This is a genomic window from Prescottella defluvii (assembly GCF_000738775.1).
GTDB lineage: Bacteria > Actinomycetota > Actinomycetes > Mycobacteriales > Mycobacteriaceae > Prescottella > Prescottella defluvii.
In genome coordinates this window covers 1-45,295 of sequence record NZ_JPOC01000052.1, presented here as the reverse complement: position 1 = coordinate 45,295, position 45,295 = coordinate 1, and the positions used below count along the sequence as shown (strand labels likewise).

The following is a 45,295-nucleotide window of genomic DNA, read 5'->3' as shown; positions in this document are numbered from 1 at the left end:
CCTGCAGGCCGCCGAACCGCTGCGACGGCGCCCCCGGCCACCGGCCCGGGGGGCGCCGTCGGCGCGCGGCTCCTGGCCGACCCGGCCCTGGCGCGGCGCGCCGCCCACCGACCCCCCCGCGGGCCGCTGCTCGGCGCGCCGGCCCCGGCCCGGGCCGGCCTGCCCGCCGCGCCCCTGCCGCTGACCGCCCTGCCGCTGACCACCGTTGCCCTGGCCGCCCTGGCCGCCCTGGCCGCCCTGACGTGGTCCGTTGGGGCGCTGCCCACCGCGCGGTCCACTGGTGGCACCGACCTCGTCGTCGAGGCGCAGTGTCAGTCCGATGCGCTGGCGTTCGACGTCCACCTCGAGCACCTTGACCTTGACGACGTCGCCGGACTTGACGACCTCGCGCGGGTCGCTGACGAACGTGCGCGACATCGCGGACACGTGTACCAGGCCGTCCTGGTGCACGCCGACGTCGACGAACGCGCCGAACGCGGCGACGTTGGTGACGACGCCCTCGAGCACCATGCCCGGCTTCAGGTGCGCGACCTTCTCGATGCCGGCGGCGAACGTCGCGGTCTTGAACTCGGGGCGCGGGTCGCGGCCCGGCTTGTCGAGTTCGGCGATGATGTCGGTGACGGTCGGGAGGCCGAACTTCTCGTCGACGAAGTCCGCCGCCGTCAGCTTCTGCAGGACGGCGGTGTTGCCGACCAACTCCCCCACCGCAGATCCGGAGGCCTGCACGATCCGGCGAACCACGGGGTACGCCTCGGGGTGCACGCTGGACCCGTCGAGCGGGTCGTCGCCGCCGCGGATCCGCAGGAAGCCGGCGCACTGCTCGAACGCCTTCGGCCCGAGACGCGGCACGTCCTTGAGGCCCTTGCGGCTGCGGAACGGGCCGTTCTGGTCGCGGAACGCGACGATGCTCTCGGCGAGCGAGCCGGCGATGCCCGACACCCTCGACAGCAGCGGCACCGAGGCGGTGTTGACGTCGACGCCGACCGCGTTGACGGCGTCCTCGACGACCGCCCCCAGCGAGCGGGCGAGCATCGTCTCGGACACGTCGTGCTGGTACTGGCCGACGCCGATCGACTTGGGGTCGATCTTCACCAGTTCGGCCAGCGGATCCTGCAGCCGCCGCGCGATCGACACCGCACCGCGGATCGAGACGTCCAGGTCGGGCAGTTCCTGCGATCCGTACGCCGACGCCGAGTACACCGACGCGCCCGCCTCCGAGACCATCACCTTCGTCAGGCCGGCCTCGGGGAACTTCGAGATCAGCTCGGCGGCAAGTGCATCCGTCTCCCGTGATGCGGTGCCGTTGCCGATCGCGACCAGTTCGACGCCATGCTTGGCGGCGAGCGCGGCCAGCGTGGCGAGGGACTGGTCCCACTTGTTGTGGGGCTGGTGCGGGTAGATGGTGTCGTGCGCGACGACCTTGCCGGTGGCGTCGACGACCGCGACCTTGGTGCCGGTGCGGAAGCCGGGGTCCAGGCCCATCGTGGCTCGGGTACCGGCCGGCGCGGCGAGCAGCAGGTCCTTGAGGTTGGCCGCGAAGACGTCGACGGCGTCCTTCTCCGCGGACTGACGCAGCCGCATCCGGGTGTCGATGCCGAGGGTGACGAGCATCTTCGTCTTCCACGCCCACCGGACGGTGTCGAGCAGCCAGCGGTCCGCCGGACGGCCTCGGTCGGCGATCTCGAACCGGCGGGCGATCCGGCCCTCGTAGACGCTGGTCTCCCCCGGCTCGAGCGGCTCGCGGTCCGACGCGAGCGTCAGCGACAGGATCTCTTCTTTCTCGCCGCGGAGCATCGCGAGGATGCGGTGCGAGGGCAGCTTCTCGAACGGCTCGGAGAACTCGAAGTAGTCCGCGAACTTGGCGCCCTCGGACTCCTTGCCCTTGCGGACCGACGACTCGACCTGCCCGCGGGTCCACATCATCTCGCGCAGCTCACCGACCAGGTCGGCGTCCTCCGCGAATCGTTCGACGAGGATCGCCCGCGCGCCGTCGAGCTGCTCGGCGTCGTACCCGGCGGGATCGACGGTCGGGTCACCGATCAGCGCGTCGGCCACCGGCTCGTGCCCGGCCTCGCGCGCGATCTGCGCCTTGGTGCGCCGCTTGGGCTTGTACGGCAGGTAGATGTCCTCGAGGCGCGCCTTGGTGTCGGCGAGCATGATCTGCTGCTCGAGTGCCGCGTCGAGCTTGTCCTGGGAGCGGATCGATTCCAGGATCGCGCCCCGCCGGTCGTCGAGTTCGCGCAGGTAACGCAGCCGTTCCTCGAGCTGGCGCAGCTGCGCGTCGTCGAGGCCGCCGGTGACCTCCTTGCGATAGCGGGCGATGAAGGGAACCGTGGCTCCGCCGTCGAGGAGGTCGACGGCCGCGGCGACCTGACCCTCCCGGACGTCGAGTTCGTCGGCGATGCGCTGGTTCACGGATTTGAGTGCATGGGGAGCAACCGTCACGGCGATCGACCCTACCGCTAGCCTGTCCGAGGCGTCGGCCGTGAGCCCGGCGAACCGATCTGGGGAGGAACCGGTGGCAGGACGGGCGCGACGCCTGGGCGGAGTGTGCCTCGCGGTGGGAGTGCTCGCCTCGTGCGCGGCGCAGACGATGGGCGATGTCGTCCCCGACAGCCGGCACACGGCCGTGCGGGAGGTCACCACCGATCCCGGACCGCAGCCCGTCACGCTCGAGGCTCGGATCTCGAAGGCCGTCGCCGACGCCGCCGGCCGCGGTGCCGATCTCACCCTGGCGCTGCTGGACCGCTTCGAGGGCCGCTACGTCTCCTTCGCCGACACCGAACCGTTCGCGACCGCGTCCGTCGCGAAACTGTTCATCGCCGACGACCTCCTCTACCGCGAAACCGCCGACGACCTGCAGCTGTCCGACGACGAGCACGCGCTCGTGGCTCGGATGCTCGAGGACTCCGACGACGACGCCGCGAACCAGCTGTGGAACGAGTACGGCGCGTCCGAACTGGTACAGGACGTCGTGTCCCGGTACGGACTTCCGGCGACGTCGGTGCCCTACGACGACAACTGGTGGAACACCGAGACCACGGCCGCCGACCTGGTCGGCTACTACTCCGCGGTGCTCGACGGCCGTGGCGGGCTCGACGCACCGCACCGTGACGAGTTGCTCGGCTACCTGCGCAATTCGAATCCGATCGCGGCGGACGGCTACGACCAGCGATTCGGCATCCCCGACGGCCTCGCCGACGAGACCGCGAAGGCCGTCAAGCAGGGCTGGATGTGTTGTGTCGGCGATCGCTGGACGCACCTGTCGACCGGGGTCGTCGGCGCCGACGACCGCTACGTGCTGGTGCTGCTGTCCCGCGAGGACCTGGACTACGGCGACGAGGACGTCGACTACTACCCGGACACCTCGCTGACCGCGGCCGTGGACGACGTCAGCGCCGCGCACGCCCGCGAGACGATCACCGCCGCCGCCCGAACCCTGTTCCCGCAGCGGCGGATCGACTAGCCGGCGCCCGCAGCGAGGGACTCCCCGTCACCCCGCGATTTGCGCACTTGTCGCGAGTTCGCCGCGGGGTTTCCCGCGAAAAGTGCGCGAAACGCGAAATCAGGGAAGGAGATCGGGCCGACGCTCGGCCGTACGCTGCAGCGACTGTGCCCGACGCCAGGCCGCGACCTTGGCGTGATCGCCGGACAGCAGGACCGGGGGGACGTCGAGTCCGCGCCAGCTGACCGGACGCGTGTAGCTGGGCCCCTCGAGCAGGCCGTCGGAGAACGAATCCTCTTGGTGCGACTGCTGATTGCCGAGAACTCCGGGCAGCAGCCGGACGACGGCCTCGACCATGACGAGAACCGCGGCCTCGCCACCGATCAGGACGTAGTCGCCGATCGAGACCTCTTCGACCCGCACCCGTCGGGCCGCGTCGTCGAACACCCGCTGGTCGATGCCCTCGTAGCGGCCGCACGCGAAGACCAGGTGCTTCTCCTGGGCCAAGCGGTGCGCGGTGGCCTGCGTGAACGGCACGCCCGCGGGGGTGGGGACGACGAGCAGCGCCTCGGTGTCGGGTTCACCGTCGTCGTCGGTGAGGACCTCGTCGAGGGCGTCGCCCCACACGGTCGGCTTCATGACCATGCCGGGCCCGCCGCCGTACGGGGAGTCGTCGACGGCCTTGTGCACGTCGTGGGTCCAGCGCCGCAGGTCGTGGACGCCGACGGAGATGAGTCCCTTGTCGATCGCCTTGCCGAGCAGCGCCGCGCGGAGCGGCTCGAGGTATTCGGGAAAGATCGTGACTACGTCGAGACGCACGGCGGTTCGGTCACTCCTCGTTGCGGCTGTCGCCGAAGTCGGGATCCAGCAGGCCCTCGGGCGGATCGATCTCGATGACGCCGTCGGCGATCGAGATGGTCGGCACGATGGCCGTGACGAACGGGACGAGCAACTCGCCCGACGTCTGCCCGGTCCGGCGGATGGACAGCAATTCGCCTGCGGCGGAATGCAATACCTCGATCACGGTACCCACCGGCGTGCCGGCGTCGGGGCGTCCGGCGGCGATCCGCACGGCCAGGCCCTCGAGTTCGTGATCGTAGAACTCGTCCGGGTCGTCGGACGGGGTGAGGTCGGCGGTGTCGATCAGGAACAGCGTGCCGCGCAACTCGTCGGCGGCGGTGCGATCGGCGACGCCGTGCAGGCGCAGCAGAAGCCGCCCGGAGTGTTCCCGGGCGGCTTCCACCGTGAAGGTGCGCAGCTTCTGCTCGCGAGGCTTGCGGCCACGCAGTTCGGCGCCGACGGCGAACCGCTCGCCGGGTTCGTCGGTGCGAACCTCGACGACCAGCTCACCCTTGATGCCGTGCGACTTGGCGATGCGGCCGATGACGAGCTCCACTGCCGTCCTACTGATCGGTGTCGACGACGTCGACGCGGATCCCACGGCCCCCGATACCGGAGACCAGGGTCCGCAGCGCGGTCGCAGTACGACCACTGCGACCGATCACCTTACCGAGATCGTCGGGGTGCACATGCACCTCGACAGTGCGTCCCCGACGCCCCGTGATCAGCTCGACGCTAACGTCGTCGGGGTTGGCGACGATCCCACGGACGAGATGCTCCACGGCATCGGCGACAACGGCGCTCATTACTCGGCAGCCTCGGTGGACTCGGCGGCAGGAGCCTCAGCCTCTGCGTCCTTGGCGGCCTTCTTCTTCTTGGGGGTGATGGCCTCGGCGGCCGGCTCGTTCTCGGCCTGTGCCAGCGCAGCCTGGAACAGCTCCAGCTTCGACGGCTTGGCTTCCTTGGTCTTCAGGGTGCCCTCGGCGCCCGGCAGGCCCTTGAACTTCTGCCAGTCACCGGTGATCTTCAGCAGGTTCTCGACCGGCTCGGTCGGCTGCGCGCCGACACCCAGCCAGTACTGAGCGCGCTCGGAATCGATCTCGATCAGCGAGGGCTCTTCCTTGGGGTGGTACTTGCCGATGGTCTCGATCGCACGGCCGTTGCGGCGGGTGCGAGAGTCCGCGACGATGATCCGGTACTGCGGGTTGCGGATCTTGCCGAGGCGGGTGAGCTTGATCTTGACAGCCATCGCTGCGTATCTCCTTCAGTGCGCACACCAGTGCACACGTGTCACGTGCAATTCGGCGACCTGCCAGGGCGGCGGGTCCGGTTTTGCCTCTCTCGTGTGACCGTCGCGCGGTACGTAACCGGATGCGACGAACAGCGGTTGATTCTGCCAGATCCCGGCGAGTGAGCGAAATGCGGGCCGACCGAGCCCGCAGGGGGTGGACGTCGGGCACCGTCCGGGTGACGAGGACCACCGGGCACCCCTACGGGGAGGGCCCCCACCTCGGGTACCTTCGATGTGTGGCCAGAACTGTTCGAAATCGACGCCCCGCACTGATCGTGTTGGTGATCGTCGCGGCCGCCGGATGCCTCGCGCTCGGGTGGTGGCAGTGGACCCGATTCGAGGCGGTCGGCGGCAACGGCCAGAACCTCGGCTACGCGTTCCAGTGGCCGCTGTTCGCAGCATTCGTCGTGTACGCGTACCGCCGCTTCGTCCACCTCGAGGACGGTGGCGCCGAGGCGGCCGCGAAGGCCGCCGAGGATGCACCGACCGACGTCCCCGAGGGACTGCTGCCGGAACGCCCGAAGGTGCAGACGGCGTCCGACGACCTCGACGATCCCGAGTCTCGGCAGATGCTCGAGTACAACGATTACCTCGCCGGGCTCTCTGCTCGCGAGCCCGATAGGAGCGACAAGTGAGCGGCGGCCCCCACGAGACCACCCCACAGCAGTCCACCGCGCCGGCGTCGGCGCCCCCCGTGCAGGGCGACAAGAAGATCGCGGGCGCGCTCCTGCGCTACCGGGTGCTCGCGTACGCGACCGGCATCTGGCTGCTCGTGCTCACCGCCGAGATGGTGGCGAAGTACATCTTCAGCGTCGACAACCTGCCGACCTGGATCGCGATCGTGCACGGCTGGGTCTACTTCGTGTACCTGATCCTCACGATGGACCTCGCGGTGAAGGTCCGCTGGCCCGCGAGCCGCACCATCGGCACCCTGCTCGCCGGCACCGTCCCGTTCCTGTCGTTCTTCATCGAGCACCAGCGCACGGTCCAGGTCAAGCGCGACTTCGGCGTCTGATCCCACCCGCACACGACGAAGGGCCCGTCCACCAGGACGGGCCCTTCGTGCATTCCTATCCGCGTGCGAGTCGCGCGAGGGCCGGCACCAGCTGGGCCAGCGCTCGGCCGCGGTGCGAGGCCGCGTCCTTCTCCTGCGGTGACAGCTCGGCCGAGGTCCGCTGCTCGCCCTCGGGTTCGAAGACGGGGTCGTAGCCGAATCCGTTGCCGCCGCGCGGCTCCCGGACGATCCGTCCGCGCCACTCCCCCCGCACCACGACCGGGTCCGAGCCCGGGATCGCCAGGGCGCACGCCGACACGAACGCCGCGCCCCGACGCTCGTCCGGCGTGTCCGACAGCTGTGCCAGCAGCAGCGCGGTGTTGGCGTCGTCGTTGCCGTGGGTGCCACTCCAGCGGGCCGAGAGCACGCCGGGCATCGCGTTGAGTGCATCGACCTCGAGGCCGGAGTCGTCGGCGACGCACGGCAACCCGGTGGCGGCGGCGCCGTCGAGCGCCTTGACGAGCGCGTTGTCCTCGAACGTCGCGCCGGTCTCCGGGGTCTCCGGGAAGGCGGGTACCTCGTCGAGGCCGATCACCTCGAGGCCGTCGATGCCGGCGGCCTCGAGTACCCTGCGCAGCTCACCGAGCTTCTTGGCGTTGCGGCTGGCGACCAGGATCTTGCCGGTCACGGCGCTCAACTGCCGAACGCCTTCTTCTTCGGCTCGGCCGGCTCGGGCAGCACGCCCGGGTACGGCTCGGCCAATGCGGCCTGCTGGATCTCGAACAGTTGCTCGCAGCCGGCGAGCGCGGAGTCGAGCAGCTTGTCGAGGGTCGAGCGCGGGAACGTGGCGCCCTCGCCGGTGCCCTGGATCTCGACCAGGGTGCCGGTGTCGGTCGCGACGACGTTCATGTCGACCTCGGCGCGCGAGTCTTCCTCGTACGGCAGGTCCAGTCGGACGCGGCCGTCGACGACACCGACGCTGACGGCGGCGATGGCGCACGAGATGGGCTGCGGGTCCGCGAGGCGTCCGGCCGCGCGCAGGTAGGTCACCGCGTCGACGAGCGCGACGTACGCGCCGGTGATGGCCGCGGTGCGGGTGCCGCCGTCGGCCTGGATGACGTCGCAGTCGATCGCGATGGTGTTCTCGCCGATGGCGGCCAGGTCGATGCATGCGCGCAGCGACCGTCCGACGAGGCGGCTGATCTCCTGGGTGCGCCCGCCGACCTTGCCCTTGACCGATTCGCGGCCGCTGCGGGTGTGTGTGGCGGCCGGGAGCATCGCGTACTCGGCGGTGAGCCAGCCCAGCCCCGAACCCCGGCGCCAGCGCGGCACGCCCTCCTCGACGCTCGCGGTGCACATCACCCGGGTGTTGCCGAACTCGACCAGCACCGAACCCGCCGGATGGTTGGTGAATCCCCGCGTGATCCGAACCTCGCGGAGCTGATCGTCGGTCCTACCGTCTTCTCGTGTCGTCACATTCGGAGAGCCTAGTCGGGGTCAGACGGTGTAGACGTCCCCGGCCGACACCGCGTGCACCGGGCCGGAGAATTCGGCCTTGGCCTCGGCGATGACGTCCTCGCGGGACGTCCACGGCGGGATGTGGGTGAGCAACAGCTCGCCGACCCCGGCACGGGCCGCGATCTGGCCGGCCTCGGTACCGGACAGGTGAATTCCCTCGGGTCGGTCGGCGCTGTGCGTCCACGACGCCTCCGACAGCAGCACGTCCGCTCCCCGTGCCAGATCCACGACGGACTCGCACATGCCGGTGTCACCCGTGTAGACGAGGACCCGGCCGGTCCCGCTGGTCACCCGGAACCCGTACGCCTCGGGCGGATGGTTGACCCGGCGTGCCTGCACGGTGATCTCGCCGATCTCGGCGACATGGCCGTCGGACCAGCTGCGCAGATCGATCGTGTCGGAGATGTCGTCGATCTCGCCGCCGCACTCGGCGGACGCGACGCCGATGCGGCACGCGCTGTCCGTCGGGCCGTAGACGAGGGCTCGACCGGCCGGCGGAGTCGGGTGATAGCGACGCCACACGAGCAGACCCGGCATGTCGAGGCAGTGGTCGGCGTGGAGGTGCGACAGCAGGATCGTGGCCTCGCCGGGATCGGCGTACCGCTGCAGGGCACCGAGCACGCCGGGGCCGAAATCCATCACCACCGGCGGGGTGTTCGGGGCCGTCACGAGGTAGCCCGAAGCAGCCGAGTCTGGTCCGGAGACGCTGCCCGAACATCCCAGGACCGTAATGCGCATGCAAACTATGCTGCCACGACCACCACGCTCTCAAAAAGCTTCGGGCACTTTCGGCTGCGTGAACTCACATCTGCGGCCGGATTGTGATCCCTCGGCGTACCCACCGGACGTGTGATCGTCGAGGCAGGTGCGCGCAGGTCCACGACTGTTCTAGATGCGTGGCAACTGGATCCCGGACGGGCCGCCCGTCGGCGCCGCGGCCCGACGCCTGCGTGTGTCGGACGAGAGCACCCACGCCGCGACGACGCCGCCGATCGCGCCGAACAGGTGCCCCTGCCACGAGATCCCGTACTGCCCGGGCAGTACGCCCCACAGCATGCCGCCGTAGACGAACAGCACCACCACCCCGAGCAGGATCTGCCCGACACTGCGGGTGAAGATGCCCCGCACCAGCAGGTAGGTGAGCCAGCCGAACACCAGGACCGACGCGCCGAGATGCGCACCGGCACCGCCGGTGAGCCACGTGCCGACCCCGCCGATCACCCAGATGATCCCGGTCGCGGCGAGTCCGCGGCCGATCCCCGACATCAGCACCAGGAACCCGAGGATCAGCAGCGGGACCGTGTTGGCCAGCAGGTGCCCCCAGCCGTAGTGCAGCATCGGCGCGAACAGGATCCCCCACAGGCCGTCGAGCGTGCGCGGTTCGATGCCCCACTGGTCCAGCGGATTGTCGGACGCGACCGTGTCGAACGCCTCCAGCACGTACAGGACGACCGCGAACCCACCGATCGTCATCGCCGCCCGCTGCCACAGCGGGCGCTGCGCGCTCGTCGTCGTCACGGATAGATCCCCTGCACTGCCCACCTGGACTCCTCCGATACGCGTTCGACTCGCCACCGAGCCTACCGAGCGATGCGGGGACATCGAGGCACGAACGCCTTGGCGCCACCGCCCGTCACCGATCCCAATCAGCCGATCAAACCTCAATCAATCAATTGATTGACACACTCGCCCGTGCGGCTTATGTTGTGATCCGCGTCATACAGAACGCAGCAGAGCCGGCATCCGAAAAGGTCACGCCCGGTGTATTTCTCGCTGCCCCATTCCCTACTCACACCGATCAGGGGTAGAAGCATGACTCAGCGCAGGCACCGAGCTCGACGCCTTCTCGCAGTCGCACTCGCCGGAACCGCCATGGCGGTCACCGCGTGCAGCAGCGGCAGCTCCTCCGCCACGAGCGGGTCCACCGCGACCGGAAGCGGCGAGTACGACCGAACCGCGGCACTCACCGTCTCCGTCCCGTCGCCCTCGACGATTCTGGACCCGGCACTGCAGAACAACATCGGGCAGAACGTGTACACGTTCCTCATCTACGACGCCCTCACCCAGCTCGACGCCGACTACAACGTCAAGCCCATGCTCGCGACCGCATGGACGTTCGCACCGGACGGATCCTCGCTGGATCTCACGCTTCGCGACGACGTGAAGTTCCACGACGGCACGCCGTTCGACGGCGCCGCCGTCAAGGCCAACATCGAGCGCGGCAAGTCGCTGCCCGGCAGCACGATCGCGGCGCAGCTCACGCCGATCACCGCCGTCGACGTCGTCGGTCCGACCGCGGTCCGACTGATGCTCGAACCCGGCCAGGGTGCGTCGTTGCCGGCACTGTTCGCACTGAATGCAGGCATGATGGTGAGCCCGAAGGCCCTCACCGAGCGCGCTTCCGAGCTGGCCACCAATCCCGGCAACGCCGGCTCCGGCGCGTACCTGCCGACCAAGGTCAATCCCGGTGTCGAGGTCGACTTCGAGAAGGCCGCCGACTACTGGGACCCGGACGCCGGTTTCCTGCAGGGCCTGAAGATCCAGTACAGCGCCGACACCGCCGCTCGCCTCAACGGTGTCCGGACAGGCGCCCTCGACCTGGCGCAGATCGCCGGATCGACGCCGGTGCAGGAGGCGAAGGCACTGGTCGCTCAGGGTGCCATCGCGGGCGACACCGTCCCCCAGCTGTCGATCCAGGGGCTGCTGTTCAACTCGGCCCGCGGCGATCTCACCAAGCCCGAGGTGCGTCAGGCGATCGCGCACGCGATCGACAAGGACGCCCTCGTCAAGGGTCTCTTCTCCGGCAACGCGCGGCCGGCCGATCAGTTCTACCCGGAGGGCTTCTGGGCCCACAGCGACAGCCTGACGAATCCGTATCCGTTCGACGCGGGCAAGGCGAAGGAGCTCGTGACCCGCGCGGGCGGAGCGGCCGTGACGATCAGCGCCGCTGCCGGTTCCACCAATCAGGTCGTCGCCGAGGCCGTTCAGGCCCAACTCGAAGCGGTCGGAATCGACGCAACGGTCGAGATGCTGCCGCAGGCCCAGATCGACGGCGCATTCATGGCCGGCGATCTGCAGACGCAGGCCAACAGTGTTCAGCCGCAGGCGGATCCCGCGGTGACGGTCACGAACTATGTGACCTCCGGCTACAAGATCGCGGCCGGCGACGAGCAGGTTCAGGCGCTCTCCCGCGATGCCGCCGACCCGCGTAAGTCCGAGGCCGAGCGGGCCGCGCTGTACAGCCAGATCTGGCAGGTTCTGGCCGACGACGCCTACTGGTTGCCGATCCTGCGAAGCGAGCAGGTCTGGGCGAAGTCGAAGGGCGTCACCAACGTCGACACGCTGCCGTGGATCCGATCCGGGTTCCCGAACCTGCGGACACTCGCGGTCGCCGGCTGATCGCCGCCCTCGCACCGCCCGTCCCATCCTGAAGGGAGAACCCATTGCTCCGGTTCGCAGCACGTCGCCTGCTGATGGCGATTCCACTGCTCCTGGTCGTCTCGTTCGTGGTTTTCGTCCTGATCGATCTTGCGCCCGGCGATCCGGCGGTGACCCTGGCCGGCGAGAATCCGACTCCGGCGCAGGTGGAGCAGATCCGCGAGCAACTACGCCTCGACGACTCCCTGCCCGAGCGCTACGCGGTGTGGCTGGCCCACGCGGTGCAGGGCGATCTCGGCCAGTCGTTCGTCAACGGTCAGTCGGTCGCCGAGATGGTGGGCGACCGCCTGACCGTGACCCTGTCCCTCGTCCTGGTGGCCATGATCCTCACGTTGGTCATCGGCCCGTTGGCCGGACTGGCCGCCGCAGCGCGACCGGGGGCGGTGGTCGATCGGATGATCACCGCACTCGCGTCGGCAGCTATCGCAGTTCCACCCTTCTGGCTCGGGTTGATCCTCGTCGTGGTGCTGGCCGTCAATCTGGGTTGGCTCCCGGCACTGGGCTACGAACCGCTCGCCGAAGGGTTCGGGCCGTGGATCTCGCACCTGATACTTCCCGCGATCGCGCTGGCCATGCTGCCGATGGCGGAGGTCGCCCTGCAGTTGAAGACCTCGCTCGCGGATGTCCTCGGCCGCGACTACATCCTCAATGCGGAGGCCAAGGGGCTCAGCGTCACCCAGGTCAGGATCAAGCACGCAGCGAAGAACGCCGCGGTGCCTGTCGTCACCGTCCTCGGGTCTCGGTTCGCGCAGATGATCGGCGGCACAGTGGCAATCGAAACGGTGTTCGGTCTGGCAGGTCTGGGGACCCTGGCGGTGAACAGCGTCCTCGGCCGCGACATCCCGGTGCTGCTCGGACTGGTCGTACTGACGACCGCGATCGTGCTCGTCGTCAATCTGCTCGTCGACATCTCCTACGGCTACTTCAACCCGAAGGTGCGCGCATGACAACCGTCCACGAAGCCTCACCCGTTCCCATCGCCAGGCGCCGCACCGGTCCGGTGCGCGCATTCGCGACGGCGTTCGCGTCCCGCCGGCTCGCCTTGGCCGCGATGGTATTCCTGCTCCTGCTCGGGGCCGTCGCAGTTTTCGCGCCCGCGCTGGCGCCCTTCTCCCCCGACGCTCAGGATCTCCTCGGACGGCTGCAGTCACCGAACGGAACCCACTGGCTCGGCACCGACGACTTCGGGCGGGACGTGCTGAGCCGATTGATCTTCGGCGCCCGGGTGTCGTTGCGCGCCGCTGCGATCGCGGTGTGCGTCGGACTCGTCCTGGGCCTGCCGGCGGGTGTGTTCGCGGGGTTCCGCGGCGGCAGGATCGATGCATTCCTGGCCCGCGCCTACGACGGTTTGATGAGCGTGCCCGGGCTGATCCTCGCACTGACCCTCGTCGCGATTCTCGGCCCCGGGCTGACCAACGCGATGATTGCGGTCGGTGTCATTCTCGCGCCCCCGTTCTTCCGGGTCGCCCGTGCCGCAACCCAGGACGTCCGGCAGGAGACCTACATCGAGGCGGCGATGGCGCTGGGGTGCTCGGGTCCCCGCACCGTCCTGCGCCACGTCCTGCCGAATGTGCTGCCGTCGGTGATCGTCCAGATGTCGGTGGCCCTGGGTATCGGGGTGAGCGCCGAAGCGAGCCTCAGCTTCCTCGGCCTCGGCGTCCAACCACCCACGGCCAGTTGGGGTTCGATGCTGACGACGGCCAGCCAGACCATCTCGGTCGCCCCCTATCTGGTATGGCCGCCCGGAGTGATGATCTTCCTCACCGTGCTCGCGTTCGCGTTCGTCGGCGAGGGTCTGCAAGCGGCGCTGGGACGCCGGCGATCGGGAGGTTCGCATGCGTGACGCACTGACCATGAAGCCTCTTCTCGAGGTCCGCGATCTCACAGTCGAGTTCGACGTGGGTGGCCGTTGGGTGCCGGCCGTACAGGACGTGTCGCTGAGAGTCGGTCGCGGAGAGACGGTGGCCCTCGTCGGAGAATCCGGTTCGGGCAAGACCGTGACCGCAATGGCCGTGCTCGGACTCACCGAACGGCGCGGAGGCCGGGTGGCGGGCGGGTCGATCCGGCTCGACGGCCGCGAGCTGGTGGGTCTGCCGGAGCGGGAACTTCGCGGGGTCCGCGGCAATCAGGTCGGCATGATCTTCCAGCAGCCGATCCGCAGCCTCAACCCGGCATACACGGTCGGCGAACAGATCGCCGAGAACATCCGGGCGCACCTCGGTTTGGACCGCAAGGCCGCGTGGGCCCGCACCGTCGAACTGCTCGAGATGGTGCACATTCCCGACGCCGCCCGGCGCGCACGGGACTACCCACACACGTTCAGCGGCGGAATGGCCCAGCGAATCATGATCGCATCAGCGGTCGCGTGTGACCCGCAGATGATCATCGCCGACGAACCGACGACGGCGCTCGATGTCACGGTCCAGGCGCGAATTCTGCAGTTGCTCCGCGAGATCCAGGAGCGGACCGGAGTCGCGGTCCTGTTCATCAGCCACGATCTGGGCGTCGTCGCCGAGATCGCGGACCGGGTTGTCGTGATGTATGCGGGCGAGGTCGCCGAGCAGGGCACGTGCGAGGAGGTCTTCTTCGATCCACTGCACCCCTACACCTCGGGGCTGCTGGGATCGATCCCGACCGTCGGCAACGGGCGAACACTGCACACGATCGCGGGACGTATCCCCGCGCCCGGTGAATGGTCGGAGGGCTGCCGGTTCGAGGTCCGCTGCCCCCATGCACTCGCCGGTGTCTGCGACACCCGACATCCGACGACTGCCGCACGCGCCGACGGTCGGGTGGTGCGGTGTTCGCGAGTGGAGGAACTGGTCTTGGAAGGAGTGGGGCGCCCGTGACCGCACTGTTGGAAGTCACCGGTCTACGGAAGACGTTCGGCGCGCGTCGGGGATTGGTCGGTGCGGGCAAGTCCGCTGCACCCGCCGTCCACGACGTCACATTCACGATCGAAGCCGGACGCTCCCTCGCGCTCGTCGGCGAATCGGGTGCCGGCAAGTCGACCGTCGGGCGCCTGGTCCTGCGTCTCATCGAGCCGGATGCGGGCACGATCCTCTTCGACGGGGTGGACGTCCGCGCATTGGGGAGCCGCGAGCTTCGCGGGCTCCGACGACGCATGCAGATGATCTTCCAGGATCCCTTCAGCGCGCTCGATCCGCGGATGAGCATCGCCGAGGCCGTCGCGGAACCATTGGCCATCCATCATCGACTGGGCCGAGCCGAGCGGGACCGCCGCGCCGCCGCGCTCCTCGACAAGGTCGGGATCGGCCCGCGCTACCTGGAGCGGTTCCCGGCGGAGCTGTCCGGCGGCCAGTTGCAGCGGGTTGCGATCGCACGGGCACTCACCGTCGAACCCGCGCTGATCGTGTGTGACGAGCCGGTCGCTGCCCTCGATGTATCGGTGCAGGCGCAGGTGCTCAACCTGATGCAGGAACTGCAGGACGAACTCGGGCTGTCCTACCTGTTCATCACCCACGACCTGGCGCTCGTCGAAGTGATCGCGGATCGGGTCGCCGTCATGTCGGCGGGCACGATCGTCGAGGAGGGCGCGGTGAGCGAGGTCTTTGCGAATCCGGGCCAGGAGTACACCCGGGAACTGCTGTCCGCGATCCCGATTCCGGTCCCGCGGTCGGCACGGATTGCGACGGTCTGATCCCGTCGGCGGTCGGGTCCGCTCAGCGGCCGGACCCGAACGCCGACGGGAACACGTCCCGGTAGCTCGGGATCCCGGCGACCGTGGTGGCCGACAGGATCGCGTCGACGATCGCCCGTTGCACGCACTCGGCGGCAGCGGTGCACACCGCGTCGAGGATCGGCAGTTCCGCGGGGAAGGCCGCGGGCACTCCGTCCGGCAACGGTGTCTCGTGGGTGCCGGTGGCGAGCGCGAAGATCGTGTCGCCGTCGAGCGGTGAATGTGCGGGCCGGATGGCACGGGCCAGGCCGTCGTGCCCCGCGACCGCCACCCGCCGGCAGGCGGCCTTGGACAGCGGTGCGTCCGTCGCGACGACACCGATGGTGGTGTTGAGGACCGTCGTCTTCGGCCCCGACGCGTTCGCGGCGGCGAGATCACCGGGCGACGGCAGCCGCATCCCGCGGCGTTCGGCGTCGGCGAGCGAGAGCCCCCACGGCAGGCCGGTGTCGGGGTCCCACACCGAACCGACCGGGTTGGCGACCATGAGCGCGGCGACGGTGACACCGTCGGCCGGGCCGCCCTCGATCACCGAACTGGCGGTGCCGACACCGCCCTTGATGACGCCCGCGCGGGCCCCGGTCCCGGCCCCGACACTGCCGGTGGCGACGGTGCCGGACGCGCGGGCCGCCGCGCGGTGCCCGAAGTCGGCGGTGGGCCGGATGTTCCAATTGCCGACGGGGAGGTCGAAGATGACCGCGCCCGGCACGATCGGGACGACCTGTCCGGGCGCGCCCATCGGGATTCCGTGGTCGTGTTCCTCGAGCCATCGCATGACCCCGTCGGCCGCGGCGAGGCCGTAGGCGCTGCCACCGCTCAGCAGGACGGCGTGCACCTGCTGCACCGAATGGCTGGGGTCGAGCAGGTCGGTCTCGCGGGTGCCGGGGCCACCGCCGCGCACGTCGACGCCGGCCGTCGCGCCGGACGGCACCAGCACGACGGTGCATCCGGTCGCGGCGCCGTCACCGAGCGTCGCATCGGGGTCGAGCACGTGATCGTGACCGACGAGCACGCCGGCGACGTCGCACAGCGAGTTCGACGCCCCCGACGTCGTCACGACAGCAGCGCCTGGACGAGGGAGTCCTGCATCCACGTCAGCCAGTGGTAGACGTCCAGGTGCGGGGCCCGCGGATCGTCTTCCTCGAGTTCGTCGGGGGTGTCGGCGTCGATGCCGAGGTTGGTGCCCAGCGCCAGCCGGACGTCGTTGAGCGCGGCCAGCCACGCGTCGGCCTGCTCGGGGGTGATGACGATGCGGCCGCCCTCGGCGGGCACCGTCTTCAGGACCACGGATCCGGCGGCGATCTTCTCGTCGATGATCTCCGGTTCGTGGAGGCTGCGCAGGGCGCTGTTGACGTTGTCGCGCTCGGGGTCTTCGGGCCGGTCGGGGTCGACACGCTGGAAGTCGGGCAACAGTCGGGCGAGGACCTCGTCGGACGGCGTTTCACTGTTGCCGGTCCGTAGGCCGGTCAGCGCGGCCAGTTCGTCCGTCGGCGCCGAGGCGGCCCGCTCCTCGAGCAGTCCGGACACCGACGTCACCAGGGACCTCAGCACCGCCGCCTCGTGGGCGTCCATCTCCGAACGCAGTTTCAGGCCGCCGAGTGAGTTCTTCCTGGTCCAAGTCCGCACGTCTGTACCCGGGATCCTTACGGTCGAGAGGGATGAATGGTGTCTAGGTGTCGTCGCGCTGCATCGTGGCCCACAACCCGGCCGCATGCAGCTTGCGCACGTCGTTCTCGACCTTGTCGCGCGAACCGCTCGACACGACGGCCTTGCCTTCCTTGTGGACCTGCATCATCAGGTCCGTCGCCTTGGCTTTGCTGTAGCCGAACAGCTTCTGGAAGATGTACGTCACGTAGTGCATGAGGTTGACGGGATCGTCCCAGACCAAGGTCACCCACGGACGGTCCTGGGCCTCGGTCGTCTCCTCGACTTCCGCTTCGGCCGGTGAGACCTGGGGCGCTGCGGCGGGCATCTTGCCGACCGGCACTGCGGTCGGGAATGTCGTTGTGGAACTCGGCGCCATGGGTCCAGGGTACGGCGTGGCTCCGGAACCCGACACCCGCGCCCGCCACCCGAATCGTAAAGTTGGGCCCGTGGCAATCGTTTCCCCAGAGAGCACCACGCGACGTCGCAGCACGGCCCTCTTCACCGATCAGTACGAACTGACGATGCTCGAGGCGGCCCTCGGCGACGGCTCGGCGCACCGGCGCTGCAGCTTCGAGGTCTTCGCCCGGCGCCTGCCCGACGGACGCCGGTACGGCGTCGTCGGCGGTACGAGCCGAGTCCTGGAGGCGTTGGCGCACTTCCGGTTCGGCGAACCCGAACTCGACGTCGTCTCCCGCTTCCTCGACCGCTCCACCGTCGACTGGCTGCGCGACTTCCGGTTCTCCGGTGACATCGACGGCTACCGCGAGGGCGAGCTGTACTTCCCCGGGTCGCCGATCCTGTCGGTGCGGGGCACGTTCGCCGAATGTGTCCTACTCGAGACCATGGTGTTGTCGATCCTCAACCACGACAGCGCGATCGCGTCGGCGGCCGCGCGCATGGTCGGCGCCGCCGACGGCCGGCGGTTGATCGAGATGGGGTCGCGGCGCGCGCACGAGGAGTCGGCGGTGGCGTGCGCCCGGGCGGCGTACCTCGCGGGGTTCGACGCGACGTCCAATCTCGAGGCGGTGCGCCGGCACGGGGTGCCGGGCGCGGGCACCAGCGCACACGCGTTCACGCTGCTGCACACGAAGGACGGTGTCCCCGACGAGGTGGCCGCGTTCCGCGCCCAGGTGGCAGCGCTGGGAGTGGGAACGACGCTGCTGGTCGACACGTACGACATCACCCGTGGTGTCGAGAATGCGGTGGCCGCGGCGGGCACCGGTCTCGGTGGCGTGCGGATCGACTCCGGCGATCTGGGCGTGATCGCCCGTCAGGTCCGCGGGCAACTGGACGGGCTCGGCGCGACGGGCACCCGGATCGTGGTATCGGGCGATCTCGACGAGTATTCGATCGCGGCCCTGCGCGCAGAACCGGTCGACGCGTACGGCGTCGGGACCTCGCTCGTGACCGGATCCGGGGCCCCGACGGCGGGCATGGTCTACAAGCTCGTCGAGGTCGACGGCATCCCCGTGGAGAAGCGCAGCAGTCACAAGCAGTCACGCGGCGGCACCAAGCGTGCGGTGCGGCTGAGCCGACCGTCCGGCACGGTCGTCGAGGAGGTGCTGTTCCGCGCGGATGCGCCGACGCCGGACACCGGCGGCCTGGAGGCACGGGAACTGCTCGTCCCGATGGTGCGCGGCGGCGGGATCCTCGACGGTCTGCCGACGCTCGAGGATTCCCGTGCGTTGCTCGCGCGCAACCTCGTGAGCCTGCCGTGGGAGGGTCTCAAGCTCTCGCACGGCGATCCGGCCGTGCCGACACGGTTCACCGGAGCGGGGTGGCAGCCGTGACCGGGCGGGCGCTCGTCGTCGTCGACGTCCAGAACGACTTCTGCGAGGGCGGTTCGCTCGCCGTCGCGGGCGGCGCGGCGGTGGCCGCCGACGTCAACGTCCTCTTCGCCGGGCAGGGATACGCCGCGATCGTCGCGACCCGGGACCACCACGTCGATCCCGGACCGCACTTCGCGGAGCACCCGGACTTCGTCGACACGTGGCCGCCGCACTGTGTGGCCGGGACGCCGGGCGCCGAGTTCCATCCGGCACTCGAGACCGGGCCGATCGAGGAGGTCTTCTCGAAGGGCGAGTACAGCGCCGCGTACTCGGGCTTCGAGGGCGTCTCGCCGTCGGGCGAGTCCCTCGCCGACTGGCTCCGCGTCCACGACATCGATGCCGTGGACGTCGTGGGCATCGCGACCGACCACTGCGTCCGCGCGACCGCGCTGGACGCGGCCACCGCGGGTTTCCGCACCCGGGTGCTGCTCCCCTTCACCGCCGGCGTCTCCCCCGTCACGGTGAAAACCGCGCTGACCGAGATGGCGGCGGCGGGGATCGAACTCGTCGGGCAGGTCGCCGACCGGAGTTGACGGTGCCGGGCAGTACCCTGTTGCGGTGTCCCGTGAGCTGCCGAACGTGCCCGATCTCCTCAAGCTCGCGGTCCGCTCCCTCGGCGGCAAGGAACGCCAGAACCAGCTGACGATGGCGTCCGCGGTCGCGCATTCGATCGACACCGGCGAACACCTCGCCGTGCAGGCCGGCACCGGAACCGGCAAGTCGCTCGCGTACCTCGTGCCCAGCGTCCGGCACGCGGTCGAGTCGGGGCGGACCGTCGTCGTCTCGACGGCGACCATCGCCCTGCAGCGCCAGCTGGTGGATCGCGACATGCCCCGCCTCGCGGAGGCGTTGAAGCCTGCCCTGGGGCGCCTGCCCCGGTTCGCGATCCTCAAGGGCCGTGGCAACTACCTGTGCATGAACAAGATCCACACGGGGATGTCGCAGGACGATCCGCCGGAGGCGGAGCTGTTCGACGCGTTCGCGATCTCGCGGCTGGGCCGCGAGGTGCAGCGGCTCACCAAGTGGTCGTCGGACACCGAGACCGGGGACCGTGACGACCTGGTGCCCGGCGTGAGCGATCAGGCGTGGCGGCAGGTCAGTGTCAGCGCCCGCGAGTGCCTCGGCAAGTCCCGTTGCCCCGTCGGTGAGGACTGCTTCGCCGAGCGCGCCCGCGCGGAGGCCGCGCAGGTGGACGTCGTCGTCACCAACCACGCGATGCTCGCGATCGACGCGATCTCCGGGATCGCGGTGCTGCCCGAGCACGACGTCGTCGTGATCGACGAGGCCCACGAGCTGGTCGACCGGGTCACCGGGGTCGCGACGGCGGAACTGGCGTCGTCGGCGATCAGCGCCGCCGCCCGCCGCGCCGTCAAGCTCGTCGAGGAGCAGGACGTCGACCGGGTCGAGGCATCCGCCGAGGGCTGGGCGGATCTGATCGAACAGTTGCCGGCGGGGCGCTGGGACGCGTTGCCCGACGGTGTCGGGATGGCGCTGGCGGCGATCCGTGATGCCGCGTGGACCGTCAGGTCGGCGATCGGTCCCGCCAAGCCCGGTATGGCCGCCGCCGATCCGGAGGCCGCGGCGGCGCGCAATGCCGCGCTGTCGGCGATCGACGAGATCCACGACAGCGCCGTCCGCGTGCTCACCGCGTTCGACGAACCCGACCCGGCCAAACGCAAGGACGTCGTGTGGCTGGCGGTCGACGAGAACCGCGGCAACGTCCGACGGGTCGTGCGGATGGCGCCGCTGTCGGTCGGCGGTCTGCTGCGGGCGAGCCTGTTCGCGGAGTCGACGGTGGTGTTGACGTCGGCGACCCTCACGGTCGGCGGTTCGTTCGACGGGCTCGCCGTCAACTGGGGTCTGCCGCCGGAGTCACCGGCGCGCAGCGACACCGGGACCGCGACCGGCAAGGAGGCGCCGTCCGATGCCGGTCCGCTGCGCTGGAATTCGCTGGACGTCGGCTCGCCGTTCGATCATGCGAAGGCCGGCATCATGTACGTCGCCCGGCACCTGCCGCCGCCGGGGCGGGACGGGTTGTCCCCCGCCTTCATGGACGAGATCGCCGAACTGGTGACCGCGGCCGGCGGCCGCACGCTGGGACTGTTCTCGTCGATGCGGGCGGCGAAGGCCGCGGCCGAGGAGATGCGCGAGCGCCTCGACGTCCCGATCCTGTGCCAGGGCGACGACGCGACCGGCACCCTGGTGAAGAAGTTCGCCGAGGACGAGGCGACGACGTTGTTCGGGACGCTGTCGCTGTGGCAGGGCGTCGATGTGCCCGGGCCGTCGCTGAGTCTGGTGATCCTCGACCGGATCCCGTTCCCGCGGCCGGACGACCCGCTGCTCATCGCCCGCCAGCAGGCCGTGGAGTCGCGGGGCGGCAACGGCTTCCTCGCGGTCGCCGCGAATCACGCCGCGCTGCTGCTCGCGCAGGGCGTGGGCCGACTGCTGCGCAGCACGGACGACAAGGGTGTGATCGCGGTCCTGGACTCGCGTCTGGCGACGGCCCGCTACGGCGGCTACCTGCGGGCGTCGTTGCCGCCGTTCTGGGAGACCGCAGACCCCCAGGTGGTGCGGAAGGCGCTCGCCAGGATCGCGGCGTCCCGACCGTCGAGCTGACGCCGGGCTGTCCCCGAAACCCGGCCGGGCCGGTGCCGGGCGTCCTATGCTCGGGCGATGGACCCGGTGATCTCGGTTCGCGGACTCACCAAACGCTTCGGTGACGTCCATGCCCTCGACGGCCTCGATCTCGAGGTCGGCCCCGGCGAGGTCCACGGCTTCCTGGGCCCCAACGGTTCCGGCAAGTCCACGACCATCCGGGTGCTGCTCGGGTTGCTGCGCGCCGACGGGGGCGACGTCACGGTCCTCGGCGCCGACCCGTGGCGCGACGCCGTCAGCCTGCACCGGCACCTCGCCTACGTGCCGGGCGATGTGAACCTGTGGCCCAATCTCACCGGCGGCGAGGCGATCGACCTGTTCGGTCGGCTGCGTGGGGGCCTCGACGAGCAACGGCGCCAGGATCTGCTGGAACGCTTCGAACTCGACCCCACCCGCAAGGGCCGCACCTATTCGAAGGGCAACCGGCAGAAGGTCGCGCTGATCGCGGCGCTGGCGGCCGACGCGCAACTGCTCATCCTCGACGAGCCGACGTCCGGCCTGGACCCGTTGATGGAGGCGGTGTTCCAGCAGTGCATCGGCGAGGCGACCCGCGACGGCCGCACGATCCTGCTGTCGAGCCACATCCTGGCCGAGGTGGAGTCGCTGTGCGGGGTGGTCACCATCATCCGCGCGGGCCGGACGGTGCAGAGCGGCACACTGCGCGAGCTGCGGCACCTGACCCGCACGACGGTCACGGCCACCACCCGGCAGTCCCCGGACGGCCTCGCCGCGATGCCGGGTGTGCACAACGTGAAGTCCCTCGACGACCAGGACAACGGCGTCACCTTCGACGTGGACTCCGACCGGATCGACTCGGTGATGTCGTCGCTCACCGGGCTCGGCGTGCTGACGATCACCGCGCACCCGCCGACACTCGAGGACCTGTTCCTGCGCGAGTACAGCGACGAGTTCGATTCGCTGGGCATCGAGCCGCGATGACGGCGCAGGTCGCGGGCATGGAGCGGGCCGTCGAGCCCGTCGGTACCTCGCCCGCGGACCGTCTCTCCGGGACGTGGACGCTCACCCGGCTGGCGCTGCGGGTCGACCGGATCCGGTTGCCGGCGTGGGTGGTCGCGGTCGGCGGTTCGACGGTGCTGCTGGCGTCGAGCTACCAGACGCTCTATCCCACGCCCGAATCGCGGCAGGCGCGCGCCGCGCTCATCGAGTCGCCGGCCGCGACGGCGTTGGCCGGGCCCGGCTACGGGCTGTCCGACTACACGCTCGGCGCGATGGTCGCCAACGAGATCGCCGGCATGACGATGGTGGCGGTCGCGATCATGTCGGTGCTGCTCGTGACCCTGCATCTGCGGACCGAGGAGGAGTCCGGTCGCGCCGAGATGCTGCGGTCGGCGGTGGTCGGGCGCTTCGCGCCGATCACGTCGGGGCTCGCGGTGGTGTTGCTGGCGAACGTGCTGATCGGACTGGTCCTCGGGCTGGGGCTGACCGCGGTGGGCCTGCCGGCGGCCGGGTCGTGGAACCTCGCTGCCGGGGTGTGCATGGTCGGTCTCACCTTCGGCGCGACGTCGGCGCTGTTCTCCCAGGTCACCGAGCATGCCCGCACCGCGAGCGGGCTGGGTCTGGTGGCGGTCGCAGTCGCGTACCTGCTGCGCGCGATCGGCGACGTCCGCGCCAAGGAGGACGGCAGCGTGTGGTCGTGGCTGTCGCCGATCGGCTGGGGGCAGTCCACCCGCGCCTACGTCGACGAGCGGTGGTGGCCGCTGCTGCTCGGCCTGGGCGCGGTGGTGATCGGTGTCGTGCTCGCGTACGCGGTGGTGGGCCGGCGCGATGTCGGCGCGGGTCTGGTGGCCCCGCGCGGCGGGCGGCCCCGCGCGAGCCGAGCATTCACCGGGATCGCGGCACTGACGGTGCGGATGCAGCGCAACCAGATCGTGGCGTGGGGCATCGGTGTCGTCGCGCTCGCCTTCCCGATCGGGGCGCTCGGTCAGCAGGTCGCCGACTTCGTGAACCAGGACCCCCGCCTGGCCGGTCTGCTGCCGGGCGGCGAGAGCAACGCCGCGCAGGGCGCGTTCGCGCTGTATCTGGTGTTCCTGACGCTGATGGCGTGCATGTACGCGCTCACCGCCGTCCAGTCGGCCCGCAACGAGGAGACGTCCGGCCGCGCGGAGGACGTCCTGGCGAGCCCGGTCTCCCGCTGGCGGTGGCTGGGCGCGCAACTGGTGGTGATCACGATCGCCACCGCGGTGATCGTGCTCGCGGCGGGTGCCGCGATGGGTGTCACCGCGGCCGCGACCCTGCACGACGGTGCGATGTTCGGGCGCCTCGTCGGCGCCGCCGCCAACGGCCTGCCCGCGACGTTGACGATCATCGGGCTCACCGCCGCGGTGTACGCCTGGTTCCCGCGACTGCTGGCGATCGTGTGGGTGTACATCAGCTATGCCCTGGTGATCGGGATGTTCCTCGAGGTGCTGCCGAACTGGACCGGGTGGGGTTCGCCGTTCCATTTCACCCCGAACCTGCCGGCGGACGAGTTCGACGTCGTGCCGCTGATCGTGCTGCTCGTCATCGCGGCGGCGCTGTACGCGCTCGCGCTCGTCGGGTTCCGGCGCCGCGACATCCAGTCCTGACCAGCCCGGGAGGTTGCCGTGCCACACATCGAATACCGCCTCCCCCAGCAACTCCGGCTGCGAACGCCACTGCCCGGACCGCGGTCCGTCGAGTGGGCTGCCCGGCGCCGTGCGGCCGTCGGTGCGGGTGTCGCGTCGACGGTGCCGGCGTACGCGGCCGACGCGGACGGCGGCGTGATCGTCGACGTCGACGGGAACTCGCTGATCGATTTCGGTTCGGGCATCGCGGTCACCGGCGCCGGGGCGTCGAACCCTGCGGTCGCCGCGGCGGTGGCCGAGCAGGCCGCGCGGTTCACGCACACCTGTTTCATGGTCACCCCGTACGAGCAGTACGTGCAGGTGTGTGAGCGTCTGATCGAACTCACCCCGGGCGACCACGAGAAGCGGGCGGTGCTGTTCAACTCCGGCGCCGAGGCCGTCGAGAACGCCGTGAAGATCGCCCGCCATGTCACGGGTCGCGGCGCCGTCGTCGCGTTCGACCACGCATATCACGGGCGCACCAACCTGACGATGGCGTTGACGGCGAAAAACCTCCCGTACCGGGACGGGTTCGGGCCGTTCGCCCCCGAGGTCTATCGGATGCCGATGTCGTATCCGTTCCGGGAATCACCGAATCCGGACGGCACCGCGGTCACCGGCGAGCAGGCCGCCCGGCGCGCGATCGAGTTGATGGACAAGCAGATCGGGGCACGACGGATCGCCGCGATCGTGCTCGAGCCGATCCAGGGCGAGGGCGGGTTCATCGTCCCCGCACCAGGATTCGTGCCGACCCTGGCGGTGTGGGCACATGCCCACGGCATCGTGTTCGTCGCCGACGAGGTGCAGACCGGATTCGCCCGCACCGGTGCGTGGTTCGCGTGCGAGCACGAGGGCGTGATCCCGGATCTGATGACACTCGCGAAGGGCATCGCGTCGGGGATGCCACTGTCGGCCGTCGTCGGGCGCGCCGACCTGATCGACGAGGTACACACCGGCGGCCTTGGCGGCACGTACGGCGGCAACCCGGTCGCGTGCGCCGCCGCGCTTGCCACTCTCGACCAGATGCGCGACCTCGATCTGTGCGGGCGAGCCCGCCGGATCGAGGAGATCGTGGTTCCGCGACTGCGGGCCCTCGCCGATCAGGTGGACATCGTCGGCGAGATCCGCGGCCGCGGCGCGATGCTGGCGCTCGAATTCGTCCGGCCCGGCACCCGCGAGCCGAATCCCGAGGCCACCAAGCGGATTGCGGCACGGGCCCTCGAACGCGGCGTCGTCGCCCTCACCTGCGGCACCTACGGCAACGTCATTCGTCTACTGCCGCCCCTGGTCATTCCGGACGGGCTGCTGGCGGAGGGGCTCGGCGTACTCGAGGAGGCGGTCCGAGAAGCCTAGGGTTCAGGGGCTGAACAACGAATCCAGCAATCCCGCACCCGGAGTCACTGCCGCGGCAGCGGTGACGGTTATCGAATGGAAGCCGCGCAGGGTGAACGCGGGCTCGTGAGGAATGCCTCGCCGCGGTTCCGTCCCGCGGACCGGGTATTCGCCAGCACCTTCAGTCTCGCCTCGGCCCGCTGATGCAGGGATGGATTCAGGTCGGTGACAGGCGCCGAAGACGCCAAGTGCATCGCACAAATCAGGCACAGCCGGGTGCCCGCTGCGATCCTGGACTCTTAGCTGATTCAGGGCCCTCAGTCGGCGTGCTCAACTTCGCACTGGTCGAGCATCCGAGCTAGCCTCGCGCTTTCACGCTGACCGACCGGAAGTCCGTGTCACAAACGAAGAATGGTGCCCTGAACTGGGATAATTCGACTTGCGACAGTTGAATCAACACCACTTCGAGGAGCACCATTCAGGTGAGCAAGCCTGCCCGCCCCTACCCCCGCATGTCCGCAGACGCCACTGGAACCGGTGTCGTGTCGCACGCCGGCACTTCTGCTGCTGCGTACCGCCGAGAAAACCGGCCTCACCTGTGCACTGTCGACCGCCTTGGCGCCGTGGCGCAAGCCCCTCGCGACCCACGACCCCGGAAAGATCGTGTTGGACCTCGCGGTCACCCTCGCGCTCGGCGGAGACTGCCTCGCCGACATCGCCCAACTGCGTGCCCACCCGAAGGTGCACGCGTTCATCGAGCACCTGACGAAACGCCGGCTGGGATATTCGGTCGGGTTCGGGCTCACCGACGCGATGGCCGCCGCTGTCGGTCGGCACCTCAGAGGCGCGAAAGATCGAGGCTAGAGACCAGCCACTAATTTGGCTGAAAACTCTGGTCGTAGAGTAGAAGCATCAGGACTGAAATCATCCGGACACGGTTTTGCCCGACGCAGAGCAGCGAACCACTCGCAACCATTTGGAGCAAGATGCGCACACTTCCAGTTCTCTCGATCCTCGGGGCGGCGGCAGCGCTGATGCTAGCGGGGTGCACGAGCGCACCCGAACCACCGCCTGCTGTTGTAGTTCCGAGCACTTCGGACGTACCCGCTGCGGCACCGTCGACACCGGACCCTGTTGGCGTTGATGACGCGGATACGCGGAACAATCCGGTCGAGGTCTACCTTGAATGGCTTGCTGCTTCAAGAGAGCCAGATGCGGCACGGGCGTGTTCTCTGATGTCTGACGAACTCCAGGCCCGCATGCTTTCTAGTTTCGCTGCATCCCTCGGGACGCAATTCCCGGACTGCGAAACCATGGTCACGACGACAGCGGCGATGTACGCCGCCACTGGAGCGAGCGCTGATGTAGACGTCGACGTCGTATCTGAAACGGCAACAGAGGCGACCCTGTTCGCTACCTACGTCGGTAGCGGGAAGTGCGGCACGATCCACCTCAGGTCCACCGGTTCGGGTTGGATTCTCACGGAACAGAGCGAGGGGTGCGTCAGCTAGCCTCGCGCTTTCACGCTGACTGACCGGAAGTCCGTGTCACAAACGAAGAATGGTGCCCTGAAACGGGATAGTTCGACTTGCGACAGTTGAATCAACACAAGTTCGAGGAGCACCATTCAGGTGAGCAAGCCTGCCCGCCCCTACCCCCGCATGTCCGCAGACGCCACTGGAACCGGTGTCGTGTCGCACGCCGGCACCCTTCTGCTGCTGCGTACCGCCGAGAAAACCGGCCTCACCTGTGCACTGTCGACCGCCTTGGCGCCGTGGCGCAAGCCCCTCGCGACCCACGACCCCGGAAAGATCGTGTTGGACCTCGCGGTCACCCTCGCGCTCGGCGGAGACTGCCTCGCCGACATCGCCCAACTGCGTGCCCACCCGAAGGTCTTCGGCTCAGTCGCCTCCGACCCGACCGTCTCCCGCCTGGTCGCCGTCCTCGCTGCCGACGCCCCGAAAGCGCTCGCGGCGATCAACACCGCCCGCCGCGCGGCGCGGTCGAACGCCTGGGCGGCGGCCCGTGAACACGCCCCCGACCACCACGCCGACGCCGCCAACCCACTTGTGATCGACCTCGACGCCACCCTCGTCACCGCGCACTCCGACAAGGAGAAGGCCGCGCCGAACTACAAGCGCGGCTACGGTTTCCATCCTCTGTGCGCGTTCGTCGACCACGGCGACGGCGGAACCGGAGAGCCGGTCGCGATGCTGCTGCGCGCCGGCAACGCCGGCTCGAACACCGCCGCCGACCACATCACCGGCGTCAATTACGCGCTCGCGCAGCTGCCGTCCGCCCCCGGATACCGAGTCGGCCGCGCAGTCCTGATCCGCACCGATGGTGCCGGCGGCACCCACGCGTTCATCGAGTACCTGACGAAACGCCGGCTGGGATATTCGGTCGGGTTCGGGCTCACCGACGCGATGGCCGCCGATGTCGCGTTGATCCCGGCCGGCGTGTGGACCCCCGCCTACGATGCCGACGGGAAGGTCCGCGACGGCGCCTGGTCGCCGAATTGACCGGCCTGCTGGATCTCTCGGGCTGGCCGAAAGGGATGCGGGTGATCGTCCGGAAGGAACGACCTCATCCCGGAGCGCAGCTGCGATTCACCGACTACGAGGGGCTGCGGTTGACCGCGTTCGCCACCAACACCACCCGCGGCCAACTGTCGGATCTGGAGTTGAGGCACCGCCGCCGAGCGCGCTGCGAGGACCGTATCCGGACCGCGAAACACACCGGCCTGCAGAACCTTCCGCTCCATGGATTCGACCAGAATCGGATCTGGCTCGCGGTCGTTCAGTTGGCGTGTGAACTGACCGCCTGGACCCAGATGCTCGCTTTCGGCGACGATCCGGCACGGCGGTGGGAACCCAAACGCCTGCGACTGCGCCTGTTCTCCATCGCCGGGCGCATCGCCCGCCACGCCCGCCGCATCCACCTGAGACTGTCCGCGAACGCACCCCACGTCGACCTGCTGACCACCGCGCTCACCCGACTGGCGAAGCTGCCGGCACCGACCTGACCGTCAAGCTGCCGGACCGGCCGAGATGAAAGGGCCAGCCGCTTTCGGGGCCGTGGACCCCGACGCCAACCGACCGCGTCGGGCACTCGCCCGTTGCCGAACATCGGTTTCCCGGCCGAAAGGACCAATCCGAACAGCTCAGGCCGGCACCTCAGAGGCGCGAAAGATCGAGGCTAGCGGGAATCCCCCTGCGAAGGGTCGGATTTCGGGCCGCGGTAGCGGCCCGATTGGTTGTCTAATAAACGCTCGGTGCGGGGGCGAATCTACGTTGACGTCATCTGCGGTGGTGGATCCTTTCAATCCAATGGACGATCGCCAGGCGGAGTTGATCGCGTGTTTTTCCAACGCTGCCAGTCGAGGACGTTGCGTTGAAGCAATGCGAAGAGCGACTCCATTGCAGCGTTGTCTCCACAGGCGCGGACGTACCCCATCGAACCCTGCACAGGTCAGCACAGCGCCTTGGCGACGACCTGCCGATCAGTTGGGCCAATGATGCTGTCGAGGAACTGACGTCACTGCCCTACACAATCATTCGCCGGACGTAGGTTCGGTACTTGCTACATGCCACGAAAAGATCAAACGCCTCGATCTACTGATCCCGGACGGCTGTCCGGGCGGCCTCGAAGTTCCCGAGGCCGCGATCCGCCGTACCTACACATACGGCGCCGCAACCAGTCCCAGTTCCGCGTCCGTCGCGAGCAACCGATGGTGCGGCAGAACCCGGACCGTGTACCCCACCGAGCCCGACACCGGCAGCGGCGTCACCGTTTCGAATACCTCTCCGAGCCCGTCGGTGCCGGTGTGGACCATGGGCACCGCGGTGACGTCGGTGAGGTCGTCGTTCGGCCCCACCCGTCCGAGCACGGCCTGTACCACGACGTCGTCCGGTGCGAGACCGCCGAGTCGCACGAATGCTCGCAGCGACAGGTCGGCGCCGATCTCCGGATTGTCGGGCAGGCCGGCGCTGTCGACCTGCGCCACCTGCACCCCCGGCCACGCCGCGCCCACGCGGCGCCGGTACTCGGCCAGCTCGCGGGCCCCAGTAAATTTGTCGGGCAGCACCTTCCGGGCCGCGACTGCCGCCGGTGCGTAGTACTCGACGGCGTAGTCCCGGACCATCCGCGACGCCAGCACCTTCGGGCCGAGCGTCTGCAGCGTGTGCCTCACCATCTCGAGCCAGCGGGTCGGCAGGCCGGCACCGTCGCGCTCGTAGAACCGGGGCAGCACCGACCGCTCCAGCAGTTCGTACAGTGCGGTGGCCTCGAGGTCGTCGCGGCGGGTCTCGTCGGCGACACCGTCTGCGGTGGGGATGGCCCAGCCGTTCTCGCCGTCGAACATCTCGTCCCACCACCCGTCCCGGATGGACAGGTTGAGGCCGCCGTTGAGCGCCGACTTCATGCCCGACGTCCCGCAGGCCTCCAGCGGGCGGAGCGGATTGTTGAGCCACACATCGCAACCCCAGTACAGGTACCGCGCCATCGACATGTCGTAGTCGGGCAGGAACACGATCCGGTGCCGCACGTCGTGCTGGTCGGCGAACCGCACCACCTGCTGGATCAGCGCCTTGCCGCCCTCGTCGGCGGGATGACTCTTGCCGGCCACCACGAGTTGCACGGGACGCTCGTCGTCGAGCAGCATCGCCTTCAATCGTTCGGCGTCGCGCAGCATCAGCGTCAACCGCTTGTAGGTCGGGACGCGTCGCGCGAAGCCGACGGTCAGCACGTTCGGGTCGAACACCTCTGCGGTCCAACCGAGTTCGGCCTCGGTGGCGCCGCGCTCGAGCCACGACGCGCGGACCCGGCGGCGCACCTCGTCCACCAGCTGCGCCCGCAGCGTGTTCCGGGTCGACCACAGTTCACCGGAGTCGATCTCCCGCAACCGTTCCCAGCCGCGGGCCTCCTCCAACAGGTCCGACCCCACCAGCCGGCGACCCAGGTCCATCCACTCGCGGGCCGCCCACGTCGGCGCGTGCACACCATTGGTGACCGAGCCGATCGGCACCTCGGCGGCGTCGAAACCGGGCCACAGCGACTCGAACATCCCCCGGCTCACCTCGCCGTGCAGCTTCGAGACACCGTTGGCGCGCTGCCCCAACCGCAGACCCATGTGCGCCATGTTGAACAGGCCGGGGTCGTTCTCGCCACCGAGCGCGAGGATGCGGTCCACCCCCAGGCCGGGGAGCAGCGTCGAATCCTGTTCCCCCTCACTGCCACCGAAGTAGCGGCGCACCAGCTCGGTCGGGAACCGGTCGATGCCCGCCGGGACCGGGGTGTGCGTCGTGAACACGGTGCCCGCGCGCACCGCCGCAAGGGCGGCATCGAAGTCCAGTGCGGACGTGGTGATGAGCTCCCGGATGCGTTCGAGCCCGAGGAAACCTGCGTGCCCCTCGTTCATGTGGAACACCTCGGGGTCGGCGATCCCGTGCGCGCGGGTGTAGGCGCGCACCGCGCGGACGCCGCCGATGCCGGCGAGGATCTCCTGCTTGATCCGGTGGTCCTGGTCGCCGCCGTACAGCCGGTCGGTCACCGCCCGCAGCTCGGGGTCGTTCTCCGCGATGTCCGAGTCGAGCAGCAGCAGCGGCACCCGCCCGACCTGCGCGATCCACACCCGCGCCCGCAGCACACGGCCGCCGGGCATCGCGATGTGAATCAGCACCGGCGCCCCAGGTCCGCCGTCCCCGCCGCCCTCGGTGAGCAGCCGCAGCGGCAGGCCCTGTGGGTCGTGGGCCGGATAGTGCTCGGCCTGCCAACCGTCCGCGGTGAGCGACTGCCGGAAGTAGCCGGAGCGGTACAGCAGCCCGACACCGATCAGCGGCAGGCCCAGATCCGACGCGGCCTTGAGGTGGTCGCCGGCGAGGATCCCGAGCCCGCCGGAGTAGTTCGGCAGCACCTCGGTGACCCCGAACTCCATCGAGAAATAGGCGATCCCTGTCGCCAGGGCGGCGCCCTTGCCGATCTGGTCCTGATACCAGCGGGGCCGGGTCAGATAGTCGTCCAGATCGGCGGCTGCGCGGTCCAGTTCGCTCAGGAACGCGTCGTCGACGGCCAATTCGTCGAGTCGGTACGGATCCACCTCGCCGAGCATCCGGACCGGATCGTGCCTGACCGCCGTCCATAGCTCGGGGTCAATCGAGGCGAACAGGTCCTGCGTCTCCGGGTGCCACGACCAGCGCAGATTGGTCGACAGCTGTCCCAGGGCCGCGAGACGCTCGGGCAGATGGGCTCGGACGGTGAACCGACGCAGGGCTTTCACGCCGCGAACACTACCCATGTTCGGGGCCGCTCATGCGCCGAGTCGGGACACCTCCCGCACCGTGATCACGTCCGCCAGACGGCGGTGAATTCGTACCAGGGACCACCCAGGTGCGTCGCGGTGAAGTCGTCGAAACCTGCCGGCGGTCCGGCCGGCGAATAGGCCCACCCGGAACTGACGGTGATCCCGAGACCACCGGCTTCGACGAAGTAGACCGCTCCGCCGGTGGCCTGCACGTAGTGGAAGTCGAAGCGGCCGATCTCGACGTCCCTGAGCGACTGTTCGGGCCCGGCAATGACGTCGAGAGCGATCCGTTCGAAATCCGGTCGCAGTTCGTCGAAGCTCGGCGGCGGGAAGAACAGCGCACCGGCAACCGCGGCGATCACCATCGCGGGCGCAGCGAGGACCCACCAGGACCGGCGCCGGTCCCGGCCCACGAAGTACAGCGTGCGGATCGCCCACACCAGGCCCGCGACAGCGAGGACGAGCATCGCTGCGCCACCGAACAGCAGCGGATCCGCCCACCGCGCGTCCCCGAATCTCGACGGCCACCAGTCGTAGTGGATGCACACGACCACCCCCACGGCGACGCCGACGATCGCGGCGAGGACGCGGCCCGGCGGACGACTGTGTGCGTTGGTGGCCTCGGCAGCACTCTGCAACTCCCCCATGCAGCGACGGTACCGGCGCACGACGGCGCCCTCCGGTTCCGTCGACGGTGGAGACGGAACCGGAGGGCGCGGGTGACTACTTCCTGACTACTTCCTGTCGGCCGATCTGCCGGCTGCTACAGCCCCCCGAGCAGCAGATGGAGCAGTCCTCCGACGAGGTCGATCAATCCGGCTACAAGTCCCATACGGCATCCTTACGGTCCGGCTTCCTTCGAAGCGTCGAGTACTACGCCGTGAACGGTATTCGCGCCGAATTGCCCCGGGATTGCCGTGAGTAAATGATTCGTAAAGTCGATCTCACCGATTTCTCCGCTCACGATCCCGACACCGCGCGACCCACTGAACTACCGTTGGTCCATCACCTAGACCCTGTCCCCGGACAGTCGGAGCCCGAACGGAGTACGTGTGACAGGCCGCCTCGCCATCGACGATGTGCTGCCCGCGATCGACGGCGGTCGTTTCCCGGCCAAGGCCGTCGTCGGCGAGGTGTTCCCGGTGTCCGCGACGGTGTGGCGCGAGGGTCACGACACCGTGGCGGCGACGCTGGTCGTCGAGGGCCCCGGCGGGCCGTCCGACACCGTGCGGATTCCGATGCATCCGGGCCCGCAGCTGGACGCGTTCCATGCGACGTTCGCCCCGACCGCTGTCGGGACCTGGAGCTACCGCATCGAGGCGTGGGGCGATCCGATCACGACGTGGCGGCACGCGGTGGAGGCGAAGCTCGGCGTCGGGCAGGGGCCGGAGGATCTGGCAAACGACCTCGAACTCGGGGCGCGCCTGTTCGAGCGGGCCGCCGACGGCGCGGACCGGTTCGACCGCGACCGCCTGCTCGCGGTCGCGGCGTCCCTGCGCTCGGACCGTCAGCTGCCGGTCCGGGTCGCGCCGGCGTTCGCCGCCGATGTCGCGGCGGCACTGCGGGCGCGGCCGCTGCGCGAACTGGTGACGTCGTCCCGAGGCTACGACGTCACCGTCGACCGTCGACGCGCGCTGTTCGGGTCCTGGTACGAGTTCTTCCCCCGCTCCACCGGCGGCCGGGACGTGCACGGCGCACCCCGGCACGGCACCTTCGCCACCGCGGCCGCGGACCTGCCCCGCATCGCCGCGATGGGCTTCGATGTCGTGTATCTGCCGCCGATCCATCCGATCGGCGAGGTGAACCGCAAGGGCCCCAACAACTCCCGGACCGCTGGACCGGACGACGTCGGCTCACCGTGGGCGATCGGATCCGGGGACGGCGGTCACGACGCGATCCATCCCCGGCTCGGGACCGAAGCCGACTTCGAGGCCTTCGTGGCCGCCTCCGCGCGACTCGGGCTCGAGGTGGCACTCGATCTCGCGCTGCAGTGCGCACCCGATCATCCGTGGGCCCGTGAGCATCCCGAGTGGTTCGTCCAGCTACCCGACGGCACCATCGCGTTCGCGGAGAACCCGCCCAAGAAATACCAGGACATCTATCCCCTCGACTTCGACCACGATACCGAGGGCATCCACGCCGAGGTGTTGCGCGTCGTGCGGCACTGGGTCCGGTTGGGCGTCAAGATCTTCCGCGTCGACAATCCGCACACCAAGCCGCCGAGCCTGTGGGAGTGGCTCATCGGCGAGGTGAAGCGGACCGACCCGGACGTGCTGTTCCTGTCCGAGGCGTTCACCCGGCCCGCACGCCTGTACGGACTCGCCAAGCGCGGGTTCACGCAGTCGTACACGTATTTCACGTGGCGGATCTCCAAGTGGGAGCTCACCGAGTTCGGCCACGAGATCGCGGCGAAGGCCGACGAGGCCAGGCCGAACCTGTTCGTCAACACCCCCGACATCCTGCACGAGAGCCTGCAGCACGGCGGCCCGGGCATGTTCGCGCTGCGGGCGGCGCTGGCGGCGACACTGTCCCCCACGTGGGGCGTGTACTCGGGCTACGAACTGTACGAGCACGTCGCGGTCCGTCCCGGCAGCGAGGAGTACCTGGACTCGGAGAAGTTCCAGCTGCGCCCCCGCGACTACGCCGACGCCCGCGCCCGCGGCGAATCCCTCGAGCCGTGGATCACGACGCTGAACCGGATCCGGCGGGCACACCCGGCGCTGCAGCAGTTGCGCAACATCCACTTCCACCACGTCGACAACGACTCGCTCATCGCGTACTCGAAGTTCGATCCGGCCACCGGCGACGCCGTCCTGATCGTGGTGAACCTCGACCCGTTCGGCGCCGAGCAGGGCTTCGTGTCCCTCGACATGCCGGCCCTCGGACGGGACTGGCACGATCACCTGTCCGTGCACGACCGGGTCAGCGGCGAGCACTACGAATGGGGCCGGCACAACTTCGTCCGCCTCGAACCGTGGCGGGCGTCGGCGCACATCCTGGCGCTGCCACCGATCCCGCTCGAGACCCGTCGGCGTCTCGCGGACCGGGACCACAATCCGTGACCGCGCCCGCCGAGGCGTGTCCGCCGGACCCGCGCGACCTCGCGCTGCTGGTCCGCGGCACCCACCACGATCCGCATGCCGTGCTCGGGGCGCATCCCCGACCCGACGGCACGGTGGTGCGGGCGCTGCGCCCGGGCGCCCTGTCGGTGTCGGTGCGGATCGGCGACACCGACCACCCGCTGCACCCGCTCGGCGACGACGTCTTCAGTGCACTGCTCCCGCTCCCCCACCTCGCCGACTACCGCCTCGTCGTGACCTACCCGGGCGACCACGTCGAGGTGACCGCCGACGGCTACCGGTTCCTGCCGACCCTCGGCGAACTGGACCTGCACCTGTTCGGGGAGGGCCGGCACGAACGGCTGTGGGACGTCCTCGGCGCGCACCCGCGGACCTACGACACCGCCGACGGCGTCGTCCACGGCACCTCGTTCGCGGTGTGGGCTCCCGGCGCGCGCGGTGTCGCGGTGACCGGCAACTTCGACCTGTGGGGCGGTCGCACCTTCCCGATGCGTGTGCTCGGCGGGGTCGGCGTGTGGGAGGTGTTCGTCCCCGACATCGGTGCCGGCGAGATGTACAAGTTCCGGATCCACGGCCGCGACGGCAGCGTCCGTGACAAGGCCGATCCGATGGCGTTCGCGACGGAGGTCCCGCCGGCGACCGCCTCGATCGTCACCGCATCGGCGCACCGCTGGTCGGACGACGACTGGATGGCAGCCCGCGCCGGCTCGGAGCCGAGCCGGGAACCGATGAGCGTGTACGAGATCCACCTCGGGTCGTGGCGTCCGGGCCTGAGCTACACCGAACTCGCCGAGGAACTCAGTGCGTACGTCATCGAGTCCGGGTTCACGCACGTCGAACTGCTGCCCGTGGCCGAACACCCGTACGGCGGCTCGTGGGGCTACCAGGTGACGTCGTACTACGCGCCGACGGCCCGCTTCGGGACGCCCGACGACTTCCGCGCGTTCGTCGACCGACTGCACCGCGCCGGCATCGGCGTCATCGTGGACTGGGTGCCGGCACACTTCCCCAAGGACGAGTGGGCGTTGGCCCGGTTCGACGGCTCCCCGCTCTACGAGCACGCCGATCCGCAGCGCGGCGAGCAACTCGACTGGGGCACGTACGTGTTCGACTTCGGCCGCCGCGAGGTCCGCAACTTCCTGGTCGCCAACGCCCTGTACTGGCTCGACGAGTTCCACGTCGACGGGCTACGGGTCGACGCCGTCGCGTCGATGCTCTACCTCGACTACTCCCGGTCACCCGGGCAGTGGACACCCAACGTCCACGGGGGGCGGGAGAACCTCGAGGCGGTGGCGTTCCTGCAGGAGATGAACGCGACCGTGCACAAACATCACCGGGGCGTCGTGACCATCGCGGAGGAGTCGACGTCGTGGCCGGGCGTGACCCGCGGCACCAACGTCGGCGGCCTCGGGTTCACCATGAAGTGGAACATGGGCTGGATGCACGACACCCTCCGGTATCTGCGACGCGACCCCGCCCACCGCACCTTCCACCACCACGAGATCACGTTCTCGCTCATGTACGCGTGGAGCGAGAACTACCTGCTGCCGCTCAGTCACGACGAGGTCGTGCACGGCAAGGGCACGCTGTGGTCGCGTATGCCGGGCGACGACCGTGCGAAGGCGGCCGGCGTGCGCGCACTACTGGCGTACATGTGGGCGCACCCCGGCAAGCAGTTGCTGTTCATGGGGCAGGAGTTCGGGCAGCAGGCCGAGTGGTCCGAGGAACACGGACTCGACTGGCACGAACTCGAGGACCCGGTGACCGGCGACCTGCACCACGGCATCCACGCCCTCGTGTGCGCTCTCAACGCCGCCTACCGCGCCAATCCGGCGTTGTGGACGCTGGACACCTCCCCCGGCGGATACTCGTGGATCGACGCGAACGACACCGAGAACAACGTCCTCAGCTTCCTGCGGTACGGCAGCGACGGCTCGATCGTCGCCTGCCTGTACAACTTTTCGGGGTCCGCGCACGCGCAGTATCGTGTGGGCTTGCCCGAACCGGGCAATTGGTCTGAGATTCTCAATACCGATGCACAGGAGTTCCGCGGGTCGGGCTTGGGCAATTTCGGCTCGGTGACGGCCCTGGAGCGGCCGTGGCACGGCCGCCCGGCGTCGGCGGAGGTGACGCTCCCGGCGAGTGCGGCGATCTGGATGCGGCTGGAGAGGTGAGGGACACGCGGTGACCGGACGAGATCAGTGACGCGCACACGGCGACCGGCGGGTGCCTTCGCGACCGTTCTCCTGCTGTCGACGGTGGCGATGAGTCTGGTCGCCGGATGCTCGTCGACGATCGACGGGCTCGCGGTGTCCATCTACGACGACCCGTTCACGGTGGCCGGACTCCCCGCGCAGGGCGGTCCGAGCGGACCCCGTGCGGGCGCGCCGGAGTCCACCCGCACCGTCACCGACGGCGACGGCGGCGCAATCGACACGCTCGGCGCGAACGCGATCGCCGACATCGAGGACTACTGGGCGGCCGAGTACCCGACGGTCTTCAAGGGCACGTTCCGGCCGGTCGCCGACCTGGCATCGTGGGACCCCGACGACACCGGCGGCCGCCGCTTCTGCGGACTGTCCACCGAGGACCTCCTCAACGCCGCGTACTGCGTCAAGCAGGACACGATCGGCTGGGACCGCGCCTACCTGCTGCCGAACCTGGTCGACGCCTTCGGTCCGATGTCGGTGGTGATGGTGCTGGCCCACGAGTACGGTCACGCGATCCAGCAGAAGGCCGGACTGGTCGGCGAGGACGACCCGGGCATCGTGTACGAGCAGCAGGCCGACTGTTTCGCGGGCGCGTTCATCCGTCACGTCGCCGAGGGACGCGCCCAACGCTTCACCCTCAACACCTCCGACGGGCTCAATTCGGTGCTCGCGGCGACGGTCTCGGTGCGCGACACCGACCCCGGCGATCCCGACTCGATCCACGGGTCGGCCTTCGAACGCGTCACCGCCGCACAGATCGGCTTCACCGACGGGGCGGGGGCGTGCACCCGCATCGACGCTGACGAGATCACCTCACGCCGCGCCGATCTGCCGCAACGATTCGACGGGCGCACCGACGACGGCGAACTGCCGGTGACGGCGGAGTCGTTGACCACCATCTTCGAGTCGTTCGGGACGGTGTTCGCGCTCGCCGACCCGCCGACCCTCGATCTCACCGGCGTCGACACCGACTGCTCGGACGCGGACGCCACCGAACCGGTCGCCTACTGTCCCGCCACCAACACGATCGGCGTCGACGTCCCGGCCCTCGCCGAACGTGGACGACCGAACACGCCGGCCGGCGACGGCATCCTCAGCGCCGACGTCACCGGCGACTACGGCGCCTACGTCCTGCTCGCCTCCCGCTACACCCTCGCGGTGCAGAAGGCGGCGGGGCTGTCGCTGTCGGGACCCCAGGCGGCACTGCGCGCGGCGTGCCTGTCGGGTGCGGTCACCGCGGCGCTCAGCCCGGATCAGGCGATCCCCACCGACACCCGCACGGTATGGCTGTCCCCCGGGGACCTCGACGAGGCCATCTCCGGTCTGCTGTCCGACGGCCTCGCCGCCAGCGACGTCGACGGCAACACCGTGCCCAGTGGATTCTCCCGCGTCGACGCGTTCCGGACCGGCGTCCTCGGCGGACAGCAAACCTGCGACGGCCGCTACCGCTGAGGGATCAGTACAGCGCCGACGCGAGCTTGCGACGGGCCGTGACCAACACCGGTTCCGCCGGGTCGAACAGCTCGAACAGTTCGAGCAGACGGGTCCGCACGGCCGTCCGGTCATCGCCCGCGGTGCGCCGGACGAGGGCGATCAGCCGGTCGAACGCGGCTTCGGGCTGCTGCGAGTACAGCTCGGCGTCGGCCGCGGCGAACTGGGCGTCGAGCGAGTCGGGCCGGGCGTCCGCGGCCTCGATCGCGTCGTCGGGCAGTTCCTGCACCCGACCGAGGAAACGCACCTGCCGCAGCGCGGCGAGTGCCTGCTCGTTGGCGGGCTCGGAGTTGAGAATCAGGTTGTAGGCGGCCTCCGCGCCGGCGAAGTCCCCGTCGTCGAGGGCATTCTCGGCGGCCACGAAGCGCGGATCCTCCGGTTCGGGCTCCGGCTCGGATCCGTCGCCGGACGGCGGGCCGGTCAGTTTGCCCTGGACGGCCTCCTGCAGGGCCGCGATCCACTGACGCAACTGGGGTTCGGGCTGAGCGCCGGCGAAGTCCGCGAGCGGCTGACCACCGGCGATCGCGACGACCGTCGGCACCGACTGGACGCCGAAGGCCTGCGCGATACCCGGATTGGCGTCGACGTCGATCTTCGCGAGGACCCAGTTGCCGCCGCCCTCGTGGGCGAGCTTCTCGAGCACCGGGGAGAGCTGCTTGCACGGTCCGCACCACGTGGCCCACAGATCGACGATCACCAGCACCTGCATGGATCGCTCGAGCACCTCGGCCTGGAAGGTGGCCTCGGTGACATCGATGACCGGCGCGAGTCCGGTGGTGTTCTCCGGGACCGCGTCGCCTACCGGCGGGCCCGCGGGCGCGCTCGGCGGCTGCTGTGCGCGGTCCTTGAGACCGGACAGGTCGACGGCTCCGGACATGGCCGCAGCGATACGAGGGGACGGACGAGAACCAGGTCGAGTCACGGATTCAGTTTGTCACGAGTGGCGGGCGGGCAGCCATTCCGGCCCGCCACCGGGGCGTCCGTCAGGCGATCGCGGGTGCCGACTTCGCCGACCCCGCGATCGACAGCTCACCGAGACTGCCGTTGCGGGCGGCCCAGCGCTCGAACCAGATGGTCATGAACGGCGGGATGCTGGAGACCATCGCGAGGGCGAGCGTCTTGAAGTCCCACTTGACGGCGCGCGCGGTGAACAGCGCGACGATCACGTAGATCACGAAGATCGCACCGTGGATCGGTCCGAAGATCTTCACCCCGATCTCCGGGCCGCTCTCGGGCAGGTACTTGAAGGCCATACCGATCAGCAGACCGGCCCAGCTGAACGCCTCCAGGACAGCCACGAAACGGAAACGCTTGGGCCACGAACTGAGATCGAAGAAATTCGCCATGGCCGCCATTGTGCCCGAGAAACTACGACACCCCGTAGTTGAGACTCGTCACAGTCCCGACCACGGGGTGCCGCACAGGCGTATGTAACTACTTCTTCGGCACCCGGACGATCAGGGCGTCGCCCTGTCCGCCGCCACCACACAGTGCGGCCGCACCGACACCGCCGCCGCGGCGCTGCAGCTCCAATGCCAGGTGCAGCGCGATCCGCGCGCCCGACATGCCGAGCGGGTGACCGATCGCGATCGCACCGCCGTTGACGTTCACCTTCGCGGCGTCGATGCCCAGCTCACGGGTCGACGCGATACCCACGGCCGCGAACGCCTCGTTGATCTCGACGACGTCGAGGTCCTTGGGATCGATGCCCTCACGCTCGCACGCGCGGGCGATCGCGCGGGCCGGCTGGGACTGCAGCGTCGAATCGGGACCGGCGACGACGCCGTGCGCACCGATCTCCGCGATCCACTCGAGACCCAACTCCTCGGCCTTGGCCTTGCTCATCACGACCACCGCGGCCGCGCCGTCGGAGATCTGCGACGCGGTGCCGGCGGTGACGGTGCCGTCCTTCGCGAACGCCGGGCGCAGCTTGGCGAGCGACTCGACGGTGGTGTCGGCGCGGATGCCCTCGTCGGCGCTGACGACGATCGGCTCACCGCGACGCTGCGGGACCGCCACCGGTACGACCTCGTCGGCGAACAGTCCGTCCTTCCATGCACGGGCGGCGTTCTGGTGCGACGCGGCCGCGAAGGCGTCCTGCTCCTCACGCGTGATCCGCTGGTCCTCGTCCTGGTTGCGCTGCTCGGTGAGGTTGCCCATCGGCTGATCGGTGAAGATGTCGTGCAGGCCGTCGTACGCCATGTGGTCACGCAGCGTGACGTCGCCGTACTTGAAGCCCTCACGGCTCTTCTCGAGCATGTGCGGGGCCCGCGACATCGACTCCTGGCCGCCCGCGACGACGACCTCGAACTCGCCCGCCCGGATTAACTGGTCGGCCAGCGCGATCGCGTCGACACCCGACAGGCACACCTTGTTGATCGTGAGCGCGGGGACGCTCATCGGGATGCCCGCGGCCACGGCGGCCTGACGCGCCGGCATCTGGCCCACGCCGGCGGTGAGGACCTGACCCATGATCACGTACTCGACCTGTTCGGGCGCCACACCGGCCTTCTCCAGCGCACCCTTGATCGCTACGCCGCCGAGGTCGGAGCCCGACAGGTCCTTCAGGGATCCGAGCAGGCGCCCCACGGGGGTCCGTGCCCCGGCAACGATGACAGAAGTGGTCAAGATTCCTCCAGCGGTCGAGCTTGGTCCGGGGCACCGGCTCAGCCGTGGCCCCGCGCGAACAGTTCAAACGGTAGCGCTACCGTTTGACACATGACATCTTCCTCCCCCAGCACCGCCGCGAGCGGACTGGCCTCCGAGCTGGTGACCGCGATCGACCACGTCGGTATCGCCGTGCCGGATCTCGACGTCGCGATCGCGTGGTACGGCAAGCACCTCGGCATGGTCAACATGCACGAGGAGGTCAACGAGGAGCAGGGCGTCCGCGAGGCCATGCTCGGCTACCCGGGTCAGGCCGCCGGTGCCGCCGCGATCCAGCTCCTCGCTCCGCTCAACGAGGACTCCACGATCGCCAAGTTCATCGGTCGCAGCGGCCCGGGCCTGCAGCAGCTGGCCTTCCGCGTCACCGACATCGACGCGATCAGTGCGCAGCTCCGCGCCGACGGCGTGCGACTGCTGTACGACGCCCCGCGCCGCGGCACCGCCAACTCGCGGATCAACTTCGTCCACCCGAAGGACGGCGGCGGCGTGCTCATCGAGCTGGTCGAGCCCGCGGCCGACGGCGGACACTGACCCGGAGTTTTCCGATGTCGCCACGGAGTGGGCCGGTATGACGACGCCGGTTCCACTCCGCGGGCGCCGACGCCATCCTCGCCGGTAGATTGGCAGGCATGGCCTACGATCACGACCGCGGCATGCCGTTCACCATCGTCCGCAAGGGGTACGACAAGGACGAGGTTCGGCGTTACTACGACCGCTTCGACTCGGAGCTCCGACTCACCGCGACCGACCGCGATGCCGCCGCAGCCCAGGCCCGCGAACTCGCCGTCCAGCTCGAGGACGCGCGGGACGAGATCGACGAACTCCGCCGCGACGTCGATCGGCTGTCCGTGCCGCCCACCACCGCGGAGGGCATGAGCGAACGCATCTCTCGCATGCTGCGCCTGGCCTCCGACGAGGCCTCCGAGGTGCGCGCGAAGGCGGAGGCGGATGCCGCCGAGATGGTTTCGGTCGCCGAGCAGGAGAGCGAACGACTCCGCCTGCTCTACGAGAACAAGATCAAGGAGCTCGAGGACCGACGCGTGGCCCTCGAACGCGAACACGAACAGACCATGACCGCCGCCCGGACGGAAGGCACCAGGATCGTCGAGGCGGCCGTCGCCGAGCGCGACCGTCTCACCGCCGAGGCCGAGGCGAAGCGCGCACAGGTCCATCAGGACTTCGAGATCACGATGGCCGAACGCCGTGCCAAGACGCTTGCGGCGATCGAGGAACAAGAGACGACCAGCAAGGCCGAGGCCCACCGACGTCTCACCGACGCCAGCCGGGAGGCGCAGCGTCGCGTGCAGGTCGCAACCGAACAGGCCGAACGAAAGATCGCACACGCGAAGGAACTGGCCGAGGAACTCCGTGTGTTGCGCGGTCGAATCCTCGCGCAGCTGCTCGGCATTCGCGGCCAACTCGATTCGGTCCCGGCGATGCTCGCCTCCGTCAACCGCGAGGCGGAACTCCTCGACAACTCCGAGTCCCAGGCCGCCGCACCGGATCGTGAGTCGGCGCGGTCCGGAGACGAGTCCGACGGATCCACTCCGTCATCGGCGCAGCAGCCTACGCGAACCAGGTAGCCGGCTAGGACCAGCGCCGCGTCAGTCCCCGCGTACGACGGCCGGCCCAGCACCCCGTGTGCCAGTGCCGGCGGTCGTCCGCTCCACCGGAATCGGACGGCCACGCCACGACGTGTGCCACGCCGGGCCGCACCTCCTGATCGCATCCAGGGCAGCGATACGCCTTCGTGGCCCGCGCGCCGGGAATCTGACGGACCATGAACCGTTCGTCGTCGTAGCCGGACGGACCCGACTCTTCCCGGGCGAGAGCATTGCCGAACAGGCTGCCGCCGACGTGCTCGCCCTCCGACTCGCTGCGACGGTGGGGTCTACGGGGCTGATTGCGGCGCGGCACCACCCCAGTCTAGGGGCCCGCCGTCGCGGGACCGCGACGACTCAGAACAGCCGGAACTCGGTGCTCTCGGTACCGCGCAGAGCCTCGTAGTCGAGGACCAGGCAGCGAATGCCCCGGTCCGTCGCGAGCGTCTTGGCCTGCGGCTTGATCTGCTGGGCCGCGAAGACACCGGTCACCGGCGCCAGCAGCGGGTCCCGGTTGAGCAGTTCGAGGTAGCGGGTGAGCTGTTCGACGCCGTCGATCTCACCACGCCGCTTGATCTCGACAGCGACAGTGCCGCCATCGGCGTTGCGGCACAGCAGGTCGACGGGTCCGATCGCCGTCATGTATTCGCGGCGGACGAGCGTGAAACCGGCGCCGAGGGTTTCTACGTGCTCGGCCAACAGTTCCTGCAGGTGCGCCTCGACACCGTCCTTCACCAGTCCCGGATCGATACCGAGTTCGTGACTCGAGTCGTGCTCGATCTCCTCGATGGTGATCCGGAGTTCCTCCCCGGCCTTGTTGGTGACGACCCACAGTTGCTTGGGCGCACCGTCCTCGGTCTCGCCGTCTGTGGTCTCTACCAGCCAGCACGGCGGACTCATCCAGTTCAGGGGCTTGTACGCGCGGTCGTCGGCGTGGATGCTGACCGAGCCGTCCGCCTTGACGAGCAGTAGCCGGCGGGCCATCGGCAGGTGGGACGTCAGGCGACCGACGTAATCGACACGGCAACGAGCAATGACAAGACGCACTCGGCCCACCCTAGTGGATCGAATACTCTCGAACGACCATGGACCCGCGCCGCGCAGTCGACACCCCGCTCGGCTCCCGCCTGCTCGGAACACCCTCGGAGACACCACGCATCCGACGGATCCGGGTGCAGACGCTCCTCACGACATCGCTGCTCGGGGCCAATCTCGTCGGCGCCGCGGTCGTCGCGGTGCTCGTCACCTTCGTGGTGCCGGGACCCGACCTGCTCGAGCCTCAGTTCCGTTTCCTCGACTTCGTCTTCGTGCCGGTGTATCTGGCCGTCGCACTGCTGGCCGGAACCATCATGGGCACCCGGCGCGCACTGCGCAGCCTGCAGTGGATCGTCCACAACCGACCGCCCACCGATCGGGACAGGATGACGGCACTGACGATGCCGTGGCGGCTGACCAGGATGCAGGTCGGGCAGTGGACGATCGCACTGCTGCTCCTGACCCCCGCCTACGCGCTCGTCGACCCGGAGACCGTCCCGAAGATCTCGTTCACCATCGCCTTCGGTGGCATCACCATCTGCGCCTTCAGCCACATCTTCAGTGAGTTCGCACTGCGCCCGGCCGCGGCCCGTGCACTCGAGACCGGTGCACGGCCGAACGTGCGACTCGGCGGCGTGGTCGGACGCACCCTGCTCGCCTGGATCCTCGGCACCGGCGTGCCCGTCGCCGGGTTGATGATCGTCGCCGCATACAGCTACACCAGCAAGGACACCACGCTCACCCAGCTCGTGGTCGCCGTCATCGGACTGGGCACGATCACCCTGTTCTTCGGCCTCCTGCTCATCCTGCTCAATGCACAGGCCACCGTGGCCCCCATTCGCTCCGTGAAAACGGGGATGAGCCGCATCGAGGAAGGTCAACTCGACACCCGCGTCGTCGTGTACGACGGCACCGAACTCGGCGAACTCCAGTCCGGTTTCAACCGGATGGCCGACGGCCTCCGCGAGCGCGAACGGATCCGGGACCTCTTCGGGCGGCACGTCGGGCAGGCTGTCGCCGAGGCCGCGCTCGTCGCTCCTCCCCGCCTCGGCGGCGAGGAACGCGACGTCGCGATCTTCTTCGTCGATCTGGTCGGCTCCACCGAGCTTGCCGCGACGCGGCCGCCCACCGAAGTGGTCGACCTGCTCAACCGGTTCTTCGAGGTGGTCGTCGACGAGGTCGACCGCCACGGCGGATTCGTCAACAAGTTCGAAGGCGACGCCGCGCTCGCGATCTTCGGGGCCCCGCGCGACCTCCCCGACGCCGCAGGTCATGCGTTGGCCGCGGCGCGCGCCATCCGACGCAGACTCCCCGTCGAGGTCCCGGAATGCCGTGCCGCCGTCGGAGTCGCGGCCGGCACCGCGGTCGCCGGAAACGTCGGGGCCCGTGAACGATTCGAGTACACGGTGATCGGGGATCCGGTCAACGAGGCCGCACGACTGTCCGAGCTGGCGAAGTCTGATCCGGCAGCACTGCTCGCCTCGTACACCACCGTCGAACTGGCCGACGATTCCGAGGCTCGGCACTGGGTGAGCGGCGAGTCGGTCGTTCTCCGTGGGCGTCCGACGCCGACACGGCTCGCTCACCCCATCGGATCCGACTCCGGTCTCGACCCCGAGCG

The 45,295-nt window shown here is 69.3% G+C and carries 39 protein-coding genes and 3 pseudogenes; 22 read left to right on the top strand and 20 right to left on the bottom strand.

The window, feature by feature from the left end; translation table 11 throughout:
• A partial coding sequence (locus IJ15_RS0118645; protein WP_231569583.1) for a Tex family protein occupies positions 1-2,445 on the bottom strand: 2,445 nt, incomplete at its 3' end.
• A 73-nt stretch (positions 2,446-2,518) separates the two neighbouring features.
• Here IJ15_RS0118645 and IJ15_RS0118640 point away from each other — a divergent pair.
• On the top strand, positions 2,519-3,466 hold the full coding sequence (locus IJ15_RS0118640) for a class A beta-lactamase-related serine hydrolase (protein ID WP_231569582.1): 948 nt from the start codon (positions 2,519-2,521) through the stop codon (positions 3,464-3,466).
• A gap of 99 nt (positions 3,467-3,565) precedes the next feature.
• Here the strand turns inward: IJ15_RS0118640 and trmD are convergent, their stop codons facing one another.
• From trmD to rpsP, 4 genes are read right to left on the bottom strand one after another with little or no spacing between them, the layout of a single operon-like run.
• Positions 3,566-4,264: a tRNA (guanosine(37)-N1)-methyltransferase TrmD gene (gene trmD / locus IJ15_RS0118635; protein WP_031939863.1), complete on the bottom strand. Its 699-nt coding sequence runs from the start codon at positions 4,262-4,264 to the stop codon at positions 3,566-3,568.
• 10 nt (positions 4,265-4,274) lie between these two features.
• Complete coding sequence (gene rimM, locus IJ15_RS0118630; protein WP_031939862.1) at positions 4,275-4,841, bottom strand: ribosome maturation factor RimM; 567 nt, start codon at positions 4,839-4,841, stop codon at positions 4,275-4,277.
• 7 nt (positions 4,842-4,848) lie between these two features.
• Positions 4,849-5,091: an RNA-binding protein gene (locus IJ15_RS0118625; protein ID WP_031939861.1), complete on the bottom strand. Its 243-nt coding sequence runs from the start codon at positions 5,089-5,091 to the stop codon at positions 4,849-4,851.
• Entirely contained in the window at positions 5,091-5,534 is a 444-nt protein-coding gene (gene rpsP / locus IJ15_RS0118620) for a 30S ribosomal protein S16 (protein WP_031939860.1), read from the bottom strand. Before rpsP ends, IJ15_RS0118625 begins: the two co-directional genes overlap by 1 nt.
• Positions 5,535-5,812: 278 nt before the next feature.
• Here rpsP and IJ15_RS0118615 point away from each other — a divergent pair, with 278 nt between their 5' ends.
• Positions 5,813-6,211: a glucitol operon activator gene (locus IJ15_RS0118615; RefSeq protein ID WP_031939859.1), complete on the top strand. Its 399-nt coding sequence runs from the start codon at positions 5,813-5,815 to the stop codon at positions 6,209-6,211.
• A gap of 59 nt (positions 6,212-6,270) precedes the next feature.
• Positions 6,271-6,591 (top strand): DUF3817 domain-containing protein, encoded by a 321-nt coding sequence (locus IJ15_RS0118610; protein WP_231569586.1) that lies wholly within the window; start codon positions 6,271-6,273, stop codon positions 6,589-6,591.
• Between the two features lie 55 nt (positions 6,592-6,646).
• Here IJ15_RS0118610 and rdgB read toward each other — a convergent pair whose 3' ends face one another.
• From rdgB to IJ15_RS0118590, 4 genes are all read right to left on the bottom strand, one after another.
• The gene (rdgB, locus tag IJ15_RS0118605; protein WP_031939857.1) at positions 6,647-7,258 is read right to left on the bottom strand and encodes an RdgB/HAM1 family non-canonical purine NTP pyrophosphatase; all 612 of its coding nucleotides are present in this window, start codon (positions 7,256-7,258) and stop codon (positions 6,647-6,649) included.
• A 5-nt stretch (positions 7,259-7,263) separates the two neighbouring features.
• Complete coding sequence (gene rph, locus IJ15_RS0118600) at positions 7,264-8,046, bottom strand: ribonuclease PH (protein ID WP_031939856.1); 783 nt, start codon at positions 8,044-8,046, stop codon at positions 7,264-7,266.
• Between the two features lie 21 nt (positions 8,047-8,067).
• Positions 8,068-8,826, bottom strand: a complete 759-nt coding sequence (locus tag IJ15_RS0118595) for a cyclic nucleotide-degrading phosphodiesterase (RefSeq protein ID WP_031939855.1) — start codon at positions 8,824-8,826, stop codon at positions 8,068-8,070.
• Positions 8,827-8,976: 150 nt separating this feature from the next.
• On the bottom strand, positions 8,977-9,690 hold the full coding sequence (locus IJ15_RS0118590; RefSeq protein WP_197059860.1) for a rhomboid family intramembrane serine protease: 714 nt from the start codon (positions 9,688-9,690) through the stop codon (positions 8,977-8,979).
• A 210-nt stretch (positions 9,691-9,900) separates the two neighbouring features.
• On the opposite strand from IJ15_RS0118590, the gene IJ15_RS0118585 reads away from it, so the two are divergent.
• From IJ15_RS0118585 to IJ15_RS0118565, 5 genes are read left to right on the top strand one after another with little or no spacing between them, the layout of a single operon-like run.
• A complete protein-coding gene (locus IJ15_RS0118585; RefSeq protein ID WP_031939853.1) occupies positions 9,901-11,487 on the top strand; it encodes an ABC transporter substrate-binding protein in 1,587 nt (528 codons plus the stop codon).
• A 44-nt stretch (positions 11,488-11,531) separates the two neighbouring features.
• Positions 11,532-12,473, top strand: a complete 942-nt coding sequence (locus tag IJ15_RS0118580) for an ABC transporter permease (protein ID WP_031939852.1) — start codon at positions 11,532-11,534, stop codon at positions 12,471-12,473.
• Entirely contained in the window at positions 12,470-13,369 is a 900-nt protein-coding gene (locus tag IJ15_RS0118575) for an ABC transporter permease (RefSeq protein ID WP_081880807.1), read from the top strand. The genes IJ15_RS0118580 and IJ15_RS0118575 overlap by 4 nt, the downstream gene beginning before the upstream one ends.
• Positions 13,362-14,375, top strand: coding sequence for an ABC transporter ATP-binding protein (locus IJ15_RS0118570; protein ID WP_031939850.1), 1,014 nt, complete (start codon positions 13,362-13,364; stop codon positions 14,373-14,375). Before IJ15_RS0118575 ends, IJ15_RS0118570 begins: the two co-directional genes overlap by 8 nt.
• Positions 14,372-15,187, top strand: coding sequence for an ATP-binding cassette domain-containing protein (locus tag IJ15_RS0118565; RefSeq protein WP_031939849.1), 816 nt, complete (start codon positions 14,372-14,374; stop codon positions 15,185-15,187). The genes IJ15_RS0118570 and IJ15_RS0118565 overlap by 4 nt, the downstream gene beginning before the upstream one ends.
• A 22-nt stretch (positions 15,188-15,209) precedes the next feature.
• Here the strand turns inward: IJ15_RS0118565 and IJ15_RS0118560 are convergent, their stop codons facing one another.
• From IJ15_RS0118560 to clpS, 3 genes are read right to left on the bottom strand one after another with little or no spacing between them, the layout of a single operon-like run.
• Positions 15,210-16,280, bottom strand: a complete 1,071-nt coding sequence (locus IJ15_RS0118560; protein ID WP_031939848.1) for a P1 family peptidase — start codon at positions 16,278-16,280, stop codon at positions 15,210-15,212.
• Positions 16,277-16,849, bottom strand: a complete 573-nt coding sequence (aosR, locus tag IJ15_RS0118555; protein ID WP_031939847.1) for an oxidative stress transcriptional regulator AosR — start codon at positions 16,847-16,849, stop codon at positions 16,277-16,279. Before aosR ends, IJ15_RS0118560 begins: the two co-directional genes overlap by 4 nt.
• 43 nt (positions 16,850-16,892) lie before the next feature.
• Entirely contained in the window at positions 16,893-17,246 is a 354-nt protein-coding gene (gene clpS / locus IJ15_RS0118550) for an ATP-dependent Clp protease adapter ClpS (protein WP_031939846.1), read from the bottom strand.
• Positions 17,247-17,316: 70 nt separating this feature from the next.
• Between clpS and IJ15_RS0118545 the strand changes: the two genes are divergently transcribed.
• From IJ15_RS0118545 to IJ15_RS24900, 8 genes and pseudogenes are all read left to right on the top strand, one after another.
• Entirely contained in the window at positions 17,317-18,660 is a 1,344-nt protein-coding gene (locus IJ15_RS0118545; RefSeq protein WP_031939845.1) for a nicotinate phosphoribosyltransferase, read from the top strand.
• Positions 18,657-19,232, top strand: coding sequence for an isochorismatase family protein (locus IJ15_RS0118540; RefSeq protein WP_031939844.1), 576 nt, complete (start codon positions 18,657-18,659; stop codon positions 19,230-19,232). Before IJ15_RS0118545 ends, IJ15_RS0118540 begins: the two co-directional genes overlap by 4 nt.
• A gap of 25 nt (positions 19,233-19,257) precedes the next feature.
• A complete protein-coding gene (locus IJ15_RS0118535) occupies positions 19,258-21,315 on the top strand; it encodes an ATP-dependent DNA helicase (protein WP_031939843.1) in 2,058 nt (685 codons plus the stop codon).
• Positions 21,316-21,372: 57 nt separating this feature from the next.
• On the top strand, positions 21,373-22,293 hold the full coding sequence (locus IJ15_RS0118530; protein ID WP_031939842.1) for an ABC transporter ATP-binding protein: 921 nt from the start codon (positions 21,373-21,375) through the stop codon (positions 22,291-22,293).
• Positions 22,290-23,939 carry an ABC transporter permease gene (locus IJ15_RS0118525; protein WP_031939841.1) on the top strand — a complete coding sequence of 550 codons (1,650 nt, stop codon included), beginning with the start codon at positions 22,290-22,292 and terminating at the stop codon, positions 23,937-23,939. The genes IJ15_RS0118530 and IJ15_RS0118525 overlap by 4 nt, the downstream gene beginning before the upstream one ends.
• An 18-nt stretch (positions 23,940-23,957) precedes the next feature.
• Positions 23,958-25,310, top strand: a complete 1,353-nt coding sequence (gene gabT, locus IJ15_RS0118520; RefSeq protein WP_031939840.1) for a 4-aminobutyrate--2-oxoglutarate transaminase — start codon at positions 23,958-23,960, stop codon at positions 25,308-25,310.
• 461 nt (positions 25,311-25,771) lie between these two features.
• Positions 25,772-26,045, top strand: a pseudogene (locus tag IJ15_RS0118515) (transposase); the annotation flags it as partial.
• An 875-nt stretch (positions 26,046-26,920) separates the two neighbouring features.
• Positions 26,921-28,314, top strand: a pseudogene (locus tag IJ15_RS24900) (IS1380 family transposase).
• A 277-nt stretch (positions 28,315-28,591) separates the two neighbouring features.
• On the opposite strand, the pseudogene IJ15_RS25650 reads toward IJ15_RS24900, so the two are convergent.
• From IJ15_RS25650 to IJ15_RS0118495, 3 genes and pseudogenes are all read right to left on the bottom strand, one after another.
• Positions 28,592-28,757, bottom strand: a pseudogene (locus tag IJ15_RS25650) (IS3 family transposase); the annotation flags it as partial.
• Between the two features lie 208 nt (positions 28,758-28,965).
• Positions 28,966-31,566, bottom strand: a complete 2,601-nt coding sequence (glgP, locus tag IJ15_RS0118500) for an alpha-glucan family phosphorylase (protein ID WP_031939837.1) — start codon at positions 31,564-31,566, stop codon at positions 28,966-28,968.
• 65 nt (positions 31,567-31,631) lie between these two features.
• Positions 31,632-32,237 (bottom strand): DUF1109 family protein, encoded by a 606-nt coding sequence (locus IJ15_RS0118495; protein WP_031939836.1) that lies wholly within the window; start codon positions 32,235-32,237, stop codon positions 31,632-31,634.
• Between the two features lie 405 nt (positions 32,238-32,642).
• On the opposite strand from IJ15_RS0118495, the gene IJ15_RS0118485 reads away from it, so the two are divergent.
• The 3 genes from IJ15_RS0118485 (at position 32,643) to IJ15_RS0118475 (ending at position 38,332) form a co-directional block, all read left to right on the top strand.
• Positions 32,643-34,652 (top strand): maltotransferase domain-containing protein, encoded by a 2,010-nt coding sequence (locus tag IJ15_RS0118485; protein WP_031939834.1) that lies wholly within the window; start codon positions 32,643-32,645, stop codon positions 34,650-34,652.
• A complete protein-coding gene (gene glgB / locus IJ15_RS0118480) occupies positions 34,649-36,844 on the top strand; it encodes a 1,4-alpha-glucan branching protein GlgB (RefSeq protein WP_031939833.1) in 2,196 nt (731 codons plus the stop codon). The genes IJ15_RS0118485 and glgB overlap by 4 nt, the downstream gene beginning before the upstream one ends.
• Before the next feature lie 90 nt (positions 36,845-36,934).
• Positions 36,935-38,332 (top strand): neutral zinc metallopeptidase, encoded by a 1,398-nt coding sequence (locus IJ15_RS0118475; protein ID WP_156112145.1) that lies wholly within the window; start codon positions 36,935-36,937, stop codon positions 38,330-38,332.
• 4 nt (positions 38,333-38,336) lie between these two features.
• Here IJ15_RS0118475 and IJ15_RS0118470 read toward each other — a convergent pair whose 3' ends face one another.
• The 3 genes from IJ15_RS0118470 to IJ15_RS0118460 form a co-directional block, all read right to left on the bottom strand.
• Positions 38,337-39,248: a tetratricopeptide repeat protein gene (locus IJ15_RS0118470; RefSeq protein WP_031939831.1), complete on the bottom strand. Its 912-nt coding sequence runs from the start codon at positions 39,246-39,248 to the stop codon at positions 38,337-38,339.
• Between the two features lie 106 nt (positions 39,249-39,354).
• A complete protein-coding gene (locus IJ15_RS0118465; protein WP_197059859.1) occupies positions 39,355-39,726 on the bottom strand; it encodes a DUF3817 domain-containing protein in 372 nt (123 codons plus the stop codon).
• Positions 39,727-39,805: 79 nt separating this feature from the next.
• Positions 39,806-40,999, bottom strand: a complete 1,194-nt coding sequence (locus tag IJ15_RS0118460; protein ID WP_031939829.1) for an acetyl-CoA C-acetyltransferase — start codon at positions 40,997-40,999, stop codon at positions 39,806-39,808.
• A gap of 90 nt (positions 41,000-41,089) precedes the next feature.
• Here IJ15_RS0118460 and mce point away from each other — a divergent pair, with 90 nt between their 5' ends.
• Entirely contained in the window at positions 41,090-41,569 is a 480-nt protein-coding gene (gene mce, locus IJ15_RS0118455; RefSeq protein WP_031939828.1) for a methylmalonyl-CoA epimerase, read from the top strand.
• Positions 41,570-41,667: 98 nt separating this feature from the next.
• Entirely contained in the window at positions 41,668-42,621 is a 954-nt protein-coding gene (locus IJ15_RS0118450; protein WP_031939827.1) for a coiled-coil domain-containing protein, read from the top strand.
• Positions 42,622-42,625: 4 nt separating this feature from the next.
• Here the strand turns inward: IJ15_RS0118450 and IJ15_RS0118445 are convergent, their stop codons facing one another.
• Both IJ15_RS0118445 and nucS read right to left on the bottom strand, forming a co-directional pair.
• Positions 42,626-42,955 (bottom strand): hypothetical protein, encoded by a 330-nt coding sequence (locus IJ15_RS0118445; protein ID WP_031939826.1) that lies wholly within the window; start codon positions 42,953-42,955, stop codon positions 42,626-42,628.
• Positions 42,956-42,996: 41 nt separating this feature from the next.
• Entirely contained in the window at positions 42,997-43,686 is a 690-nt protein-coding gene (nucS, locus tag IJ15_RS0118440; RefSeq protein ID WP_031939825.1) for an endonuclease NucS, read from the bottom strand.
• 38 nt (positions 43,687-43,724) lie between these two features.
• Between nucS and IJ15_RS0118435 the strand changes: the two genes are divergently transcribed.
• The coding region (locus IJ15_RS0118435) for an adenylate/guanylate cyclase domain-containing protein (RefSeq protein WP_031939824.1) at positions 43,725-45,295 on the top strand (1,571 nt) is incomplete at its 3' end.

What these genes read in the sequence shown, in the direction of transcription:
- IJ15_RS0118470 (WP_031939831.1), bottom strand. Translation starts at nt 39,248, where the DNA reads ATGTCCGGAGCCGTCGACCTGTCCGGTCTCAAGGACCGCGCACAGCAG.
- IJ15_RS0118525 (WP_031939841.1), top strand. Translation starts at nt 22,290, where the DNA reads ATGACGGCGCAGGTCGCGGGCATGGAGCGGGCCGTCGAGCCCGTCGGT.
- IJ15_RS0118585 (WP_031939853.1), top strand. Translation starts at nt 9,901, where the DNA reads ATGACTCAGCGCAGGCACCGAGCTCGACGCCTTCTCGCAGTCGCACTC.
- IJ15_RS0118450 (WP_031939827.1), top strand. Translation starts at nt 41,668, where the DNA reads ATGGCCTACGATCACGACCGCGGCATGCCGTTCACCATCGTCCGCAAG.
- rpsP (WP_031939860.1), bottom strand. Translation starts at nt 5,534, where the DNA reads ATGGCTGTCAAGATCAAGCTCACCCGCCTCGGCAAGATCCGCAACCCG.
- IJ15_RS0118625 (WP_031939861.1), bottom strand. Translation starts at nt 5,091, where the DNA reads ATGAGCGCCGTTGTCGCCGATGCCGTGGAGCATCTCGTCCGTGGGATC.
- IJ15_RS0118495 (WP_031939836.1), bottom strand. Translation starts at nt 32,237, where the DNA reads ATGGGGGAGTTGCAGAGTGCTGCCGAGGCCACCAACGCACACAGTCGT.
- mce (WP_031939828.1), top strand. Translation starts at nt 41,090, where the DNA reads ATGACATCTTCCTCCCCCAGCACCGCCGCGAGCGGACTGGCCTCCGAG.
- IJ15_RS0118590 (WP_197059860.1), bottom strand. Translation starts at nt 9,690, where the DNA reads ATGTCCCCGCATCGCTCGGTAGGCTCGGTGGCGAGTCGAACGCGTATC.
- clpS (WP_031939846.1), bottom strand. Translation starts at nt 17,246, where the DNA reads ATGGCGCCGAGTTCCACAACGACATTCCCGACCGCAGTGCCGGTCGGC.
- IJ15_RS0118575 (WP_081880807.1), top strand. Translation starts at nt 12,470, where the DNA reads ATGACAACCGTCCACGAAGCCTCACCCGTTCCCATCGCCAGGCGCCGC.
- IJ15_RS0118530 (WP_031939842.1), top strand. Translation starts at nt 21,373, where the DNA reads ATGGACCCGGTGATCTCGGTTCGCGGACTCACCAAACGCTTCGGTGAC.
- IJ15_RS0118595 (WP_031939855.1), bottom strand. Translation starts at nt 8,826, where the DNA reads ATGCGCATTACGGTCCTGGGATGTTCGGGCAGCGTCTCCGGACCAGAC.
- IJ15_RS0118465 (WP_197059859.1), bottom strand. Translation starts at nt 39,726, where the DNA reads ATGGCGGCCATGGCGAATTTCTTCGATCTCAGTTCGTGGCCCAAGCGT.
- IJ15_RS0118475 (WP_156112145.1), top strand. Translation starts at nt 36,935, where the DNA reads ATGAGTCTGGTCGCCGGATGCTCGTCGACGATCGACGGGCTCGCGGTG.
- IJ15_RS0118570 (WP_031939850.1), top strand. Translation starts at nt 13,362, where the DNA reads ATGCGTGACGCACTGACCATGAAGCCTCTTCTCGAGGTCCGCGATCTC.